General features: G+C 60.9%; 44 protein-coding genes and 1 pseudogene. 35 read left to right on the plus strand and 10 right to left on the minus strand.

The features are described 5' to 3' along the window. The 7 genes from DL86_RS13340 to DL86_RS13375 form a co-directional block, all read left to right on the plus strand. The coding region (locus tag DL86_RS13340) for a methane monooxygenase/ammonia monooxygenase subunit C (protein ID WP_036262388.1) at positions 1-627 on the plus strand (627 nt) is incomplete at its 5' end. Positions 628-821: 194 nt separating this feature from the next. After that, a complete protein-coding gene (amoA, locus tag DL86_RS13345; RefSeq protein WP_084572913.1) occupies positions 822-1,706 on the plus strand; it encodes a bacterial ammonia monooxygenase, subunit AmoA in 885 nt (294 codons plus the stop codon). Between the two features lie 76 nt (positions 1,707-1,782). Beyond that, positions 1,783-3,063 (plus strand): bacterial ammonia monooxygenase, subunit AmoB, encoded by a 1,281-nt coding sequence (gene amoB, locus DL86_RS13350; protein ID WP_051953405.1) that lies wholly within the window; start codon positions 1,783-1,785, stop codon positions 3,061-3,063. A gap of 109 nt (positions 3,064-3,172) precedes the next feature. Then, positions 3,173-3,799: a hypothetical protein gene (locus DL86_RS13355; RefSeq protein ID WP_051953407.1), complete on the plus strand. Its 627-nt coding sequence runs from the start codon at positions 3,173-3,175 to the stop codon at positions 3,797-3,799. A 409-nt stretch (positions 3,800-4,208) separates the two neighbouring features. After that, positions 4,209-4,742 (plus strand): hypothetical protein, encoded by a 534-nt coding sequence (locus DL86_RS13360; RefSeq protein WP_036262391.1) that lies wholly within the window; start codon positions 4,209-4,211, stop codon positions 4,740-4,742. A 590-nt stretch (positions 4,743-5,332) separates the two neighbouring features. Further along, positions 5,333-8,779, plus strand: coding sequence for a pyruvate carboxylase (pyc, locus tag DL86_RS13370; RefSeq protein ID WP_036262396.1), 3,447 nt, complete (start codon positions 5,333-5,335; stop codon positions 8,777-8,779). A 212-nt stretch (positions 8,780-8,991) separates the two neighbouring features. After that, positions 8,992-10,146 (plus strand): sensor histidine kinase, encoded by a 1,155-nt coding sequence (locus DL86_RS13375; RefSeq protein WP_036262489.1) that lies wholly within the window; start codon positions 8,992-8,994, stop codon positions 10,144-10,146. A gap of 12 nt (positions 10,147-10,158) precedes the next feature. Here DL86_RS13375 and DL86_RS13380 read toward each other — a convergent pair whose 3' ends face one another. After that, positions 10,159-11,040 (minus strand): prephenate dehydratase, encoded by an 882-nt coding sequence (locus tag DL86_RS13380; protein WP_036262398.1) that lies wholly within the window; start codon positions 11,038-11,040, stop codon positions 10,159-10,161. Positions 11,041-11,478: 438 nt separating this feature from the next. On the opposite strand from DL86_RS13380, the gene DL86_RS13390 reads away from it, so the two are divergent. The 15 genes from DL86_RS13390 to ruvA all read left to right on the plus strand — a co-directional run bounded on the left by DL86_RS13390 (position 11,479) and on the right by ruvA (position 33,113). Continuing rightward, complete coding sequence (locus DL86_RS13390; RefSeq protein ID WP_036262403.1) at positions 11,479-12,102, plus strand: c-type cytochrome; 624 nt, start codon at positions 11,479-11,481, stop codon at positions 12,100-12,102. A gap of 429 nt (positions 12,103-12,531) precedes the next feature. Next, entirely contained in the window at positions 12,532-14,406 is a 1,875-nt protein-coding gene (locus DL86_RS13395) for an extracellular solute-binding protein (RefSeq protein WP_036262405.1), read from the plus strand. A gap of 9 nt (positions 14,407-14,415) precedes the next feature. Beyond that, on the plus strand, positions 14,416-15,507 hold the full coding sequence (locus DL86_RS13400; RefSeq protein WP_036262407.1) for a microcin C ABC transporter permease YejB: 1,092 nt from the start codon (positions 14,416-14,418) through the stop codon (positions 15,505-15,507). A gap of 3 nt (positions 15,508-15,510) precedes the next feature. Next, positions 15,511-16,686, plus strand: a complete 1,176-nt coding sequence (locus tag DL86_RS13405; protein WP_036262409.1) for an ABC transporter permease — start codon at positions 15,511-15,513, stop codon at positions 16,684-16,686. A gap of 27 nt (positions 16,687-16,713) precedes the next feature. Then, positions 16,714-18,339 carry an ABC transporter ATP-binding protein gene (locus DL86_RS13410; protein WP_036262411.1) on the plus strand — a complete coding sequence of 542 codons (1,626 nt, stop codon included), beginning with the start codon at positions 16,714-16,716 and terminating at the stop codon, positions 18,337-18,339. A 16-nt stretch (positions 18,340-18,355) separates the two neighbouring features. Then, positions 18,356-19,585, plus strand: coding sequence for a phosphopentomutase (locus DL86_RS13415; protein ID WP_036262414.1), 1,230 nt, complete (start codon positions 18,356-18,358; stop codon positions 19,583-19,585). 125 nt (positions 19,586-19,710) lie between these two features. Beyond that, positions 19,711-20,355 (plus strand): uracil phosphoribosyltransferase, encoded by a 645-nt coding sequence (upp, locus tag DL86_RS13420; RefSeq protein WP_036262417.1) that lies wholly within the window; start codon positions 19,711-19,713, stop codon positions 20,353-20,355. A 150-nt stretch (positions 20,356-20,505) separates the two neighbouring features. Beyond that, complete coding sequence (locus tag DL86_RS13425) at positions 20,506-21,684, plus strand: hypothetical protein (RefSeq protein ID WP_036262420.1); 1,179 nt, start codon at positions 20,506-20,508, stop codon at positions 21,682-21,684. Beyond that, positions 21,684-22,832, plus strand: coding sequence for a HupE/UreJ family protein (locus tag DL86_RS13430; RefSeq protein WP_036262422.1), 1,149 nt, complete (start codon positions 21,684-21,686; stop codon positions 22,830-22,832). The genes DL86_RS13425 and DL86_RS13430 overlap by 1 nt, the downstream gene beginning before the upstream one ends. 420 nt (positions 22,833-23,252) lie before the next feature. Continuing rightward, positions 23,253-24,785 (plus strand): alpha,alpha-trehalose-phosphate synthase (UDP-forming), encoded by a 1,533-nt coding sequence (otsA, locus tag DL86_RS13435; RefSeq protein WP_084572918.1) that lies wholly within the window; start codon positions 23,253-23,255, stop codon positions 24,783-24,785. Positions 24,786-25,281: 496 nt separating this feature from the next. After that, a complete protein-coding gene (gene treS, locus DL86_RS13445; RefSeq protein WP_036262429.1) occupies positions 25,282-28,542 on the plus strand; it encodes a maltose alpha-D-glucosyltransferase in 3,261 nt (1,086 codons plus the stop codon). Positions 28,543-28,898: 356 nt separating this feature from the next. Next, entirely contained in the window at positions 28,899-29,165 is a 267-nt protein-coding gene (gene rpsT, locus DL86_RS13450; protein WP_036262493.1) for a 30S ribosomal protein S20, read from the plus strand. Between the two features lie 941 nt (positions 29,166-30,106). Further along, positions 30,107-31,654: a chromosomal replication initiator protein DnaA gene (dnaA, locus tag DL86_RS13460; protein WP_051953411.1), complete on the plus strand. Its 1,548-nt coding sequence runs from the start codon at positions 30,107-30,109 to the stop codon at positions 31,652-31,654. 157 nt (positions 31,655-31,811) lie between these two features. Next, on the plus strand, positions 31,812-32,354 hold the full coding sequence (gene ruvC / locus DL86_RS13465; RefSeq protein ID WP_036262439.1) for a crossover junction endodeoxyribonuclease RuvC: 543 nt from the start codon (positions 31,812-31,814) through the stop codon (positions 32,352-32,354). A 141-nt stretch (positions 32,355-32,495) separates the two neighbouring features. Next, on the plus strand, positions 32,496-33,113 hold the full coding sequence (ruvA, locus tag DL86_RS13470) for a Holliday junction branch migration protein RuvA (RefSeq protein WP_036262441.1): 618 nt from the start codon (positions 32,496-32,498) through the stop codon (positions 33,111-33,113). A 3-nt stretch (positions 33,114-33,116) separates the two neighbouring features. On the opposite strand, the gene tsaD is transcribed toward ruvA, so the two are convergent. Then, a complete protein-coding gene (gene tsaD, locus DL86_RS13475; protein WP_036262444.1) occupies positions 33,117-34,175 on the minus strand; it encodes a tRNA (adenosine(37)-N6)-threonylcarbamoyltransferase complex transferase subunit TsaD in 1,059 nt (352 codons plus the stop codon). Between the two features lie 316 nt (positions 34,176-34,491). Between tsaD and hemC the strand changes: the two genes are divergently transcribed. From hemC to DL86_RS13505, 6 genes are read left to right on the plus strand one after another with little or no spacing between them, the layout of a single operon-like run. Next, the gene (gene hemC, locus DL86_RS13480) at positions 34,492-35,412 is read left to right on the plus strand and encodes a hydroxymethylbilane synthase (RefSeq protein WP_036262447.1); all 921 of its coding nucleotides are present in this window, start codon (positions 34,492-34,494) and stop codon (positions 35,410-35,412) included. 4 nt (positions 35,413-35,416) lie between these two features. Beyond that, positions 35,417-36,175, plus strand: coding sequence for a uroporphyrinogen-III synthase (locus DL86_RS13485; protein ID WP_051953414.1), 759 nt, complete (start codon positions 35,417-35,419; stop codon positions 36,173-36,175). A 31-nt stretch (positions 36,176-36,206) separates the two neighbouring features. Further along, positions 36,207-37,406 (plus strand): ABC transporter substrate-binding protein, encoded by a 1,200-nt coding sequence (locus tag DL86_RS13490; protein ID WP_051953416.1) that lies wholly within the window; start codon positions 36,207-36,209, stop codon positions 37,404-37,406. Between the two features lie 23 nt (positions 37,407-37,429). Continuing rightward, positions 37,430-38,404, plus strand: a complete 975-nt coding sequence (locus DL86_RS13495) for a YVTN family beta-propeller repeat protein (protein WP_036262498.1) — start codon at positions 37,430-37,432, stop codon at positions 38,402-38,404. 9 nt (positions 38,405-38,413) lie between these two features. Continuing rightward, entirely contained in the window at positions 38,414-39,193 is a 780-nt protein-coding gene (locus tag DL86_RS13500; protein WP_051953417.1) for an ABC transporter ATP-binding protein, read from the plus strand. Next, a complete protein-coding gene (locus DL86_RS13505) occupies positions 39,190-40,065 on the plus strand; it encodes an ABC transporter permease (RefSeq protein ID WP_084572914.1) in 876 nt (291 codons plus the stop codon). Before DL86_RS13500 ends, DL86_RS13505 begins: the two co-directional genes overlap by 4 nt. A 44-nt stretch (positions 40,066-40,109) precedes the next feature. On the opposite strand, the gene DL86_RS13510 is transcribed toward DL86_RS13505, so the two are convergent. Then, the gene (locus tag DL86_RS13510; RefSeq protein WP_036262450.1) at positions 40,110-40,505 is read right to left on the minus strand and encodes a c-type cytochrome; all 396 of its coding nucleotides are present in this window, start codon (positions 40,503-40,505) and stop codon (positions 40,110-40,112) included. Positions 40,506-40,610: 105 nt separating this feature from the next. On the opposite strand from DL86_RS13510, the gene DL86_RS13515 reads away from it, so the two are divergent. Genes DL86_RS13515 through DL86_RS13525 form a run of 3 tightly spaced genes read left to right on the plus strand, consistent with a single transcriptional unit; the run spans position 40,611 to position 43,188 of the window. Next, positions 40,611-41,747 (plus strand): ABC transporter substrate-binding protein, encoded by a 1,137-nt coding sequence (locus DL86_RS13515; RefSeq protein ID WP_245276374.1) that lies wholly within the window; start codon positions 40,611-40,613, stop codon positions 41,745-41,747. Between the two features lie 6 nt (positions 41,748-41,753). Continuing rightward, on the plus strand, positions 41,754-42,491 hold the full coding sequence (locus DL86_RS13520; RefSeq protein ID WP_036262503.1) for an ABC transporter permease: 738 nt from the start codon (positions 41,754-41,756) through the stop codon (positions 42,489-42,491). Next, positions 42,460-43,188 carry an ABC transporter ATP-binding protein gene (locus DL86_RS13525; RefSeq protein ID WP_051953419.1) on the plus strand — a complete coding sequence of 243 codons (729 nt, stop codon included), beginning with the start codon at positions 42,460-42,462 and terminating at the stop codon, positions 43,186-43,188. Before DL86_RS13520 ends, DL86_RS13525 begins: the two co-directional genes overlap by 32 nt. Positions 43,189-43,701: 513 nt before the next feature. Here the strand turns inward: DL86_RS13525 and DL86_RS13530 are convergent. The 6 genes and pseudogenes from DL86_RS13530 to DL86_RS13555 form a co-directional block, all read right to left on the minus strand. After that, the gene (locus DL86_RS13530) at positions 43,702-44,076 is read right to left on the minus strand and encodes a twin-arginine translocation signal domain-containing protein (protein WP_162180437.1); all 375 of its coding nucleotides are present in this window, start codon (positions 44,074-44,076) and stop codon (positions 43,702-43,704) included. A 252-nt stretch (positions 44,077-44,328) separates the two neighbouring features. Continuing rightward, positions 44,329-45,108 (minus strand): DUF502 domain-containing protein, encoded by a 780-nt coding sequence (locus DL86_RS13535; protein WP_036262454.1) that lies wholly within the window; start codon positions 45,106-45,108, stop codon positions 44,329-44,331. Between the two features lie 1,054 nt (positions 45,109-46,162). Continuing rightward, positions 46,163-46,771 carry a L,D-transpeptidase gene (locus tag DL86_RS13540; RefSeq protein ID WP_051953423.1) on the minus strand — a complete coding sequence of 203 codons (609 nt, stop codon included), beginning with the start codon at positions 46,769-46,771 and terminating at the stop codon, positions 46,163-46,165. 467 nt (positions 46,772-47,238) lie between these two features. After that, entirely contained in the window at positions 47,239-47,877 is a 639-nt protein-coding gene (locus tag DL86_RS19345; protein WP_084572916.1) for a tyrosine-type recombinase/integrase, read from the minus strand. Between the two features lie 232 nt (positions 47,878-48,109). Next, positions 48,110-48,196, minus strand: a pseudogene (locus DL86_RS20300) (IS5/IS1182 family transposase); the annotation flags it as partial. A 187-nt stretch (positions 48,197-48,383) separates the two neighbouring features. Further along, positions 48,384-50,057, minus strand: coding sequence for a SulP family inorganic anion transporter (locus tag DL86_RS13555; RefSeq protein ID WP_036262465.1), 1,674 nt, complete (start codon positions 50,055-50,057; stop codon positions 48,384-48,386). Between the two features lie 239 nt (positions 50,058-50,296). Between DL86_RS13555 and DL86_RS13560 the strand changes: the two genes are divergently transcribed. Further along, entirely contained in the window at positions 50,297-50,554 is a 258-nt protein-coding gene (locus tag DL86_RS13560) for a hypothetical protein (protein WP_156964648.1), read from the plus strand. A gap of 147 nt (positions 50,555-50,701) precedes the next feature. On the opposite strand, the gene ppk2 is transcribed toward DL86_RS13560, so the two are convergent. Then, complete coding sequence (gene ppk2 / locus DL86_RS13565) at positions 50,702-51,553, minus strand: polyphosphate kinase 2 (protein ID WP_036262470.1); 852 nt, start codon at positions 51,551-51,553, stop codon at positions 50,702-50,704. Positions 51,554-51,683: 130 nt separating this feature from the next. On the opposite strand from ppk2, the gene DL86_RS13570 reads away from it, so the two are divergent. The 3 genes from DL86_RS13570 to DL86_RS13580 are packed head-to-tail and all read left to right on the plus strand — an operon-like array spanning position 51,684 to position 56,822. After that, on the plus strand, positions 51,684-52,895 hold the full coding sequence (locus DL86_RS13570; protein WP_245276375.1) for an HlyD family secretion protein: 1,212 nt from the start codon (positions 51,684-51,686) through the stop codon (positions 52,893-52,895). Further along, a complete protein-coding gene (gene rbbA / locus DL86_RS13575) occupies positions 52,892-55,636 on the plus strand; it encodes a ribosome-associated ATPase/putative transporter RbbA (protein ID WP_036262472.1) in 2,745 nt (914 codons plus the stop codon). The genes DL86_RS13570 and rbbA overlap by 4 nt, the downstream gene beginning before the upstream one ends. 1 nt (position 55,637) lies before the next feature. Next, on the plus strand, positions 55,638-56,822 hold the full coding sequence (locus tag DL86_RS13580) for an ABC transporter permease (RefSeq protein ID WP_036262474.1): 1,185 nt from the start codon (positions 55,638-55,640) through the stop codon (positions 56,820-56,822). Positions 56,823-57,671 lie beyond the last annotated feature (849 nt).

A 57,671-nucleotide genomic window follows, 5' to 3' on the forward strand; every position in this document is an offset into this window, starting at 1 on the left:
TCCTTCGCCCCTGAATTCCAGACCTATTGGATGCGCATCCTCTACATCGAAGAGCCCGTCGAACTGATCTCCTTCCTCGCGATCGTCGGCTATCTCTGGAAGACCCGCGACAAGGACCTCGCCAATGTCGCCCCCCGCGAAGAACTGCGCCGCATCTTCTACCTGTTCAACTGGTTGATCGTATACGCCATCGCGATCTACTGGGGCGCCAGCTACTTCACCGAGCAGGACGGCACCTGGCACCAGACGGTCATTCGCGACACCGACTTCACGCCCAGCCACATCATCGAATTCTATATGAGCTACCCGATGTATATCATCATGGGCGTCGGCGGCTTCATGTATGCCCGCACCCGCCTGCCGCTGTTCGGCCTGAAGGGCTACTCGATCGCCTATCTGATGCTGTTCGTCGGCCCGTTCATGATTTTCCCGAACGTTGCGCTCAATGAATGGGGCCACACGTTCTGGTTCATGGAAGAACTGTTCGTTGCTCCGCTGCATTGGATGTTCGTCTTCTTCGGCTGGTTCACCCTCGCCATCTTCGGCGTCGTCCTGCTGATCCTCGGCCGGATCCAGGAGCTTTGCGCCGGCAATGAAGACGTCCTCGGCCTCGAGCCGGCGGAATAAGCAAACAAGCGCCGGCGGCGGCGATCTCAACGATCCGAACCGCCAGCGTCCGGCCAGGCAATCCGTCATTTCTCGAAGACTTATTTCTCGATGAATGGCTGGTTCCCGCGCCGTGCGGTCAAGTCTGCCATCAACTGACGCTTGCTCCAGTAATCCGGCGATTGAGTCCGGTGGGGCAATAGGGAGGATAGTAAATGTTTAGTCGTAAACCAACTCTGGCTGGGTCCGGTCCCGTGACCGAATCGATCTCGGCATCGCCGGGCATCGAGGGCGGCGCAGGGGCCAATGCGCCAGCGCGCGCGGCGGACGCCGGCGCAATCGCTGGCGGCGCTCCGAGGGCCGTAGCCGAATCGCCGTTCAATTCCAAAGCTGAAGCCGCTGGACTCGTCAGAAGCGCTGACATAATCCTGTTGGTCGTTCTTTTCTTGGTCACCCTTGGCGGCTATCATATTCACGCCATGCTTACGATGGGCGACTGGGACTTCTGGATCGACTGGAAAGACCGCCGTTTTTGGCCAACGGTTCTCCCGATCATGTTGGTCACCTTCCCCGCCGCCGCCCAGTACTTCTTCTGGAACCACTTCAAGCTTCCGTTCGGCGCGACGTTCCTGATCCTCGCCCTTCTCGTCGGCGAATGGATCAATCGCTACACCAACTTCTGGGGCTGGACCTATTTCCCGATCAGCTTGGTGTGGCCGACCTCGCTCGTCCCAATGGCGCTTTTCCTCGATCTCGTGCTTTTGCTTAGCGGCAGCTTCATCGTCACGGCAATCGTCGGCGCGATGGGCTTTGGTTTGCTGATGTATCCCACCAACTGGCCGATCCTTGCTCCCTACCATCAGGCGACCGAGCAATATGGCTTGCTCATGTCCCTCGCCGACCTGATTGGCTTCCACTACGTCCGGACGTCGATGCCTGAATACCTCCGGATCGTCGAGCGCGGCACGATGCGCACCTTCGGTAAGGACGTCGTCGCGGTCGCGGCCTTCTTCTCCGGCTTCGTCTCCATCCTGGTTTATTTCTGGTGGTGGTACGTGGGCAAGCTTTTCTCGACCACGAAATTCACCAAAGCAGTCTAACGCGCCTGCCGAAAAGTCCAGCAAGGACTGGTTGAATATAAAAATTGCCACGGCTCGGCCGTGTGGGAGATTGTAAATGAAAACAACACTGTTTAGTTCACTGGCGAGTCACGCCAAACGCCAGGCCGGGAGGCTTTGGGCTTTGGGTTTGGCGGTCGGACTCGTCGCGACAATGGGTATGACCGCCGGTCCGGCCGATGCCCATGGCGAGAAGTCGCAGGCGGCGTTCCTTCGCATGCGCACGCTGAATTGGTATGATGTGAAATGGTCGAAGACGAGCCTCAACGTCAACGACAAGATGGAAATCACTGGTAAGCTCCATATCATGGAAGCTTGGCCCGTCGCCGTCGCCAAGCCTGAAGTCGCCTTCCTCAACGTCGGCGAACCGGGACCAGTGTTCATCAGAGAAGGGTCGTTCATCGGCGGTAAATTCGCGCCGAGGTCGCTTTCGCTCGAATTGGGCAAGACCTACGAGTTCAAGATTCTGCTCAAGGCCCGTCGCGAAGGCCGGTGGCATATTCACACCCAGTTGAGCGTCGAGACCGGCGGTCCAATCGTTGGCCCCGGCCAGTGGGTTGAAATCAAGGGCTCGATGGCCGATTTCACCGATCCCGTGACCTTGCTCAATGGCGAAGTCATCGATCTTGAGACCTACAAGATCGCCAACATCTACTGGTGGCACTTGTTCTGGATCATCGTTGCGGTGGTCTGGATTGGTTACTGGTTCCGCAAGCGGGGCTTCATCGGCCGCTATGTCTTCGTGGCGTCCGGTAAGGGTGACGAGCTGATCACCCCTCAAGAGCGCACGGTTGGCGCGGCGGTCCTTGCTGCGACTCTGTTGACCGTCATCATTTCCTACGCGATCACGGCCAGCGAATTTCCGCGCACAATTCCGTTGCAGGCTGGTAACTTGAGAGGCATCGAGCCGCTTCCCACGGTCGAAGCGCCGATCAAGGTCGTCTACCAGAGAGGCACCTATAAAGTGCCGGGCCGCGAACTCGTCGCGACCTACAAAATCACCAACACGGGCAAGGAGCCCCTGCGGATCGGTGAATTCGCCACCGCCGGCCTTCGCTTCCTGAACCCCGACGTCTATACGACGAAGATCGAGTATCCGGACTATCTCCTGGCCGACAAGGGCGTTACGCTGAGCGATAACGCGCCCATCGCGCCCGGCGAAACGAAGGAAATCACAGTCAAGGTTCAGGACGCCCGTTGGGATACGGAACGTCTGGCGGACTTGGCCTATGACGTCGACAGCTCGTTCGCTGGCCTCCTGTTCTTCTTTACGCCCAGCGGGACCCGCTACGAAATCGAAGTCGGCGGACCGGTTATTCCGGAATTCCTTCCGATCTGAGCGCGATCGCTTCAGTGCATCGTAGAATGTGATTGAAAAAAGACTTTCCCCCGCTGGAGCCAAGCCGCGCCGGCGGGGGAAATAGCTTAAGGAGGCTAACGCAAAAATCATGCGCGGAGCGTGCGCGGTTTTCCTGATCCTCGGTTTCCTCGTCTCCGGCGCGCAGGCGCATGGCGGATTGAGCATAGACAAGGATCAATGCATGTTAAGGATTGGTCCGGACCTTATGCATTTCACCGGGTACCAGCCTCTCCAGACGACGCAGATGTTCTGCGAGGACATTCCTTCAGTTGGCGCCACGGTCATAGTTCTTGACGCCGTGGATTCCGAACTTCGGGACATGACCACCGAAGTCCGCATCATCAGGGACGTCGCTGCGCGGGGGATGACGGGACGGACGGGGGTTTTAAGGGACGATGAATTGTCGAGCGATTATCTGGACCCGCTCACAGTGTCCTATCTGCCGCCCAAACGCTATCCCACTGGCACATTGCATTTCGAGCATGTCTTCCAAGAGGCCGGCGCCTATATAGGCATTGTCACGGCCAGAAACGATCATGGTCAGTACTATGTCTCCCAGTTCCCTTTCTCGGTTGGTCGAAGCTGGGTGAAAATCGGGGGCTATTACGCCCTCTTGGTCATAGGCATCGTCGGCGCGCTTTTCCTTTATTGGAAATTAGGCCTAGCGCAAGGCTGGGCTCCCGCGACGAAGACCTCGAATAAGCGGTTGCACTAGAGCATGACGCCACAGAGATGCAGATATTTTGCTTTAAGTAGGCGCCAGCGGCGAGCGCTTCCCGATCCGATGGAGTCAGCTGATCGAAAAAGGATCGCTCAGAATCCAGAGATTGGAGCATGCCTGAAGGCATGCCGTGGTCCCGGTCATTCATGATGACCGTAAACCATGCTATCGGGTAGGCATCCGGCTCCGTGGTCGGCGTTGAGCTTTTTGGAAGACGTAATTGGATCGCCCCTGACAGAAATTGCGTTGTCGTCGCCTTGGCCGGATCTTCCCGCGCCGCTGCCATCGAAGCGCTGAGCTGCGTTTTCCTCAATTCCGACGTGACTAGCGCCGTCGCGCCAATGCTAGGCGCCTGGCTGGTTTCGGATCGGAAAAATTGTCTCCTGAACGACTGAGTTGGTCCATGAAGATTAAACTGCCTCCCCTCATTCATAATTTCATCGGCGTCATGGAAGGCGATGTCGGTCCGGAGGTTTTGCCAAAGTCAAATTCGTTCTTGGTGGCGAGCCTAGGCTTTTTCGCGCTGGTCGAGTTTGGCGTCCGTCTCCTCACTCATTCGGCGATCGGCGCAGTGGGGATTGGCGTCAGCGCCACGGTGTTTTTGATCATTGTCGCCGCAATCAGTGCGCGCCTTCTCGGACGCAATGAGCGGCTGGTTCAGACGCTCATTGCGTTGGCGCTAGCCGGAGCCATCGTGGCGCTCGTTAATTTTGTTTGTCGCACCTTTCTCAAGGTCGGGTTTCATCTGATGCTTGAGGACGAGGCGCCTGTCGAGTCCATAACAAATTTTCTTCTCTTTCCAATATTCCTGTGGAATATTATAGTATATGCGGTGATCTTTCGCCGCGCTTTTCCCATCGGGACATTGTTGGCGTTTGGTCTATCCTTCAGCTGCGTTTTGATGCTGTTCTTTGAAATTCCCCACTTCTTTAAATGACCAGGCAGGAATCGTCGACGGATAGCCGGGCGATGCTCGGATTTGCTTCTAGGAGCGATATCCTTGTTTCGCCAACAAGGATGGGCGCCTTATCCCGCGTTGGACTAAGCCCGCGGCGCGTCGCGGTCCTTCGTCCCATCCGCGGCGTATGGGGACGCAAGTTCGGCCCGATCTCTGGCGCTTGAGGCAGCTTCAAGGACAATCGAGGCTTTGGCGAAAACGCAGAAGGCTTCTCCTCTGGATTTGCTGCGTTTCTTGTCGCCGGATTCTCTAAACCGGCCGCCGCCGCCGCTCTTTCGGTGGCCGCTTGGCTCCAAGAAGTCGCATTTTTTGGGCAGATCGAGTATTTTGACCGTCAATGCGCCTTGCGCCCATGGGTCTGAAATCTGTGCGGTAGGGAAAACGGCAAGACAATTGCGTCGAAAGCGGCAACCGCGTTTCGCCCGAATCAAATGCTCTCTCTCAAGGCGTTTCCCAAACTGCGGCGCATCGCCGGCCCGGGCCTCATGACGGGCGCGGACTTGGCGGTTCGGCGCAATGCATGGTTTCCAGCGGCGGGACATGCCGCAGCCCGATGGTAGCGAGTGCCTATGGCCCGAATTCGTCGTCTATTGGTCGCCAACCGATCCGAGATCACAATCCGGGTTTTCCGCGCCGCCACCGAACTGGGGATTCGAACGGTGGGGGTCTATGCGGAAGAGGATAAGCTTTCGCTCCATCGCTTCAAGGCCGACGAAGCCTATCAGATTGGCGTTGGCAAGGGGCCGCTTGACGCCTATCTGTCGATCGACGAGGTCATCCGCGTCGCCCGGGACGCGAAGGTCGACGCGATCCATCCAGGCTATGGCTTTCTATCGGAAAGCCCCGAATTCGCCGAAGCTTGCGCCGAAGCCGGCGTCATTTTCATCGGTCCGTCGCCGCAGACCATGCGCGATCTCGGCAATAAGGTCGCGGCCCGGAACCTTGCGGCGTCCTGTGGCGCCCCCGTCATGCCGGCGAGCGGGCCGCTGCCCGAGGCGCCTGACGAAATCAAACGCCTCGCGCGAGAGATCGGCTATCCGGTCATGCTCAAAGCCTCCTGGGGCGGCGGCGGGCGCGGCATGCGGCCGATCGAGAGCGAGGACAAGCTTCTTGACGCCGTGCTCAGCGCAAAGCGCGAGGCCAAGAACGCCTTTGGCAAGGACGAGGTCTATCTCGAAAAGCTGGTGCGCCGGGCCCGCCATGTCGAAGTTCAGCTTCTTGGCGACATGCACGGGAATCTCGTGCATCTCTTTGAACGCGATTGCTCGATTCAGCGCCGGAACCAGAAGGTCGTCGAGCGGGCTCCCGCGCCCTATCTCGACGATGCGACCCGCCAGGGCCTTTGCGATGCGGCGCTGAAAATCGGCCGCGCGAGCCACTATGTCGGAGCCGGCACTGTCGAGTTCCTGATCGACACCGACACTGGCGCTTTCTATTTTATCGAAGTCAATCCGCGCATCCAGGTCGAGCATACCGTGACGGAAGTGGTGACCGGCCTCGATATCGTGAAGGCGCAGATCCGCATCGCCGAAGGCAAGCGCATCGGCAAGCCGGAAGAGACCGGCATTCCGCGGCAGGAGGACATCCGCCTCTCGGGGCACGCCTTGCAGTGCCGGATCACCACGGAAAATCCGGAAAATAACTTCATTCCTGACTATGGACGGATCACCGCCTATCGCGGGGCTATGGGCTTTGGCATTCGCGTCGATGGCGGCACGGCCTATTCGGGGGCGATCGTGACACGGTTTTACGATCCGTTGCTCGAGAAGGTCACAGCTTGGGCGGCGACGCCGGAAGAGGCGATCGCCCGGATGGATCGGGCGCTGCTCGAATATCGCATCCGCGGGGTCGCGACGAATCTCGCCTTCTTGCATAATATCATCAACCATCCGCGCTTTGTCGCCAATGATTATACGACGCGTTTCATCGACGAGACCCCTTCGCTGTTTGATTTCAAGAAACGCAAGGACCGGGCGACGAAGCTGCTCACCTGGATCGTCGACGTCACGGTCAATGGCCATCCCGAAACGCGGGGCCGCGCCCGTCCGCCGGTAACAGCGCGCCCGCCGATAGCCCCGCAATTTCCTGTCGCAGCCGCGATCGCTCCCGGAGCGCGCCAGCTTTTTGAAACGCTTGGGCCGAAAAGCTTTGCGCAATGGATGCGCAATGAGGAGCGCGTGCTCGTCACCGACACCACCATGCGGGACGCGCATCAGTCGCTCATCGCCACGCGCATGCGCACCCGCGACATAGCGGCGGCCGCTGAGGCCTACGCCAAAGGGCTGCCTCAGCTTCTCTCGCTCGAATGCTGGGGCGGCGCGACCTTCGATGTCGCGATGCGGTTTCTGTCCGAAGATCCTTGGGAGCGGTTGGAGCTCGTGCGCGCGCGGGCGCCAAACCTTTTGACGCAAATGCTGCTGCGCGGCGCCAATGGCGTCGGCTACACCAATTATCCCGATAATGTCGTGAAATATTTCGTCCGCCGCGCCGCCGCCGGCATAGATCTTTTCCGCATTTTCGATTGCCTCAACTGGGTCGAGAACATGCGCGTCGCGATCGACGCCGTGGTGGAGACCGGCAAGCTCGCCGAAGGCGCAATCTGCTATACCGGCGATATCCTCGATCCCGACCGGGCGAAATTCTCGCTGAATTATTATGTCGGCGTCGCCAAGGAACTGGAGCAGGCCGGCTGCCACATCCTCGCGATCAAGGACATGGCCGGCCTGTTGATGCCGGCCGCCGCGCGGGTTCTGGTCAAGGCGTTGCGCGAAGCCGTCGGCCTGCCGCTGCATCTTCATACCCATGACACCTCCGGGATTTCCGCGGCGACGGTCCTCGCCGCCGCCGACGCCGGAGTCGATGCGATCGACGCCGCGATCGATTCGATGTCGGGCACGACTTCGCAGCCCTGCCTCGGCTCCATCGCCGCCGCCTTGCGGCACAGTCCCCGCGACACCGGCCTCGATCCGGAGGCTATTCGCCAGCTCAGCTTCTATTGGGAGGCGGCGCGGGCGCAATACGCCGCCTTCGAGAGCGATTTGAAAGCCGGCACGTCCGAAGTTTATTTGCACGAAATGCCGGGCGGCCAATTCACCAATCTCCGGGAGCAGGCGCGCGGGCTCGGCCTCGAATCGCGCTGGCATGAGGTCGCCAAGGCCTATCGCGCGGCCAATGATCTTTTCGGCGACATCGTCAAGGTGACGCCCTCATCTAAGGTCGTCGGCGACATGGCGCTGATGATGGTCTCGCAGAATCTAACGCCGGAAGACGTGCTCGATCCCAAGCGGGAGATCGCCTTTCCGACCTCCGTCGTCGAGATGTTGAAGGGCGACCTTGGCCAGCCTCCGGGCGGCTGGCCGGCGCCGGTGCAGGAGAAAGTGCTGAAGGGCGAAAAGCCGATCAATGGTCGCCCCGGCGCCCTTTTGCCGCCTGCCGATCTCGCCGCCGCGCGGGCGGAGGCCGAAAAGGCGTGCGGGCGTCATCTTACCGACGACGAGCTTGCCTCTTATCTGATGTATCCGAAGGTTTTCACGGAATTTTCCGCCACCGTCCGCCGTTTTGGACCGGTGTCGGTGCTGCCGACGCCGGTGTTTTTCTATGGGATGCAACCGGGCGACGAGATCGCGATCGAGATCGAACCCGGCAAGACGCTCGTGCTGCTCTTGTTGACGATCGGCGAGACCGATGACGAGGGGCAGGTCAAGGTTTTCTTCGAGCTGAACGGCCAGCCGCGCATCATCAAGGTCCAGAACCGTTCCGCGCATGTCAAAGTCGTCGCGCGCCGCAAGGCGGAGGAGGGAAACGATTGCCATGTCGGCGCGCCAATGCCGGGGGCGGTCTCGACGATCGCGGTGCGCCAGGGCCAGGAGGTGAAGGCAGGCGATATTGTCGCGACGCTCGAAGCGATGAAGATGGAGACTGCGCTCCATGCCCCGCGCAATGGCAAGGTCACGGAAATTCTGGTCGCGCCGGGCGCCCAGATCGACGCCAGGGATCTTTTGATGGTGTTGGAGTGAATGCCTTTGTTAGGGTCCCGGAAAGCCTCGCGGAACGCGAAAGCTGGTCTTTAGAATGTACTCCTGGTTGAGGGCGCCCTTGCGCCAACGGCTCTATTGAGGCAGATGATTCAAAGGCGGTAGCGGCGGCCGAGGGATCCTTGCTCATGGGTGCGACTGATCAGGGCGATGCGCCCATTGTAGAGCCGAAGCCTGACGACGAAGGTCCGGACATGACCCTTCGCGCCTTGGAGCAGCGCATCCGGCAGCAGGAAATCCTGGCGGAGCTTGGCGTATCGGCGCTCCAGGGCGCTGCGCTGGATCAACTGCTGACGGACACCGTGCAACTCACCGCTGAAGGCCTGCGCGCCGAGTTTTGCAAGGTGCTCGAACTGATTCCATCGGAAAACCGCTTCCTCGTTCGTGCGGGCGTGGGTTGGAATCCGGGCATCATCGGCGTTGCGAGCGTCGGCGCGGACCTCGCTTCTCCCGCAGGATTCGCCCTGCGAACCGGCAAACCCGTCATTTCGAACCATCTCGAGAACGAAGAGCGATTTAGGACGCCCGAAATACTTCAGCAGCACGGCGTCCGTCGCGCCATGAACGTCATTTTGCAGGGCGACGGAAGGCCGTTCGGGGTTTTAGAGGTCGACAGCCGTTCTGAAAACGAATTCGTGGAGCACGATCTCGCGTTCTTGCAGGGCGCGGCCAATATTCTAGGCATGGCGATCGAGCGGGAGCGACACGAGCGCAGACTCAAGGCAGCGCTGAAGCGAGATCAGGTGCTTCTTAAAGAGATGAATCACCGGGTCAAGAACAGCCTGGCGATCGTCGGGAGCATGCTGCACCTTCAAGCCAGAGAAGTCGGCAATGAGGAACTGGCGGGACATCTGAATGAGGCGTCGCGACGGGTGGCGGCTGTTGGGAGAGCTCATGACCAGATCTTCTACGGATCAGACGTAGAGCGGATGGACATTGGCAAGTATATTCAAGCGGTTTGCAAGGATTTGGATGAGAGCGTCCTCCACTGCGACGTTTCCACCGACGTGGAGGAGGGAATTGAGATTTCGACCGACAGGGCCATCGCGACTGCGATGATCGTCAATGAGCTCATCGCGAACGCCGCTAAATACGCGTATCCAAATCAATCTGGCGGAACGATCTTCATCAAGGTTTCCCGTTCAGGAGAGAGGGATTTTGCCGTCGCTGTTCGCGATCAAGGCGCCGGACTGCCCGCAAACTTCGCGCTTAATAGCGCCAAGGGACTGGGCATGCGCATTATCACTTCCTTTGCGCAGCAATTGAACGCAACCATTGCGGTGCGTCCTCAAAATCCCGGGACGGAATTCGCGGTTTGCATTCCGCTCGGGGTCCCATCCACCCGGTAGACCATCACCGACTCATCGGTTCTTTGCCCCCGAATGGGGGCGGGCCGCCTTCTGACTCTCGATCCGGTACGGATGGGCCGGATAAACGCCCAGAATTTTCAACTCCTTGCAGAAAAACGCGAGTTCCTCCAGCGCCCCCGCGAGTGCCGGCTCCTCGGGATGGCCATCGACATCGGCCAGAAATTGGGTGGCGGTGAATTCGCCTTCGACCATATAGCTTTCGAGCTTGGTCATATTGACGCCATTGGTGGCGAAGCCGCCGAGCGCCTTGTAGAGCGCCGCCGGCACATTGCGGACCCGGAACACAAAGCTCGTCACGGTTGGCTCCGCCCTGGGCCGCGCCCATTTGGGGCTTTTCGAAAGCACGACGAAACGCGTGGTGTTATGCGGCTCGTCCTCGATGTCGGCTTTGAGCACGTCGAGCCCGTAGATCTCGGCGGCCAGACTTGTCGCGATCGAGGCGCGCGACGCGTCGCCCCATTCCGCCACCTCCCGGGCGGAGCCCGCGGTGTCGCCCGTCACATGCGCCGCAAGGCCCAGCTTGCGAATGATCTTGCGGCACTGGCCGAGGGCGTGAACATGGCTATAGACGGATGCGATCGCATTCAGCCTCGCGCCCTTGAGGCCAAGCAATTGAAAATGAATCGGCAGGAAATATTCGCCGACGACATAGAGGCTGGCGCTCGGCAGCAGGTGGTGGATATCGGCGACGCGGCCGGCGATTGAATTCTCGATAGGAATCATGCCGAGCCCGGCGGCGCCCTCCGTGATCGCGGTCAGCGCATCCTCGAATGTGGCGCAGGGGAGGGGCTCCCACTCCGGATAGACATTCTTGCAGGCGATATGGGAATTGGCGCCGGGCTCGCCCTGATAGGCGATCTTAGGGACGGTCATTTTCTGCGGAAACCTCTCGCGCAAGCTGAAACCCGTAAGCCTATGGCATGTTCTGGAGCAACAGAAAACGCCGTGGCGCGGTTCTCGCTAAGCAGCTCGCGTCGCCAAGAAGCTTGGGCGAGAGCGGCCGGCGACAAAAAGTAGCACAGGGCGCCGCTTCATTTATGTTGCATTGCAATGCAGATGGCGTTTAATCAATGCTGCGCTGCAGCGACCGTCCAGGTTCCGCTTTGATTCGGGTTTGGGCGCCGCAGAGCGCCGAGAGCGCCTCCCGATTGGATCGACTCATCTGATCGAAAGGGAATCGCCTCAGAGTCAAAGGGTTGGAGCATGTCGCAAGCGAAACAGTCGATTGGTTTTTTAAGAACATGCTCTTTGTCAAATGGAATGAACTCTAACAGCAGAGCTCCTTTGGTGGAATGTGGTGCGAAAATGCGAATGTCCTTTTTCGAATTCAGTAAACTTGCCAGCGGTCTCCTCTTTGCAGTCGCCTTGGCCATGTCGCTGTCGGTCGTTTCGGATCGCATCTTCTCCCATGTGAAGCTGGCGAAGCCGGCCTATAATATTTCTGTAGCGACCGATGGACGGAGCACGCAAGGCGCCGCCGGAGCCCAGGCCGCCGCACAAGCCGCGCAACCTTCCGAAAGCGTTGCCGCTGCGAGCAATGCGCAGAGCCCGGAAAATATTGCGCAGGCCCCGACCGTCGCTCTCGCCAGCGATTCGGCGACGACGGAAGGGAAAACCGCCGAGCGCGACGCCAATGCCTGCAGCGACTGCGACCATCTCGAAAAAGGCGTTGCCGCCAAAGCCGGCCCGCCGCTTTTCGCCATCGTCGACCATCCAAAAGCTGCCGTCGCAGGCTTGGCGCGCTCAAATGCGAGGAAACCCGCGGACGCCAATTGGACCGTTGACGATCTCGATCAGTTCCTCGCCAATCCGAAAGTCGCCGCCAGCGTCACAAAAGCGACCTATGCGGGCGCTCGGGACCTCGGCAAACGGGCCGACATGATCGAATATTTGCGCATTTTGTCGGATCATCCCCGCCGGGTCTCCGCGAAATGACATGATCCCAAAAAGGCGCCGGTTTTCCGACAAGATCATGCGCCAAAACAAAGAGATAGAGCCGCATTTCTGATTGCTCATGAGTTGAACGCGGCTCCCCTCATCTCGTCTTGCTTGAAATGCCGGGTTCCCGCCCGGCATTTCCGCGTCTATCATGGCGTGAAGCGGGTTGGCGTTTTTGACCAGAATCCCGACATAAACATGCTCAATCATGCGGGAGCCGGACGAATCACCACCTTTCGCCTTCCGCCTAGAGCTTGCTGCGAAATAGTTGATCGACTTTTTCGGTCAAAACATGTTCCAACTCTTTGAAATTGAGCGCTTCCCGATCAGATGATTCCATCTGATCGGGAAGCGTTCCAGAGCCGACTTAGCGCCTCGAGGCCATTTTTGACCGCTAAATACTCTTTGCCCGAATTTTCTGCGCCGATGGATGTCCGGCCGTCGCGCCGCTCCGTCTTGGGTCTTGCTATCGGCGGGCTGGTTCTGCCGCCGCTCTTCAGCCGCTCCACGGAAGCTTTGGCTGAAGAGGTCGAGGTCCATGGACTGTCGGTATTCGGAGATCTCGCGCTTCCGCCTGATTTCGCCCATCTGGCCTATGTCAATCCGGCGGCGCCGAAGGGCGGCGAGATCGTGCTCCAGTCCAGCTCTATTTCGGGCAACCAGAACTTCACCACATTCAATACGCTGAACAGCTATATCCTAAAGGGCGACGGCGCCGCGGGAATGGGGCTCATCTTCGATTCGCTCATGACCGGAAACGGCGACGAGGCGGATTCGCTTTATGGCCTTGTGGCGCGCGCCGTGCGGATCTCGCCCGACAAAAATATCTATCGCTTCCTCTTGCGCAAAGAGGCGCGCTTTCACGATGGCTCGCCGCTGACCGCGCGGGACGTGGCTTTTTCTCTAAACGTCTTGAAAGCCAAGGGTCATCCCTCGCTTCGGCAACCTTTGCGCGATCTCGACGCCGCCGAGGCCGAGGCCGAGGACATCGTTTTGGTGCGGTTGAAGCCGCATCATAGCCGCGAGGCCATATTGATGGTCGCGGGATTGCCGATCTTCAGCGCCGCCTATTATCAAACCCATCCCTTCGACGAGACGACGCTGGAGCCGCCGCTCGGATCGAGCGCCTATAAAGTCGGGACATTCGATCAGGGCCACTTCATTTCCTTCGAGCGGGTCCCCGATTACTGGGGCCGGAATTTGCCGATCAATCTCGGCCAAGCGAATTTCGGCAAAATCCGGTTCGAATATTTTTCCGACCGCAAGGTGGCTTTCGAGGCTTTCAAGGCGGGGCTGTTCACCTTCCGCGAGGAATTCACCTCCACCGTCTGGGCGACCGGCTATGACTTCGCCGCCGCCAAAGACGGCCGCGTCAAGCGCGAGACCCTCCCTGATGAGTCGCCATTGGGAACGCAGGGCTGGTTCTTCAACTTGCGGCGGGACAAGTTCAAGGACGCCCGGATCCGCGAGGCGATCAGCCTCGCTTTCGATTTCGAATGGACCAACGCCAATATCATGTATGGCGTCTATGCGCGCACCACGTCCTTTTTCCAGAACTCTCCGATGGCGGCGCAAGGCAAGCCCGCGCCGGAGGAGCTTGCGATACTCGAGCCCTACCGGAGTCAACTCTCAGCCGAGGTGTTTGGCGAGGTCTATGCGCCGCCGGTTTCCGACGGTTCGGGACAGGACCGCGCGCTTTTGCGCCGCGCCAGCGCGCTGTTTGCGGCGGCCGGATGCCAGCGGCAGGGCACAAGCCTGACCTTGCCGGATGGGAAGCCGTTTGAAATCGAATTTCTGGATTTCGACAATTCGCTCGAGCCGCATACGGCGCCTTTCATCAAGAACCTGAAGCTGCTCGGCGTCGAGGCTCGCTATCGCGTGGTCGACGCGGCGCAATACAAACGCCGCACCGATGCTTTCGATTATGACGTCGTGACGTCGCGGTTTGGCTTTGGGCTCACGCCGGGGGAGGGCATGCGCTCGGTCTTCGGTTCGGAATCAGCCGGCATGCCCGGATCGAGAAATGTCTCCGGCATCCAGAATAAAGTCGTCGACGCCTTGATCGAAAAGGCGCTGGTCGTCGAGACGCGCGAGGAGCTGACCTTCATCTGCCGCGCGATCGATCGCATTTTGCGGGCCGGCCATTCCTGGACGCCGATGTGGAACAAGCCCAATCATCTCGTCGCCTATTGGGACCTTTTCAGCCGTCCGGAGCGCGGTCCCCGCTATGACATCGGCGTGGTCTCTACCTGGTGGTATGATGAAGAAAAAGCCAAACGCGTTAATCTTGCTGGCCGTTGACGGAGCCTGATGTTCGCTTATATCGCCCGCCGCGTCCTCCTCATGATTCCGACGATTTTCGGAATCCTGCTCATCTCGTTCATGATTGTGCAATTTGCGCCCGGCGGGCCGGTCGAGCGCGTTCTTGCGCAATTGCAGGGGGTCGATTCCGGGGCCACCGCGCATTTTGGCGGCGGCGGTGAAATTGGCGCCGCTGCCGGGGGCGCCGACTTTTCTTCGAAATATCGCGGCGCCCAGGGGCTCGATCCGAAATTCATCGCCGAACTCGAAAAGCAATTCGGATTCGACAAGCCGGCCTATGAGCGTTTCCTCCTGATGCTCGAGAATTACGCCACGTTCCAGTTCGGGCGGTCTTATTTCCGCGACGTGCCGGTTCTTCAACTCATCAAGGAAAAGCTTCCGGTCTCGATTTCGCTCGGACTTTGGATGACGCTTCTTTCCTATGCGATTTCAATTCCGCTCGGGATCAAGAAGGCGGTGACCGATGGTTCGCGCTTCGACATCTGGACCTCCGCCGTCGTCATCACCGGCTATGCGATCCCCGGCTTTCTTTTCGCGATCCTTCTCATCGTGCTTTTTTGCGGCGGCTCGTTCTGGCAAATTTTTCCGTTGCGCGGACTGACTTCGGAGAACTGGCCGCAGCTCTCACTCTTCGGCAAGGTCACGGATTATTTCTGGCACATTACCTTGCCGGTTGCGTCGCTGACGCTCGGCGCCTTCGCGACATCGACCTTCTTGACCAAGAATTCGTTTCTTGACGAGATCCGCAAGCAATATGTTCAGACGGCGCGGATGAAGGGCCTCAGCGAAAGGCGGGTGCTCTATGGCCATGTGTTTCGCAACGCCATGATGATTGTCGTCGCGGGCTTTCCGGGCGCCTTCATCGCCGCGTTTCTTGGCGGCTCCCTCTTGATCGAGACGATCTTTTCGCTTGACGGCCTGGGTCTGCTTTCGTTCGAATCGATCGTCAATCGGGATTATCCGGTTGTTTTCGCCAATCTTTACATTCTCTCGCTGCTTGGCCTCGTCGTGAATCTGCTTTCCGATTTGATCTATATGTGGATCGATCCGCGCATCGACTTCTCGACGCGTGAGGTCTAGGCGATGAGCGCGCCTCTGTTGCGCAGCGCCCTTGCAGGGCCGCGCCTCGCGCCTCCCGAGCCGAGGCAGGGATGGCTCCATTTGAGCCCGATCAACCGGCGCCGCCTCAGCAATTTCCAAAGCCATCGGCGCGGGCTTTGGTCGTTCTGGATCTTTATGGTCCTCTTTGTCCTATCGCTTTTTGCCGAATTCATTGCCAACGACCGGCCGATCCTCGTCGTCTATAAGGGCGAGGTCCTGTTGCCGATTCTGCATGATTATCCGGAAGAAAAATTCGGCGGCTTCCTCGCAAGGACCGATTACCGCGACCAGGTGATCGCCAAGGAGATCGACGACCATGGCTTCATGGTCTGGCCGCCGATTCGCTATTCCTACAAGACGATCAACCGGCAATTGCCGACGCCCGCGCCGTCGCCGCCGACCTGGATGCTCAGCCAAGCCCAATGCAAGAGCGCGGCGGCGCGTTTCAGCAAAAGCGATCCGGACGGCGGCTGCAACGGCATCGAGTGGAACTGGCTCGGCACCGACGATCAAGGCCGCGACGTTCTGGCGAGGCTGATCTACGGCTTTCGCCTTTCGCTCCTGTTCGGCCTGACCTTGGCGGGCGTGTCCTCGGTGATCGGGATTGCCGCCGGGGCGGTGCAGGGCTATTTCGGCGGTTGGACCGATCTGGTTTTTCAGCGCTTCATTGAAATATGGTCATCGCTGCCGCATCTCTATTTGCTGATCATTATTTCCTCGATCATCACGCCGAGCTTTTTCGTGCTGCTCGGCATCCTGCTTCTGTTTTCGTGGGTCAATCTGGTGCATGTCGTGCGCGCCGAATGCCTGCGCACGCGCAATTTCGAATATGTGAACGCCGCGCGGGCGCTGGGGCTGACCAATGCCGCGATCATCTTCAAACATGTCCTGCCCAATGCGATGGTGGCGACGCTGACCTTCCTGCCCTTCGTCCTCAATGGGTCGATAACCACCCTGACGGCGCTGGACTTTCTCGGCTTCGGCCTGCCGCCCGGCTCGCCCTCGCTCGGCGAGCTTTTGCTGCAGGGAAAGTCCAATCTGCAGGCGCCCTGGCTCGGCCTCACCGGCTTTATCGTAATCGCCGCCATGCTATCGCTGCTGATCTTCATCGGGGAAGCCGTCCGCGATGCGTTTGATCCGCGCAAGACGTTGCAATAGGGGCAGGAAAATTTATGGACGCCCTTGATGCCTGACGCGCCCCTCCTCGATGTCCGCGACCTGACCGTCGCTTTTCGGCAGGGCGCCCTGGAGACGCCCGCCGTCGACGGCGTCTCCTTCACGCTGGAGAAGGGGCGCACGCTCGCCCTTGTCGGAGAGTCGGGTTCGGGCAAATCGGTGACCGCGCTCTCGATCGTCCGACTGCTGCCTCCCGGCGTCGCGCCGCGCGGCAAGGCGCTGTTTCGGGGCGAAGATCTCTTGACCTGCAGCGAGGCGCGGCTTCGCGCCATTCGCGGCGCCAAGATCACCATGGTTTTCCAGGAGCCGATGACCTCGCTCAATCCGCTCCATACGATCGAGCGTCAGATCGGCGAAATTCTGGAGTTGCATGGCGCGCGCGGGGCGCAGAAAATCAGAGGCCGCATCGTCGAGCTTCTGGAGGAGGTCGGCATTGCCGACCCGGGCGAGCGTCTCGGCGCCTTCCCGCATCAATTGTCGGGCGGCCAGCGGCAGCGGGTGATGATCGCCATGGCGCTCGCCAACCGGCCAGACCTTTTCATCGCCGACGAGCCGACCACGGCGCTCGACGTCACCGTGCAGGCGCAGATCCTGGACCTCTTGAAGGAGCTGCAAGCCCGCCATGGCATGGCGATGCTGTTCATCACCCATGACCTTAACATCGTGCGCAAGGTCGCCGACGATGTGGCGGTGATGCAAAAGGGCAAGATCGTCGAAGCTGGCGGCGTCGCGGAAATTTTCGCCGCGCCGCGTCACCCCTACACCAAGGCGCTGATCGCCGCCGAGCCGAAGGGAATGCCGCCCAAGGTCGATCGCGCGGCGAAAACCATCCTCAGCGCGCAAGACCTTCGCGTCTGGTTCCCGATCAAGCGCGGCTTCTTTCGCCGGACGGTCGGCTTCGTCAAGGCGGTCGACGGCCTGTCGGTGACGGTCAGGGAAGGCGAGACGGTCGGCGTCGTTGGCGAATCGGGATCGGGCAAAACCACGCTGGGCCTTGCGCTCTTGCGACTCATTCGTTCGGAAGGCGCGATCGTCTTTCTTGGACGGCGGATCGACGGGCTGCGCTTCAAGGCGATGCGGCCGCTGCGGCGCGACATGCAGATCGTGTTTCAGGACCCTTATGGCTCGCTCTCGCCGCGGCTTTCGGTGGCCGATATTGTCGCCGAAGGCCTCGGCGTCCAGGACAAGGCCCTGCCTTACGCGGACCGGCGCGAGATCGTCGCGCGCGCCCTGCATGACACCGGCCTCGATCCGGCGGCGATGGATCGCTATCCGCACGAGTTTTCCGGCGGCCAGCGGCAGCGCATCGCGATCGCGCGGGCGATGGTGCTCGAACCGAAATTCATCGTTCTCGATGAGCCGACCTCCGCCCTCGACATGTCGGTGCAGGCGCAGATCGTCGATCTCTTGCGCGATCTGCAAAAGCGGCGCGGCCTCGCCTATCTTTTCATCAGCCACGACCTTAGGGTGGTCCGCGCCCTCTCCAGCGAAATCATCGTGATGCGCCACGGCAAGGTCGTTGAGGCCGGTCCCGCCGCCGAACTTCTGGGCAATCCGCGCAGCGATTACACACGGGCGCTGTTCGCCGCGGCCTTCGACATCAAGGCCGAGGCGGGAGCGGCCTTGAGCGATTAGATTTTAAGGCGAATCCATGCCACGCGCGCTCATTCTCGTTCTCGACTCGGTTGGCTGCGGCGGGGCGCAGGACGCCGCTCTTTATGGCGATGCGGGCGCGGATACGCTCGGGCATCTCGCCGTCGCCTGCGCCACCGGGCGGGGGGATCGCAATGGAGTGCGGCAGGGGCTCTTGAACGCGCCGAACCTCGACGCCCTCGGCCTCGGCCTCGTCGCTTTGGCCTCGAGCGGGATGATGCCGCCGGGCTTTTCCTTGCCGGCGGAGCCCAAGGCGCTCTGGGGCTATGGCGTCGAATGCGCGCAAGGCAAGGATACGCCTTCCGGCCATTGGGAAATGGCCGGGGCGCCGGCGCTTGCGCCTTGGGGCTATTTCCCGAAGGCCGCGCCTTGTTTCCCGCCAAAATTGACGCAGGCCTTGATCGCCGAGGGCGGGCTTCCAGGCATTCTCGGCGACTGTCATGCGCCGGGCATTGAAATCATTGAAAGGCTTGGCGCGGAGCATATCCGGACCGGCATGCCGATCTGCTACACTTCCGCCGATTCAGTCTTCCAGATCGCCGCGCATGAAGAGCATTTTGGCCTGGAGCGGCTCTATGATCTCTGCAAGGTCGCTCGCCGCTTGTGCGATGCCCTCGCGATCGGACGGGTCATCGCGCGCCCCTTCGTTGGCGATGCGCGGCAAGGATTTGTTCGCACGCCCCGCCGCAAGGATTTCGCGATTCCGCCGCCGCCGGGCAATCTCCTCGAACGGGTCGCGCAAGCAGGCCGCGCCATGGCGTCGATCGGAAAGGTTGGCGATATTTTCGCGCATTGCTTCACAGGGCAGGAGATCAAGCGCGACGGCAATATGGCGCATTTCGACGCGACGCTCGAAGCCTTGCGCGATCTGCCCGATGGCGGCTTGATCATTACCAATTTTCTCGATTTCGATACGGACTTCGGCCACAGGCGCGATATCGCGGGCTATGCGCATTGCCTTGAGATTTTCGATTCCCGGATGCCCGAACTCTTCGCCGCGATGCGTCCGGGCGATCTTGCCGTCATCAGTTCGGATCACGGCAACGATCCGACCTGGACCGGGACCGATCACACTCGCGAGCACGCTCCAATTCTTTGCTTCGGGCCCCGCGTCGCCGGCGGGCCGATCGGGCGGCGCGAGAGCTTCGCCGATATAGGCGCGAGCCTCGCGGCGCATTTGGAGCTGCCTGCGACGGCCAGCGGATCGTCTTTTCTAAAGGCGGCTTAGAGCATTTTCGAGCGAAGTGGAGGCCGGTTCGCGTTAAGAAAATGCTATAAAACAAAGATCTAGAGCAGCTTTCCGATTCCGCTGAATCCGAAGGCGCTCCAGCAGACGGAAGGCGGGGGCTTCGAATGGCGGAAAACGCAGCGGAGGGGGTCAGCGTCGTCGGCCATCCCCTGGTCCAGCATAAGCTCACCTTGATGCGCGAGCGCGGTCAGTCGACGAAGAGCTTCCGGCAATTGCTGAATGAAATCGGCATGCTGCTTTGCTACGAAGTCACCCGCGACCTGCCGCTCGAGATGATCGAGATCGAGACCCCTGTCGCGAAAACGCGGGCTCCGGTCATTTCCGGCAAGAAGCTGATATTCGCGCCGATTCTCCGCGCGGGCGCGGGCTTTCTCGATGGCATGCTAGATCTCGTGCCTTCCGCGCGCGTCGCCCATATCGGCCTGTATCGCGATCCGAAAACGCTCGAAGCGGTCGAATATTATTTCAAGACGCCGCAGGATCTTCCCGAGCGGCTCGTGATCCTCATGGACCCAATGTTGGCGACGGGCAATTCAGCCAGCGCCGCCATCGCCGGCTTGAAGAAACGCGGCGCAAGGGAAATCCGTTTCGTGTGCCTGCTCGCCGCCCCTGAGGGAATCGCCAAGGTTCGCGGCGGGCATCCCGATGTCGCGATCTGGACTGCGGCCATCGATGAGCGGCTGAATGAGCACGGGTATATTGTCCCCGGGCTCGGCGACGCCGGCGACCGGATGTTTGGAACCAAGTAGGCGTCCCGGGCCCGCCGGGTTCGGCGCTCGCGCTTGACCGCCTTGCGCGGCGAACCTATGAAGCCACAGCGGCGGCAAGCCGCCAGGGAGGCATAAAATATGCGGGTTCTGATACCCGCCGTCCCAGAAAGGGGACGGCGAGCTTGGAGTATGGCTCTTTTGGCGGCGGGTGTATTGCTTGCGGGCGCGCCAGTAAACGCCGCTCCCTATCGGCCAACCGACGATGAGGCTGTCCTCGCCACTGTCCCGCCGGCGTCCGTTCCAAATCAGTCCGAATTCCGCAGCTCGCAAAAGAAACTCACCGAGAATCCCAACGATCTCGCGACCGCCGTGGAAGTCGCCCGCCTCGCCATCCGCGAAGGGAAGGCTGGCGCGGACCTCCGCAGTTTTGGCCAGGCGCAAGCCGCGCTTGGCCCTTGGTGGTCCCAGGGAGAGCCGCCGGCGTCGGCGCGCCTGCTGAGGGCGGTGATCCGCCAGAACCTGCATGATTTCGCCAGCGCCGAGGCCGATCTCAACGCCATCCTCGCCATTGATCCGCAGAATGGGGAGGCGCGTCTCACCCGCGCCTTCGTTCGACAAACCATCGGCGCGCTCGATGCCGCCAAAGAGGATTGCCGCAAGCTTCCCTCGAGCGTCCGGCCCTTGGAGGCCGCTATCTGCCTCGCCGGGGTCGAGACCGCGACCGGTTCGTCGGCAAAGGCGCTAGAGCGGCTAGCCGAAGCGCTTGCGGCAGACGAAGCCGTTGCCGCCGACGCAAAGGCCAAACCCGAAACCCGGCGCTGGGCGCAAGCCCTGGCGGCGGACGCCGCGTCGGGCCTTGGCCTGACCGAGGAGGCCAATCGGCGTTTTTCCGACGCCGCCGCCAATAGCGATGACGTTCCAACGCTCGTCGCCTATGCCGATTATCTGCTCGACGCCGGTCGGCCGGCGGAGGTGCTGACGCTGCTCGCCGATCGCAGCGACGCCGATGTCGTGCTCTTGCGGCTCGCGATCGCAGGCAAGGCGGTGGGCGATCCGCGGGCGTCCCGATGGGCCAGCGTGCTTGGCGAACGCTTCGCCGCCGATCGGGCCAATAAGGTGGCGATCCATCAGCGGGAAGAAGCGCGCTTCGAACTCGAGGTCAAAGGCGATCCCGCAACGGCGCTTGCGCTGGCGGAGGCCAATTGGAAAGCGCAGAAGGAGATCGCCGACGCGCGTCTCGTCCTGCAAGCGGCTCTCGCCGCGAGGGATCGCGCCGCCGCGGCGGATGTTCTCGGCTTCATTAAGGCGACCGGCCTCAATGACATTCGGATCAAGTCGCTCCAGGACCAGATCGCGGAGAAACGCTGATGAACCGCTCTATTGCCTGGCTTTGCACGGCCGCCGTTCTTTTTTGCGCGTCCATTTTCGCCGCTACGCGCGCCGAGGCGCATGCGCAAAGCTACGGGTTCTTGCGCGTGAACGTGGGCGACCATCAGGTTTCGGGGCAACTCGAACTGGCGTTGCGCGACCTCGACCTTATCTTGGACCTCGACGCCAATGGCGACGGCAAATTGACCTGGGGCGAGGTGCGCCAGCGCGAGGAGGAAATCGGCGCCCTCGCCGAGGAAAATCTCTCGATCGGGCCGATCGAAGCCCCATGCAAGCTGGTTCCCGAGCCCATCAAGATCGATGCGCGCGGCGGCGAAAATTACGCGATTATTCCCTTTACCGGCCAATGCGGGGAACTCGGGGACCGGATCACCGTCGCCTATGATCTGATGTTCGAGGCCGACGCGCAGCATCGCGGACTGGTGAATGTCACCAAAGGCGAACAAGGCCGCTCCAATGTGATGACGCCGGACGCGATGTCCGCGGTTTTCGACTTTGGATCCGAAAGCAGCCTCGTCGTTTTCAGAGCTTTCGTCGCTCATGGCATGCACCATATCTGGACCGGCTATGATCATATGCTGTTCCTGATCACGCTGCTGCTTTCGGCGGTGGTTATTCGATCGAATAAGCGGTGGATCCCGGTCAAGACGCTCTCCAGCGCCCTCTGGGCGACGGTGCGGATCGTCACCGCCTTTACAGTCGCCCACTCGATCACCTTGACGGCGGCGGTCTTCAACATTGTGGAATTGCCCTCAAAACTCGTCGAATGCGTCATCGCCGCTTCGGTCGCGATCGCTGCGTTCAACAATCTCTTTCCGGTCGTATCCCGGCGGATATGGGTTGCCGCTTTCGTCTTCGGGTTGATGCATGGATTTGGCTTCGCCAACGCGCTGACCGATCTTGGACTGCCTCCGGGCGGCAAGGCCGTGGCTCTCCTCGCCTTCAACGTCGGCGTGGAGTTGGGGCAGCTCGCCGTCGTCGCGGCCGTCCTGCCGATCCTGTTCTGGATGCGGAGGACAGTCTTCTACACGCGGGTGGCGCTGCCGGTGGGGTCGCTCATCATCGCGATCATCGCCATCCTCTGGTTGATCCAAAGGGCGACCGACACGACCATCATCTTCGGCTGAGTCGCCGCTTGAGCGCTTTCCGGTCGAATGGAGTCATTTGATCGATCGGAAATCGCTCCAGTGTCTAAAGAGTCCAAGCATATTCTCGTCGAACAGATTGAACCAATCTGTTCGGAATACGCGCTAAGGGCGAGCCTCCAGAACCGATGCGGGGCTCGATGAGGGAAGGGTGATTCGAATCGCCCTTGTTCGCCGGCGCAAGTCGCCTCGAAATCCCCCGAGATCAGAATCTCGAGAAGCAATTCTTAAATTATTTCAACGGCGGGCACATTGCCCAGCCGTAACTTTGCCATTGTTGTTTCCTAATATAGACAAATAGATCTGGTTAATGTGGGAACCATTCTAGGTGTCAAGCAACCATTGTTTCGATGAGGCGTTGTCAACCCGAAGTCAGTGTAAGCAATGGAGGTGGTCGCGCTCATGGTTCATCTCGAGCTCCTGTACAAGCCGGTCACGGTAAATCGCAATGAATCGGGCGGTAGACTGGTCGTAGTATCGAACCGCGTGCCTGCGCCGACTTCGTCGACCGAACCGTCCGCGGGAGGACTTGCCGTTGCGCTCCATGCCGCGCTCAAGATGCGAGGCGGCGTCTGGTTCGGTTGGTCGGGGAAAATCAGCCAGGAGGCGGAGCCTGCGACGCAAGCGCGAAGCTTCGGGCCGATCAGCTATGCGCTGACGGACCTCTCCCGCCGGGATCTCGACGATTATTATCATGGCTTCGCCAACCGGGCGCTTTGGCCGATTTGCCACTACCGCCTCGACCTCGCCAATCTGTCGGCGCGCGCCGCCGCCGGATACTTCAGGGTCAACGAGCAGTTTGCCCGGCGGCTGGCCAAGCTGTTGCGGCCGAACGACGTCGTTTGGGTGCATGACTATCATTTGATCCCGCTGGCAAGCTTTCTGCGCCAGATCGGCTGCGCCAACCGGATCGGGTTTTTCATGCATATCCCTTGGCCAGCGCCCGACATCGCCGCCGCGCTTCCCGCCTATGACCGCATCCTTCGCGCGTTCTCGGCCTATGACCTCGTCGGCTTCCAAACGCCTTCCGACGCGGAAAACTTCCGCGATTGCCTCGTTCAAGCCAAGGCCGGACGCGTCGTCGGCGAGGACTGGTGCGAGGCCTATGGCCGGAGGTTTCAGGTCGATGCTTTTCCGATCAGCATTGACGCCGAAGCCTTCGCTCAGGAGGCGCGCGTCGCTGAAAAGAACATCGTGGTCAAACGCATGCGCGCCAGCCTCGAAGGCCGGGAATTGATCATCGGCGTCGACCGGCTTGACTATTCAAAGGGCATCAAACAGCGAGTCGAAGCGTTTTCCACTTTCCTTGAACATTCGCCGCAGGCGGCGAGGTCTCGCGTGACAATGCTGCAGATCACGCCGAAGTCGCGCTCCGAGGTTCCCGAATACGCCAAGATCCAGCGCGAGTTGGCCGAGCAGGTTGGCCATGTCAACGGTAAATGGGGCGATGTCGACTGGACGCCGCTGCGCTATGTCAACAAGGCGATGAGCCAATCGGCCCTCGCCGGCCTCTATCGAATGGCCAGAGTTGGCCTCGTCACGCCGTTGCGGGATGGCATGAATCTGGTCGCAAAGGAATATGTCGCGGCCCAATCGCCGGAAAACCCCGGCGTTCTCGTCCTGTCGCAATTTGCCGGCGCCGCGCAGGAATTGAAAACCGCGCTAATCGTCAACCCATACGATATCGAGGCGACCGCGGCCGCCATCGCAAGAGCCTTTGCAATGTCGCTCGAAGAACGTCAGGATCGCTGGGGCGCCATGATGGAGGCGCTGCGCTGCAATAGCATCGGCAATTGGGCCGCGCGCTACCTTCAGGCGCTCGGCGGCGAAACCGATCTGGCGGAGCCCGAGGGTTTGCTGGCGACGCCAGAGGCGATGGGAACAGCCGAGGCCTGGAGCGCGCCCGCGCCGGTTTGGACGACGCGCGGGCATTAGGGCGCGACTCCTGAAGCGCCCTTACGATTTGGCGGCTTCCCAAAGCTGCTGTAACTATTCGTCCTCTTGCGTGTTCTTGACGGATCCACTTGCGGCCTTGCGGGCGATTGCCGCAGAGCGCGACGCCTCCGAGCGAAATCGAACGCGCGCCCTATCTCAATTCAAGCTGAAGCGTCGCACCCTCAGTGTTTGGGTGCAGGATTCTGGGATCGCCGCAGGCTCCTGCAACCGCAAATTCCCTTCGGCTTCGTTTTCCCCGAGAGCGTCGGCGGTTTATTGGCCCTGGCCTAGACCGCTGATTGCGCCGCTTGGCGCCGCGGCGATTCTCCGTCATGATTTTAAACTGCGATTCCGCATTCTTGGCTATGATTCTTGGCCGGAAAGGGCCGTATGTTTAGGCGCGGACGATCGTCGGCATCGGATCTCACCCTAAGCTGATCTATCTCCTTGGCGGCCCCTCCCTCCGCGTGCGGCCCGCCCATAGGAAACTCATCCCATGATCCATCGCAATGACATGCAATGGTATCGCGACGCGATCATCTATCAGTTGCACGTGAAATCGTTTTTCGATTCGGACAATGATGGCGTCGGCGATTTTGGCGGCCTCATTCATAAGCTCGATTATGTGAAGGATCTCGGCGCGACCGCGATCTGGCTGATGCCTTTCTATCCCTCCCCGCTCCGCGACGACGGATATGATATTTCCGACTATCGGGGCATCAATCCGACCTATGGCGGGCTCCGCGATTTCAAGCATTTCGTGCGGGAGGCGCATCAGCGTGGCCTGCGGGTCATCACCGAACTCGTCATCAACCATACCTCGGACAAGCATCCCTGGTTCCAGCGCGCCCGCGCCGCAAAGCCGGGCTCCGCCGCGCGCGCCTTCTATGTCTGGGCCGGCACGGATCAGGGGTATAGGGACGCGCCGATCATTTTCCTTGATGCGGAGAAGTCAAACTGGACCTGGGACGAGGAAGCCAAGGCCTACTATTGGCATCGTTTCTACGCGCATCAGCCGGACCTGAATTTCGACAATCCACGCGTTCTCGAAGCCGTGCTCGACGTGATGCGCTACTGGCTCGACATGGGCGTCGACGGGCTGCGGCTTGACGCCGTTCCCTATCTGATCGAGCGGGAAGGCACGACGTGCGAAAATCTCCCCGAGACCCACGCGATCGTCAAGAAGATCAGAGCCGCGCTCGACCTCCGCTATCCGGACCGCATGCTGCTCGCCGAAGCCAATCTATGGCCGGAAGAGACTGCGCAATATTTCGGCCAAGGCGATGAATGCCATATGGCTTTTCATTTTCCGCTCATGCCGCGCATCTATATGGCGCTGGCGCAGGAGGATCGCCATCCGATCACCGACATCATGCGGCAGACGCCGGAAATTCCAGAGGGGGCGCAATGGGCGATCTTCCTGCGCAACCATGACGAGATGACGCTTGCGACGGTGACGGATAAGGAGCGCGACTATCTGTGGTCCTTTTACGCCGCCGATCGGCGCGCCCGGATCAATCTGGGCATTCGCCGCCGCCTGGCGCCTTTGCTCGAAAACGACCGGCGGAAGATCGAGCTTTTGAATTCGCTGCTGTTTTCCATGCCGGGCGCGCCAGTGATTTATTATGGCGATGAGATCGGCATGGGCGACAACATCTACCTTGGCGATCGCGACGGCGTGCGCACGCCGATGCAATGGTCGGTCGATCGCAATGGCGGCTTCAGCAGGGCCGATCCGGCCAGGCTTTTTCTGCCCGCGATCCAGGATCCCGTCTATGGCTTCAACGCGGTCAATGTCGAGGCCCAGCTCGCCAGCCCATCGAGCCTCCTGACCTGGATGCGGCGCATGATCGCGGTGCGCCGGTCGCATCTCGCGTTCGGGCGCGGCGGCTTGCGCTTTCTTTACCCGGCGAACCGGAAGGTTTTGGCCTATCTCCGGGAGATAAAGGACGAGCGCATTCTCTGCGTCGTCAATGTGTCGCGCGCGCCGCAGGCGGTGGAGCTCGATCTTGGCGAGTTCAAGGGCGCCGCGCCAGTCGAACTCACCGCGGGCAGTCTGTTCCCGCCGATCGGCGCGCAACCTTATCTTCTGACGCTGCCGGCCTATGGTTTCTTCTGGTTCAGGCTGGAAAGCGTGGAGGCGAACAAGGATCAATTCGGTTTTCAACCCGCGCCGGAGCTATTTACGCTAGTCATCACCGGCAAGCTCGAAACGATTTTCTCCGGCCGCGAACTGATCGCCTTCGAGCGCACTGTCGCGCCGCGATATCTGACCTCCCGGCGCTGGTTCCACGCTCAAGGAACGCCGATCCATAGCGTCTTCGTGAAGGATTTCGCGGTGCTTCGCGACGGCGGAGAGGGTCGTTTCGTTCTCCCCTTGCTCGACGTTCATTTGGCTGGCGGCCAGGTCGAGACCTATTTCACGCCGCTTACGGCGGAGCAGGAGCGCGAGGATCAGCCAGCGCTCGCCTTTGCCGTCGCCAAGCTGCGGCGCGCGGCAATCACCGGCCTGCTTTACGATGCCGGCTCCAGCCGGCAGTACGGCGTCGCCATGCTGGAGGCGCTCCGGCGCGGCGACAAATTGGCCTCGAACCGGGGCGGCGCCATCGTCTTCGCTCCAACTCATCGGCTTGTCGATGAGCCGGCGGTCGAATCCGCCGACGTCTATCCCATCGGCGCCGAACATTGCGAGTCGGCGCTCGTCCTCGGCAATCGCATGATGCTGAAAATCTATAGGCGATTGCAGATCGGCGATTCTCCAGAGGTCGAGATCGGGCGCTTTTTGACCGAAGTCGCCCATTTCGCCAATACCCCTCCCGTGCTCGGCGTCGTCCAGCATGTCGATGGCGCAGGCGCCCGCGCCACGCTGGCGATCCTGCAGACCTTCGTGCGTTGCCAGGGCGACGCCTGGACCTGGACGCTCGAGGCCTTGAAGCGCATTTTGGAAGCGCACGCTCTGGCGCCGGCGCAAGATGATGAATCGCCGCCGGAAAGCTTTTCAACCTATGTGCCGCATATGCGGCGGCTGGCCTCGCGCACCGCGCAAATGCATCAAGCGCTGGCGACCCCTACCGAGGAACCCGCCTTCCGGTCCGAAGCCCTGACCCTCGCTGACGTAATTCAGGAGGCGGAAGCGGCAAAAGACGCGGCCGAGCGCGCCTTCGAGCGATTGGAGCGCATCGACGCCGCAAGCGACGAGGCCAGAGCCGGGGCCAAGCGGCTTTTGGCGCGGCGGCTAGAATGTCTCGGTTTGATCGACGCCCTGGCCAAAGAGCCGCTGGGCGCGATCAAGATCCGCATTCACGGCGATTTTCATCTTGGCCGGGCGCTGGTCGTCAACGACGACGTGATCATCGTCGGTTTCTCGGCCAATTTTTCACGGTCAATCGAAGGCGGGCGCGCCAAGGCATCGCCCTTGCGCGACGTGGCGAACATGCTCCGCTCCTTTGCCTATGCCGCGACCGTGGCCAAACGCGATATCGCGCGGCTGTTGCCGGACCCGACGTCGGCCGCGACGAAACTGAGCGAGCAACTTGTCGAATTCTCCCGGATTTTCGTCGAGGCCTATATGGAGGGAACCCGCGACACTCCGGTCTGGATAGAGGATCAGGCGACGCGACGGCGCCTGCTCATCCTCTACCTCCTCGAAAAAGCGCTGCAGGACATTAATGACGAAGCCGATCGGCGTCCGGACTGGATCGAAATTCCCATCGACATCGTGAACGCGGTCCTCGATCATGCCGCGAAGACCCATTAGAGCGCTTCCCGATCAGATGGCGCCATCCGATCGGGAAGCGCTCTAATTCAATGATTTGGAGCAGGTTCTCATGAGACATCGGATATATCCGATGTCTCAATATCGAAGAAGTCGATCAACTTTTTAAGACCATGCTCTAAGGATGTCGGGACAAAGTCTCCCGGCGCCCGCGGCCTCCGCCCTCCATCGGTCATGGCGGGTCCGGCGCAAAAGGCGAAGCGGCGAGGCTGAGCGGCCTTCTCCGGCGTTGACGGGCGGGAGCGTTCGTGATTATAAGCACGACCTCTCGGGCTTTGGCCGGCCGCTCTTCGCGGCGACGGCTATCTATGACAGCCCTCGTTCAGGAACCTGTTTATATGGCGAATACATCCTCGGCCAAGAAGGCCGTCCGTAAGATCGAGCGTCGCACCAAGGTGAACAAGTCGCGCCGCAGCCAGATGCGCACTTATGTTCGCAAGGTCGAAGAGGCCATCGCCTCCGGCGATTCGGACGCGGCTTTCGCGGCTCTGCGGGCTGCGGAGCCTCTGGTCATGCGGGCTGCGCAAAAAGGCATCGTGCATAAGAATACCGCGTCGCGCAAAGTATCGCGGCTCAATCGGCGGGTTAATGCTTTAGGCAAGTGATAAAAGCCGGTTGATGGCGTAAGAGTTTTTTCAATCAAAGCCCGGCGTCAGTCGGGCTTTTTCTTTGCGTTGCAGCAAAAAAATGCGCCTCGCGCGATCGCCCCCTTCTAAGCGGCACGATTCGCGTCGGACATCTATTTTCCATGCAACTCAACAGCTTGTCGCTAAAGGACGGGTCGAAGCTGCGGCTCCGGCGCTTTGGCGCCAGGTCGCGGCCGGTGGACAAGTTTTTTTGGCCCAAGCGGGAGGCGTCGGAACCCATTTTTCGGTCCCTTTTCCGGGCCGTGGATTCGCGGGAAATCAGGCGTTTAGGTCGGTCCGACTGGTTTGCTTCGGAGGACCCCGGACGACGGCGCGCCGTCAACATGAATTTTTCGTTAAGGGACGCCTTGCGGAGGCCGGGCCCTATGTTAAGGTCTTGGTGCGGTTGGGATGCGCGTGACGAAGAGTTGAAGGCGCGTTGCCGACGCAATTTCCGGTTTTTTTGAAATAAGGCGCGTAAAAGCGCGGCGTTCGCCTGTGCAAATGGCATGGGAGCATCTGTGCGTAAGGATTTCGTTACGAATTTTCTCAACTGAATCTATTAAGGCGACACCCGTTTCTTTAAGTTGCATGTGATTGTAAGTGCAGATTTGACGATTGTTTTGGTTCTTGAAATGAGGGTCCGTGCTTTACAATGCGGGGGCCAAAGGGGGACTGTGGCCGTGAATCTGTTTGTCCGTTATCAGCTTCAATTCTCGCGTGCATCAAATTTTGAGCCTGCGCCTGCGGAAGCGGCATATTGGGCGACGGCGCGGCATCGCTGGCGCGCTCGAGGCTAGGTCTCGCGCGCCTCGCGGATTCCCATCTCATCACGACATCTTATCGGCGCCGCGATTCAGCGGCAGCCGTTGTTTGCCTCGATTCATAGAAGAAGAGCGATGCTGGATTGGTGTGGACACATGAACGATCCTCGAGATCGGGGCGAATCGTTCGCTCCTCGCAACGTCGCAACCAAAGAAGAAGCATGGATGCGGATCTGTCGGCGCCTGCGCGCCGAACTCGGCGACGATGTTTTCTCCTCTTGGTTCGGACGACTCGAGCTTGATGGCCTTTCGGAGCCGAACGCCTATCTTTCCGTGCCGACCAAGTTTTTGAAGAGCTGGATTCAGTCGCATTACGCAGACAAGATCTTGCCGGCGCTCACAGCTGAATTTCCCGAAATCAAGCGGTTGTCGATTACGGTTCGCTCTTCGAGCCGGCCGCCGCGCCCAGACGCGCCGGCCGGCGCGTCTGGGCGCGGCGATTACGTCTCGGCGATCGGCGCGCATGGGAACGACGAAAAAAGCGCCGCATCCTTTGGGGCCGCCTGCGAAGGCGCTCCAGCCGCGCCAAGACCGTCTTCAGCGCAAAGGACCTTCGAGCGCGCCGCGCGGACCTCGTCCGATGCCGGCGACGCTGACATCATCGCCGGTTCGCCGCTCGACCGGCGCCTGAATTTCTCGAGTTTCCTCGTCGGCAAGTCCAATCAGCTCGCCCATGCCGCCGCGCAGAAGGTGGCGTCGGCGACGGCGGAAGATTCGCTCCTCTATAATCCGCTTTATCTCCATGCTTCGGTGGGGCTGGGCAAAACGCATCTCCTTCAAGCGGTCGCGCATGCCGCCTCGGCGGGAACGCGGCGCGTCATCTATCTGACCGCCGAGCGCTTCATGTATGGCTTCGTCTCGGCCCTCAAGGCGCAGACCGCTATCGCCTTCAAGGAAAAGCTGCGCGGCATAGATGTCCTGGTGATCGACGATGTCCAATTCCTGCAAGGCAAATCGATTCAACAGGAATTCTGCCACACGCTGAACGCTTTGATCGATGCGCGGCGGCAGATCGTGATCGCGGCCGATCGTCCGCCGGCGGATCTCGAAAGCCTCGACGAGAGGGTTCGCTCGCGTCTTGCCGGCGGCCTTTGCGTCGAAATGGGAGGGCTCGACGAAGCGCTCAGAATCAAGATTCTCGAAGCGCGGATCGGCGCGGCCAAAACGGCGCATCCGAATTTCGAAGTTCCGCCCGCCGTCATGGCCTATGTCGCAAGCGTCATTCAGACCAATGGCCGCGATCTTGACGGCGCCGTCAACAGGTTGCTCGCCCATGCATCGTTGAATGGCGCGCCGCTCGGAGTCGAGACCGCCGAACTCGCGATACGCGATCTGGTGCGAACGCATGAGCCGAAACGGGTCAAGATCGAAGACATCCAGAAACTCGTCGCCAGCCATTTCAATGTGAGCCGCGCCGATATCCTGTCCTCGCGGCGAACCGCGAATGTGGTGCGCCCGCGCCAAATCGCCATGTATCTTTCCAAGGTGCTGACCTTGCGATCGCTGCCTGAAATCGGGCGGCGGTTCGGCGGCCGAGACCATACGACAGTGCTCCATGCGGTGCGCAAGATCGAGGGCCTGACTACGAGCGACGGAAGCTTGTCGGAGGAGCTCGAGCTCTTGAAGCGCATGCTCATGGAGTGATGATAATCGTCGCTTGAGCATTTTCGAGCGAAGTGGGCCCCGGTTCGCGTTAAGAAAACGCGATGAAACAAAGAGCTAAAGCTGCTTTCTGATTCTTGCGGATTTGCAAGCGCTCTTGCGCTCCCCATTGGCCGCCATCCGGGTTAGGCTGGCGGCTATGCAGCACGCAGCGATTCGCATCCTCGGCATCGATCCCGGGCTCCGCAACATGGGTTGGGGCGTGATCGAGGTTTCGGGCTCGCGGCTCGCCTATGTCGCCAGCGGCCTTGTTCATTCGAACGAGAAGGCCGCGCTGGCCCAGCGTTTGCGCCAGCTCTATGAAGGTCTTTTGGCGGTGATCGCCGCTCACGAGCCTCAAGAGGCGGCCGTCGAGGAGACTTTCGTCAATCGCGATCCGCAATCGGCCCTCAAACTTGGCCAGGCGCGCGGGATAGCGCTTGTGGCGCCGGCGCTCGCCGGCCTGCCGGTCGCCGAATATGCGGCCAATCTGATCAAGAAGACCGTCGTTGGGACCGGCCATGCCGAAAAAGCCCAGATCGCCATGATGGTGAAATTTCTTCTGCCCTTGAGCGAGGCCAAGAGCGCCGACGCGGCGGATGCGCTCGCGGTGGCGATCACTCATGCGCAGCTTCGCATGAGCCGCAAATGGTCCGACGCCCCCGCCATCCGCGATGGGCGCTCGAAAGGCGCGGCGTTGTGATGAGCGGCGCGCCGGCGAGAGCGCTCCGGCTCCTTCGGTCGGCGCATTTTCCTGCCGAAGCCTCAGTCACGCCGTGCTTGAGAATGGTTTTTAGGGGAGCCTTCATATCGAAGGACCTCCGCAACTCCGGCGATCCGCGCGATGATCGGCAAGCTTAGAGGCGTCATCGATTCCAACGGCGAGGATTTCGTGATCCTCGACGTCAATGGCGTCGGCTATATCGTGCATTGCTCCAGTCGCACCTTGCAGAGATTGCCCCGGCCAGGCGAGCCGGCCTCGCTCGCCATAGAGACGCAAGTGCGGGAGGATTCGATTCGGCTCTTTGGCTTCGCCTCGGAAGCGGAGCGCGAATGGTTCCGGCTCTTGCAATCCGTGCAAGGCGTCGGGGCCAAAGTGGCCCTCGCGGTTCAGAGCATTTTGGAGCCCTCGGACCTCGCCGCCGCGATCGCGCTTCAAGATAAAGCGGCGATCTCGCGAGCGCCAGGAGTCGGACCGAAACTCGCCGCGCGCATCGTTGCGGAATTGAAGGACAAGGCGCCCGCGATCGGCGCGGTCGATCCCGCATTTTTGCGCGCGGCCGGCGCCGATGACGCCAAAGCCGCTTCCGGCGCAGCAAATGACGCGATTTCGGCGCTGGTCAATTTGGGCTATGGCCGGCCGCAGGCGGCGGCGGCGGTGGCGGCTGGCGTCGCCGCGTTAGGGGAGGACGCGCCAACCGCCGCGCTGATCAAGCGCGGGCTGAAGGAATTGGCGCAGTGAGGTTCAGGCCTTGCCGTTATGCGCGGCTTCCGCATTGGCGTCGAGCGGCCAGCGCGGCCTCGCTGCAAAAGTCATGTCGTCGGTGAGGCCGAGGGACAAGCGCTCCAGTCCCGCCCAGGCGATCATCGCGCCATTGTCGGTGCAGAGCTGCGGCGGCGGCAAGACGAGCCGCAGCCCGCTTTCGCCGCAAAATCGCATCAAGGCCCGGCGGATGGCGCCATTGGCGGCGACCCCGCCCGCCACCACCATGGCGTTGGGAGCGCCGACCGTTTCACGAAACAGCCGCAAGCCCGCGCGCGAGCGATCGATGATCGTATCGACCACCGCGGCCTGGAAGGAGGCGCAAAGATCGGCGACGTCGGTCGGGGTCAAAGCGGCGATGCGCTGCGCCTCGAGACGAACGGCGGTTTTGAGGCCGGAAAGCGAAAAGTCCGGCTTCGCCCTGCCGAGCATGGGGCGGGGAAGATCGAAGCGGGTGGCGTTGCCTTCCGCCGCGACTTTTTCGACCTGCGGTCCGCCGGGATAGGGAAGGCCAAGCATTTTGGCGACCTTGTCGAAGGCTTCGCCGACGGCGTCGTCCACGGTCGAGCCCAGACGAAGATAATCGCCGACGCCTTTGATGGCGACGAGCTGGGTGTGGCCGCCGGAGACGAGAAGAAGCAGATAGGGAAACGCGAGTTCGTCGGTCAAGCGCGCCGTCAAGGCATGCGCCTCGAGATGGTTGACCGCTATGAAGGGCTTGCGGCTCGCCAAAGCCAAGGCCTTGGCCGTGGTCAAACCGACGATGACGCCGCCGATGAGGCCTGGTCCCGCCGCCGCCGCGACGCCGTCGAGATCGGCCAATTTGACCCCGGCGTGTTCGAGTGCGCGTTGAACCAGCCGGTCGATGACTTCGATATGCGCGCGCGCCGCGATCTCCGGCACGACGCCGCCATAGGCGGCATGTTCGGCGATCTGGCTCATGACCTCATTCGAGAGAATTTCGCCCGCTCCGCCCGGCTGCAGCCGGACCACGGCGGCGGCGGTTTCATCGCAAGTCGTTTCAATGCCGAGAACGAGCATGGGCCCCTTTCAAAGTGGTTCCTCTCGAGCGTTTTCGCGATTATGAGTACCGCGACAGCGCTTCGATTTTTCTTTGCCGCATTTTCATGCCAATCGGCGTCGGCCTCGCTCGCGGCCGGCCTCGGCTCCAACCCTTTAGAACCTGAGCGATTTCCGTTCGATCGGATGAGTCCATCGAACAGGAATCGCTCCAGGGATGCGATCGAGCTTGAACGACTGATGGCGTCCAACATCGGCCGCATTATTTTCCATCCTATAGAGCCATCCTGTCCATTAAGGAAACCCGTCGATTCTTCACTCCAGCTCACCACAGGACCTGACGATCGCGTTCAAAATTGGGACGCGCGGCAGCCCCTTGGCCCTCGCCCAGGCGCATGAGGTCAAACATTGCCTTGGGCTCGCGCATCAAATCGACGCCGACGCGATCGAAATCGTCGTCATCAAGACAAGCGGCGACGCTATTTTGGACCGGTCGCTGAGCGAGGCGGGCGGAAAGGGTCTCTTCACCAAAGAGCTCGACATCGCCTTGATGCGCGGCGAGGTGGACATGGCCGTACATTCCGCAAAGGATCTGCCGACCGTCCTGCCCGCCGAGATCGCGATTGCCGGCTATCTGCCGCGGGAGGATGTTCGCGACGCCTGGATTTCTCCCTGCGCCAGCCATCCGCTCGGCTTGCCGCCGCGCGGCATCGTCGGCACGGCTTCGCTGCGTCGCGGGGCCATGGTCAAGAGGCTGCGTCCCGATGTCTCCATCGCGCTGTTGCGCGGCAATGTCGCGACAAGGCTCGCCAAACTCACGGCGGGCGAGATGGACGCCACGCTTTTGGCGCTCGCCGGCCTCAAGCGGCTTGGCCTCGAAGCTCGCGCGACGGCCGTGCTCGACGCGCGGGAATTTGTCCCGGCGGCGGGGCAGGGCGCCATCGCCGTCACCGTCCGCTCGTCCGATGGCGCGATGCGGGACGTTGTGGCGCCGATGCTCGATGCGGCGACCGGCTCCGCCCTCGCCGCCGAGCGGGCCTTCCTGCATGTGCTCGACGGCTCCTGCAAAACGCCCATCGGGGCCTATGCGCGGATCGAGCAGGGCAGCCTCCTATTTCACGCCATGGTGCTGAAGCCGGACGGGTCGCGGTTTTTTGAGTCGGTTTTGAGCGGGCCGCCGGACCAGGCTGCGGCGCTTGGACAGGCCGCCGGACGCGATCTCCTCGCCCGCATCCCAGCTCATTTCTTCGAGGCCTAGAGACATGCTGGTCTTGCTTACACGCGCCGTGGATGAAGCCGCGCGCACCGCCGCCAAGCTCGCTGAAAATGGCCACAGCGCGATCCTGTCTCCGGTTCTGGACATGGTGCCGACCGGCGCCGAATGGCCGCGCGGCGTCATCGACGGCGTCCTCGCGACCAGCGCGCAGGCCTTCGAATTGTTTTCCGATGCCCCGGATTGGCCGTTGCCGGAAGCCCGCCGCCTCATGCCGCTGTTCGTGGTTGGCGCGCGGACCCTCGACGCCGCCCGCGAACGCGGCTTCGAGGGCGCCGCACTGGTCGCCCCGGACGCGCGGGCCCTCGCGGCGAGCGTAACCGCGCATGTCGCCGCCTCCAGCCGCCTCGTCTATCTCGCCGGACGCGATCGCAAGCCCGACCTCGAGAAAGAGGTTGCTGGGGCTGGAATTGGCGTCGAAACGATCGAAGTCTATGCGGCGCAGGCGGCCGAATCCCTGAGCGAGGAAGCCGAAGCGCTCATCGCGGCGGGAGAAATCGGCGCCGTCCTGCATTATTCGAAGCGCAGCGCGGAAATCTTCGTCGGCCTCGCCCGCCAGTCCGGGCTTGAGGTCGTTGACCTCGTCCATATAGCGATTTCGGCGGATGCGGCGGCGCCACTCCGGCGCGCCCAGTTCAAGGACGTTTATATCGCCGAAGAGCCCAATGAACAGATGATGCTGAGACTGGTCACCGCCCTGGCGGCGCCGCTGAAAGATTTATTCGTCGAACGCAGCGCGAAACCTTGATCGGCGAAGGCCGCGGGATCATCATCCAGCCATGATTTTCACGCGATGCGTTCTTGCGGGCTTCCTCGCCATGACGCTAACGGCGGCCGTCCTGCCGGCGCGGGCGGCGGAGATCGTCAGCGTCAAGGCCGGCTTCATCCGCGCCCCGCATCCCCGCGAGACCATTTCGATCCTCGATATTCCAGCTGATGACGACGGCGTCGCCGGCGCAAGGCTTGCGGTGGAGGATAATAATACGACGGGACGCTTTCTCGATCAGGCCTTTGCGATCGAGGACGTTAGGTTGAAATCCGGCGAGGATCCCGTCGCGGCTCTGAAGGGCCTTGCGGCGGCCGGCGCATCGCTGATCCTGGTCGATCTTCCCGCCGCCGAGACCCTCGCGCTCGCCAATGCGGCCAAGGACGCGGATATTCTGTTGTTCAATGTCGGCGCTCCCGATGAGACGTTGCGCGAGGAAAATTGCCGCGCCAACATGATCCATGTTGCGCCCTCCCATGCCATGCTCGCCGACGGCCTCGCCCAATATCTCGTCTGGAAACAATGGAAGCGCTGGCTTCTGATGAAGGGGTCGCATCCGCAGGACCAACTCTATGCGGATGCGCTGCGGCGCTCCGCGAAAAAATTCGGCGCCAAGATCGTCGATGAGCGGGCCTATGAGGATTTGGGCGGCGGCCGGCGCTCCGATTCCGGGAGCGTGCAGACGCAAAGGCTCGTGCCCGTGGCGACCCAGAACGCGCCGGCCTATGATGTGCTCGTCGCCGCCGACGAAAGCGATGTCTTCGCCAATTATCTGCCCTATCGCACCTTCGATCCGCGCCCGGTCGCGGGTTCGGCCGGGTTGAAGCCGGTCAGCTGGGACGCAAGCCATGAGCAATGGGGTGCGATCCAATTGCAGAACCGCTTCGCGAAACTGGCCGCGAGGCGGATGAACGAGCGCGACAATCAGGCCTGGATCGCGATGCGCATGATCGGCGAGGCCGCCGCGCGAACGCGTTCCAAAGATCCCAAGACCATCCGCGATTATCTGACCGGACCGGATTTTTCCATCGCCGCCTTCAAGGGCCAAAAGCTGACCTTGCGGCGGTGGAACCAGCAATTGCGCCAGCCCATTCTCCTTGGCGATGGCCGCATGATCGTGTCGGTTTCGCCGCAGGAAGGCTTTCTGCATCAAACATCGGAACTCGATACGCTGGGCGTCGATCAGCCAGAGACGAAATGCAAACTGCAATGATTTTTCAGGCGAGGCGCGGCATGATGAATTTTTCTTTGCGCCTTTGCGCGCTTGGCGTTCTGGCGCTGGCCATTTCGTCGCCAGCCGCAGCGTTCACGGCCTATGTTTCGAACGAAAAAGGCAATTCGATCTCGATCATCGACACCGATAAAATGGCGGTAGTCAAGACGGTGAAGGTTGGCCAGCGCCCGCGCGGGATCGCATTGAGCCAGGACGGCGGGCAGTTGTTCATCTGCGCCGGCGACGAGGATGCGATCCAGATCCTCGACACCAGGACGCTTGAAATTATCGGCCATCTGCCGTCCGGCCCCGATCCCGAACTCCTGATCTTGAGCCCAGACGGCAAGCTTCTCTATACGTCGAATGAGAACAACAATCTGGTGACTGCGATCGACGTCGCGACGCGCAAAGCGGTCGCCGAAATTCCGGTTGGCGTCGAACCGGAGGGAATGGCCCTGAGCCCTGACGGCAAGGTGCTCGTCAATACGTCGGAAACGACGAATATGGCGCATCTCATCGACACGCAAACGCGCAAGATTTTCGCCAATGTCCTCGTCGACGCCAGGCCGCGCTCCGCGCAATTTACGCCCGATGGGTCTGAATTATGGGTTTCGGCCGAAGTCGGCGGCACGGTCAGCGTGATCGACGCGGCCAGCCATCAGGTCAAGCAGAAGATCGCTTTCACGATCCCAGGTCTTTCGAAGGAGGCCATTCAGCCGGTCGGCGTGCGGTTCACGCAGGATGGCGCCAAGGCCTTCGTGGCGCTTGGTCCGGCCAACCGCGTCGCGGTGATCGACGCGGCGACGAAACGGATCGAGAAATATCTTCTCGTTGGGCAAAGGGTCTGGCAATTGGCCTTTACCCCGGATGGCAAATATCTCTATACGACCAATGGCGTGTCGAACGATGTTTCGGTGATCGACGTAGCCGCCCTCAAGGTCGTGAAATCGATCGCGGTCGGATCATTTCCTTGGGGCGTTGCGATTGCAAGACAATGACCCAATACAATGACCTCTGTGACGCCTGAAAGGCACAACGGGGTCGCCGCCGCTCTCGAGGTCGAGGGCGTCAGCCATAGCTATGGCCGGCGCAAGGCGCTGGACAATGTCTCCTTCAGCGTCGGGCCGGGCCGTTTCGCCGTGCTGCTCGGCCTCAACGGCGCCGGAAAGAGCACGCTGTTTTCTTTGATCACGCGTCTTTTCGCCGCCCAGTCCGGCGCGATATGCATCTTCAACTGGGACGTTAGCCGCGCGCCTGGCGAGGCTTTGCGCCGCCTTGGCGTCGTCTTTCAGGCGCGAACGCTCGATCTCGATCTGTCGATCTCGCAAAATCTTGCCTATCACGCGGCGCTGCATGGGATTGGCGGGCGCGAGGCCAAACAGCGCGCGCGTGAAGTGCTGGAGCAGGTCGAGATGGCCGATCGCGCCGACGACAAGGCCCGCGACCTTTCCGGCGGCCAGATCCGCCGCGTCGAGATTGCGCGCGCGCTGCTGCATCGCCCGAAAATGCTCCTTCTCGACGAGCCGACGGTCGGGCTCGACATCAGGGCGCGCGCGGATATTCTCCTCCATGTGCGCGGCCTCGTCGCGGGCGAAGGCATCAGCGTGCTCTGGGCGACGCATCTCATCGACGAGATCGAGGCGAGCGACGACGTTCTCGTCTTGCATCGCGGCCAATTGATCGACAAAGGCAATGTTGGCGAAGTCGCGTCCCGCGCCGGCGCAGCGGACATCGGCGCCGCCTTCGCCAAACTGACCGGCGCGGGCAGAGCCGAGGACGCCAGATGACCAACCCGGCCTCGAACGACGCGGCGATCGCCAAGGAGATCGCCAAGGACTTAGGTCTGAAGGGTTTCGGCGCCGCCCAATATGCGATTTGCCTCAAAGGCGTCGTTTGGCGCGAGGCGTTGCGGTTTCTGCATCAGCGCGAGCGCTTCGTCTCGGCGTTGGTGCGTCCGCTGGTCTGGCTGTTCATCTTCGCGGCGGGGTTTCGGTCGGTCCTGGGCGTATCGATCATTCCGCCTTATGACACCTATGTGCTCTATGACGTTTACATCACGCCTGGCCTCATGGCGATGATTCAACTGTTCAATGGCATGCAATCGTCGCTCTCGATGGTCTATGATCGAGAGATGGGCAATATGCGAACGCTTCTCGTCAGCCCGTTTCCGCGCTGGTTCTTGCTGACCTCGAAGCTTGTCGCCGGGGTGGCGGTGTCGCTGCTTCAAGTCTATGCGTTCTTGCTTGTGGCTTATTTCTGGGAGATCGAGCCGCCCTCGCCCTGGGGCTATCTGACGCTCGCTCCGGCGCTCATTCTGTCCGGCCTGATGTTCGGCGCTCTCGGCATGCTCTTGTCGTCGCTGATCAAGCAATTGGAGAATTTCGCCGGGGTCATGAATTTCGTCATTTTCCCGATGTTCTTCACATCCTCGGCGCTCTATCCGCTCTGGCGCGTCAGGGAGGGCAGTCCTTGGCTCGCATTCGCCTGCGAGCTCAACCCGTTCACCCATGCCGTCGAGTTGATCCGCTTCGCCTTTTACGAACAGATCAACCCTTTCGCGCTTGCGGTCGTGCTGAGCGCTGCGATCGTCTTCCTCGCCGCGGCGATCAGGGCCTATGATCCCTCGCGCGGCATGCTGGTGCGGCGCGAGGGGCTTTGAAGCGGATGTTCCGGGCTGGAATGATCCTGCCGGAGCGCTTTCGCCTATTTTTTCTTGCCGGAGGCGTCGAACTGGGCGAGATAGGCGGCGATATTGTCCCTATCTGTTTCCTTCGGCAGTCCGGCGAAGATCATTTTCGTGCCGGCGACCTTGGCTTTCGGGCCCGCGAGGAACTCCTTGAACGTCGCTTCATCCCAAGTCAGCCCCGAAGCCTTCATCGCGTCGGAATAGGCATAATCGGCGGCAGAGGCGGCCTTGCGCCCAATCACGCCGTTCAACTCCGGGCCGACGAAATTCTTGGCGGTTTCGCCGACCTGGTGGCAGACCTTGCACTTCTGATTAAAGAGCGTCTCGCCAGCGGCGGCGTCTGCGGCCAAGGCGCCGGCGGCGGATGCGACCCAAGCAGCAGCGGCGGCCATGCAGACAAATTTGAAATTCATTTCCAGTTTCCTTCCCTTTGTGCGAGGGGCATTCGATAAAGGTCTCGCATGCGGCCTTTGAACCGGGCCGATCTAGCGACCCTCATTATAGCTTACCGAGCAAACATGTATCCTGACAGCATGGCCGAAGACAACCCGAACTCGAAAAGAATCAAGCGCAACCGCGCCGTCATCGGATCGGTCGGCCTATTGGCGGCGCTTTCTTTGTGGGCGCTTGCAGTCCGCAGCCGGGGCTTTTCCGCGCCCGTGGCGCTTTACCTCATTCTCGCGGCATTTTTCAATACCCAAGTCTTGTCGCAAGCCTCGCCCCAAGTCTTGCCTCAAGCCCGGGCCGCCGACAAACTGCGGGTGGCGGCGCAAAAAACCGGAACTTTCGCCTGGGAACTCGGGATCGTCCAAGCGCGCGGCCTGGACCGAGCCGCCGGCCTCGAAATCGAGGTTACCGAGCTAGCGTCTCCCGAAGCCGCGCGGATCGCCCTGATGAGCGGCTCGGTCGACATGATTCTCAGCGACTGGCTGTGGGTCGCCCGCGAAAGAAGCCTTGGCGTCCGGCTCGTTTTCGCGCCCTATTCGAGCGCGCTTGGCGCGGTCATGATTCCCGCCGGCTCGCCGCTCAAGGAAATTGCCGATCTGAAGGGAAAGACGCTGGCGGTCGCCGGCGGCCCGCTCGATAAGAGCTGGCTTTTGCTGCAGGCGCTCGCCCAGGTTTCAAACCTCGATCTCAAGGCGGAGGCGAATGTTGTTTATGGCGCGCCGGCGCTGCTTTATCAAAAAGCCGTGAACGGCGAGGCGGACGCCAATCTGAATTTTTGGAATTTCTGCATTGCGCTCGAAGCGCGCGGCTTTCGGCGTCTCATTGGCATGGATGAGGTGGAGCGGCGTCTTGGCGCCAAGGGACCCGTGTCCATGGTCGGCTATGTTTTCGATGAAAGCCTCGCGCAAAAAAATCCCGCCGCGCTGGCGCGCTTTTTTAAGGTCGCAGCGCAGGCCAAGGAGGCGCTCGTCCATTCCGATGCGGATTGGGCCAAGCTCGCGCCCCGGATCGGAGTCGCCGACCCCGCGCAACTCGCGCTCTATAGGCAAAGCTACGTCGAGGGCGTCCCGCGCCGATCGATCGAGGAGGAAGCGGCCGACGCGCGGGCGCTTTACCGCATCCTTGCGGAGATTGGCGGGCCGGAGCTTGTCGGTCCGGCAAAGGAGCTCGACCCCGGCGTCTACTATCAAGCGCCGTCGGGTCGCTGACCCGTGCTGTTTCGATTGGCGTCGCTGCTGCTTCTGTTGCTGGTCTGGGAGTTAGGATCGAAAATCGCCGGAGCGCGCCTGCTGCCGGCGCCGTTCGAGGTCCTGGTGGTCATCGGCTCGGAAGCGCGCTCGGGGGCGCTTTTCATCAATCTGGCGGCCACGCTCGGCCGCGTCGCGGCCTCTTTCGCGCTGGCGATGGGGCTTGGGACCGCGCTCGGCATGCTCATGGGGCGCAACAAGACAATCGACAATCTGTGCGATCCCTGGCTCATCGTGCTCTTGAACCTTCCGGCTCTGGTGATCATCGTATTGGCCTATATCTGGGTCGGTCTGAACGAAGTCGCGGCGATCGGAGCCGTGGCGCTCAATAAATTGCCAAATACGGCGGCGACGGTGCGCGAAGGGGCCCGCGCCTTCGATGCGAGCCTCGATGAAATGGCGCGGGTTTTCGCCATGCCGCTGCGCACAAGGATCAGACATGTCTTCCTGCCTCAGCTCGCCCCTTATCTCGCGGCGGCCACGCGCTCCGGCCTCTCGCTGGTCTGGAAAATCGTCCTGGTGGTGGAATTGCTCGGGCGCCCGAATGGCGTCGGCTTCGAGATCGGCATCGCCTTTCAACTCTTCGACGTGACCCGGCTTTTAGCCTATGCCCTTCCCTTCGTCGGCCTCATGCTGACGATCGAGACTTTCGTTGTGCAACCGATCGAGCGACATGTCTCCCGCTGGCGACCGCATCAAGTTTGAAATCGCCATCGCGTCCAAGACGCTTCGGACCGCCGCCGGCGCCATGCGCGTCGTGCTGCGCGACGTCGCCTTCAGTTTGAAGGAAGGCGAGGTTTGCGCCCTGCTTGGACCCTCCGGCTGCGGCAAGACGACTTTGCTGCGGATCATCGCCGGCATCGATCGGGATTTCGAGGGCCGCCTCGCCTTGCCCTCCCGCCACAAGATCGGCATGGTTTTCCAGGAGCCGAGACTGCTGCCCTGGCGCAGCGTCGCGGATAATCTGCGGCTTGCCGGGGCCTCGAACGAAACCAGCCTCGCCGAGATCGCCTCGGCGCTCGGCCTCGACCTGCATTTGGATCATTTTCCGGGGGAGCTATCGCTCGGCCTGGCGCGGCGCGTCGCCATCGCCAGGGCCTTCGCCATCAAGCCGGATCTTCTTCTCCTCGACGAACCCTTCGTCTCCCTCGACGCCGCGTTGGCGATGCGCCTGCGCGAAGAATTGATCGCGCTTGTCGAGACGCGCAAGGCGACGACGCTCATCGTCACGCATGACGTCGACGAGGCAATCGCGCTGGCCGATCGCATCATTGTGTTGTCGGCGGCGCCCGGGCGGATCGTCGCCGAGGCGACCATCGAGACGGCCCGCCTCGCGCTGACGCCTGAGCGCGCGGCGGGGGTCAAAAGCGCGCTTCTGGCGCGCATCGCGGCCGCGGCGTGAAGGGGTCGATCCAAATCCAGCTGTTTGCGCGCGCACAAGAGAGATATAGCGGCGCGGTAGCGTCTCAGTTTGAATTTCTGCAATGGGTGGATTTCTGCCTGTCCGCTCCCCGGCCTGCAATTTCGTAACCGGCCATTCTGTCTATGGCGTGGTCGGGCCGAAAACTGCCTGTCTCGTTTTGAGCGAGCGACACGATGATGCGGATCGGATATCAACGCCCGTGGGAGGTTTGGAGGCTGACGACCCAAGTCCGTCGCTCGGGCGCTGATCAGCTCGTCCCGAAACCGGTCGCTGCGCGAACAAATCTACCGGCGGTAGAGCGCCCACTCCGAACGGACCATCTCTCTCGGCGCCACCTGCCGGTTGACGAGAGATCGCGGCCGGGGAAAATACCCGCGAATGTAGCTCCCTGCCGCACGCATCACTTCTCGGCGCTAACTTGCGACTAGCCCATCAACGAGCGCGTGGCTGACAGAAGCCTGGTGCGCCCCGTCCGCCGCTATCAGTAATCTATCAGTAATAAGTACGCCGATGCCAGCGGCGGATCGCGCGCCGTTCATGCCGATAGACGCGACGATTAACGCGACGATTAACGCGACGCCAATGGCCATAATAAGCTTTCTCGACTTGCGCGTGCTCCATGTCTTCCGAGGTAGCGACGCCCGGCTGCGGCGTCAAACCCAGATCATGGTCCGGCGCGGCGAGCGGCGTGAACGAGTTGAAAGCCTTCGCAGGCGCCACTGCTGCCGCCACACCCGCTCCAATGCAAAGCAGTTTCAAGAATGCGCGTCGTTCCATCGCAATCTCCCGAAATTTAGCAGAGATGTCGGGTGCAAAACTCGAGACGGGTGCAAGGGTTCCGCCCGACCTTTTAGCAATTGCTAACATCCTCATTCCGGGCGGAGTTGGAATTGGGCGGCAGTTGGCGTCGCTGAGAAAGTTTGACAGCGCAATCCCGCGTTAATTCAAGCTGTAATGGAGACCCTTGATTCGCTTGACAAGGGAACGCTTATCCACGTCCTTCTTTCAAAGGCGCAAGCGATCGAAGGTTTGAGGCTGACCTTTGCGTCCCACCAAAATAGAGCGCGTGGACGTTGAAATTGGCCTAAATTGGGTCGCCGCTGAATTCGGGGCCGATAGTTAATCGCTTAGGGGGGCTGCGTCGGCGTTCAGATTCTGCCTTTCAAAGGACGATCTTGCCAAGAGATTCGAAAGGCCGCGCCCGGACTGCTCGAGGCACGCGAGTGCGTCTCGGCAAGAAATATTGAGAGGAGTGATGTGGTCGGCGCTGACAATCTGCACCACTCCCGACGAAGGGTCAGGCGCGCCGGGCATAAACACGGCAACTTGGCCATCGTTGAACGCGTCGACAACGAACCCAAGCCGCAATCCACTGTTCATGCGCACCAGGACCGACTTGAGGTCTTCGTTTGTCTTTACCTCCAACCCTGCCAAGCGATCAGCGTATTTACGAACGGCGACGTAGGGGGGCAGTTTGTTTAGGACCTTCTCTTCAAGGAAGGAGGCCGCGTCCTTTTCAATTCTAAATGAACGCAGGAAAAGCCCAGCGGCGAAGGCCACTAGCACAAGCAAAAAAGTCCCTACGACATAAACGGCGAGAACCGCCTCGCCCTTTGAAATTGGCAGCTTTTCCGCGAGTGGCGTCGCGGAATCGACAGCCATCTTGCCCGCCTTGATGACAACGAGAAGAACCGCAGCGAAGGGGAGCAAGAAGACAGCGCCACCGACCACCGTCGTTTTCACAAAGTCGAAAATTTGCCTCATGACACCCTGCGTGCTGGGCGAAACCTGTTTTTCCTTAGAAACGCAAAATATCCGCGCCGATGGGCCCAACCAAGTCTTTAACGAAAATATGTCGGGCTTTTGCCACGGAGCCTCGTGCGCGCCAAAGGGCGTCATCGATGAAGCTGTAGCAAGCGGCTGCAGGCCCTCGCCTGCAGCCGCTTGCTACGCTCGACACTCGCTTTTTGACCCGCCGCGCTCGGCGGCCATCATCTTAGTGGTTCAGTAGCTGTGGCGGCGGACTGTCCGGCGAGCGGTGCGGCGCACCGAACGACGGGCGGTCCCATAAACCGCCTTCTCCACGAAGCTGTTGGACGCAGCGAAGCCGTTGGACGCTACAATTTCCATGCAGGCTCGTGAATAGTTCGCGGGGGCAGCCGCTTGAGCGTGAGCGCCGAGCCCTACTGCTAGCGCCGCACCTAATGCCGCGGCAGCGAATCCATGAACCGTCATCATCCTCATCGCAAACATCCTCCGTTTAAGGCGTTCGTTATTGGCAACGCCTGACACTTTTTGCCTATGAGAGCGCATTTAAAAAGACTGCGCCCGAGTCCTGTCTCCGCCGCAGTCTTGTCGAAGCTTCTGTATCCTTCGCCATCGCTAGACTCTACTCAACAAGTCCCCGCGCGTGGCCGCCGTAGACCTTGCAAGAACAGCCAGTCCCAAGCCATCCCGGCTCATAGAGCAAGCACGTCTTCACGGGAGTCGCGCAATAATTCCCGGAGACCGCAGCGCTTCGGCCAGTCATCAGAGGCGCGGTCCCGAGGGCCGCTAACCCGGTTCCATACCCATAAGGGTAGCCGTATCCGTGCCAGCCAGGGCGCCAGCCATAGTGCCTATAGTGATGCCGATGGTAATAGCGGGCCTGCTCGATCTGTATTGGTGGTGTTATAAGCTTCGAGCTCGATACGCTCATAGGACCGGCTGAAGCGGTCGCGGTGAGCGTGAACAGGGCGGTTCCGGCTACAAGCAAGATGCTTTTAATGTCCATAACACACCTCCTACCAGGCTATTCAACACCTCTTGTAAGGATCAGAGAAAAGACGTCGTTTGATTTGAACGCTTATTTGTATGGTTCGTTCCAGTTTGGCTTGGGAGACCGTCTCACACTCGCGCGTCTCCACATCCCCGTTTGCCCCCGTCAGCTCCATCAAATGCCCGGACTAAACATCTAGCGACCCTGAAATCCAGAAGGAGCGCCAAATAAAGGAGCGAAAAAATCCGAGCGCGGGCTTGCCTGAGCCCCGGCGGTCCCGTACTCGCCGCCCGGGCTAACCCCGGTTACCGTAACATGCGTATTCTCCAGGCCGTTCTCCTTCACCAGCGCATAAAGTGTGGCGGCATTCTTGGGCGAGATGCGCACGCAGCCATGCGAGACCGGCTTGCCAAGATTCCTTACGTCAAAGCTGCCGTGGATGGCGTGACCGTCTTTAATAAAGAAAACGGAATGGGGCATGGGGGCGTTGTCCCACTCTTTGCTATACCAAATTTCGTTCATCGAGGTGGCGGTATAGGTTCCTGACGGAGTTGAATATCCCAGCCGGCCAGTTGACACCGGCCATTGATATTTTCCTACTCCGCCCAAAAAAACGGTCATTGTTTGACTTGTCTTGTCGATGTTGACGAGGACGGCGCCCTTCCTGACGCCGGCGACATCCGCGTTAATCGCTCTGCGGGATCCAGATCCCGCGTGAGCCGTCGCCGCAAAAGAAACCGACGCCGCAGCCATGGCGGCCAACAAAAGTGCAGTTCTCATAGCTTGATTTAAGGGAATCCGCATTCGCGCCTCCGAAGCCGGGGAAATGAGCATACGTCAGGTTTGGGAGAGCTTCCGATCGACGGAGTCGCTCCCATGTGACGGCCGCCTTTTTGCAAGTCGGCAGCGATTTCTAAATTGCCGTGAACGGATCTTCGTTCAGACTGGCATTGAGCTGTCGCGCGGCCGCAGGCGCCACGAGTCCAAGTCTTATCGCGATCCCGGCAATGAGGACGCGAGCCGCTCGCCCCGGAATTCGGCCGATGCGTAGTTGCGACCTCCGCCATGCTCGTCTCCCCAACCGCATGGTGAAGCTGCGCGGCTTTTTGTCAATGCGTCTCAAAGTTCCTGGGTCCGATTTGTGCCGAACGTCAGCTTCGGGGCGGCGGCGCCGTTTGGACCGAAGGGCCGGGACGGGCGCACTTCGGAGCACGCATTTGCAGGGATAGATGGAACTCCTTGGCAAGGAGGTCGAGGAGTTCCTTGAATCGCTACACCTCCGTGCCTTCCGCAAGGGCGAGCGCATCCTCTACATCGACGCCGAGGTATCGAACGGTGCTTTCGATTTTAGTATGCCCGAGCAATATTTGCACGGCACGCAAGTTGCTTGTCTGTTTATAGATGATGGATGCCTTGGTTCGGCGAAGCGAATGCGTCCCATAGTCCTCCCGGCGTAATCCGATCCCGGTTACCCATTCGTCGACGAGGCGAGCATATTGCCGCGTGCTGATATGATCGGCTTGATCGATACGACTTGCAAAGACGAAGTCGTCGAGCGCGCCGCCGCGCCATTCGAGCCATGCCAGAATACTGCCGCGAGCAGGTTCAAGGAGCTCGAACTGAACGGGGCGACCGGTCTTCCGCTGAATAACGGTCGCGCGTGTACGAACCCGGCCGCCGCTGACGAGGTCGCTGATCTTGATCTTGACCTTGACAACGTCACACCCGCGGAGCTTGGCGTCGATTGCGAGATCGAACATCGCCCGGTCGCGAAGCCGCTGCTCTCGATCGAGCCAGAACCTGATGGCCCGGACCTGTTGTGGCTTCAGCGCGCGTTTCGCGCCAAGTTTCCGACCTGCATTCCATGGACGGCGCTCTTTGGCGCCCGGGTCGTATTCCGAGTGTCCCATCGCCTTTCGCCTCTCGGCCCTAATTGGCCAAGAGGAAAACTCGGCGCCCTCACGCTCGACACCCGAGAACTGGCCGTAGCGGCCAGACCGCTTTGGGTCAGCAACCTCGAATAGCCGACCTTCTGTTGGTCGGTAAGAGCGTGTTTAATAATGGCTCAGTGAACGATGCGTCGCCATAGAGGCTGCGGAGAGCGACAAGGACCATCGCCTTGGAGACGTCGATCCGCTTCTAATAATCGCGGACGAGGTGCCGCCAGCGGGTCATCCAGCCGAACGTGCGTTCGACGACCCATCGGCGGAGCAAAACCTCGAAACCCCTTCTGGCCGTCGACGCATTTGATGGATCTACATCGCAAGCTTGAATCGCGCCGGCAAAACGTCCGCAATCTCATTCTCAAACGGTCTTTCTTTAGCTGGCCACGTGCAGGAAAAAAACCTGCATCAGGAGCATTGCCAAAAGCGGGCGTCCAACGAGCGATAAATCCGCGTCATCCTCCTGCAAGAGTTTACTTAGAAGCGCTGTCGTTTGTGAATGCAGTGGACGCCTCTTCGAGGTCTTCGAAGATCATCGGCTTTCCGATCTTCTCCAGCAGGCCGGCCCGTTTCAGAAGATCCATGGGTTCGCTGTGCAACTCGGCTATCCCGAATGCAATGCCACGCTCGGCAAACATGCCGCACACCTCGTCGAGCATTGCCGCCGCCGTCGAATCCACTTGGACGATGGCGCTGGCGTCGAGCACGAACCAACGCGTATCGGACAAACCGTCCGCGATAGCCGTGAGGCGCGCCTTCACATAGTCAACATTGAAGAAGAGAAGACTGCCCTCGATCAAGCAAATCGCCAGTCCTGGGATCGGTCGCGCTGGCTTTGACCTGTGCATTTTGTAGAAGCCATGTTGGCCTGGGATGAGGCCAAGCATCGCGTCGCGGGGCCGCATTTCCTTGAGCAGCGTGTACAAGAGGGTCGCCGCTACAGCGATTACGACGCCCTTCAGGACGCCAAGGCTAATCGGACCCGACATGCCAATGAGGGCGAAGACAAACTCCATCCGGCTGACGCGCCAGATCTCGCGCAGGCCCGCAAGATCAATGAGGCTGATTGCGGCGGCGACAAGAATTGCTCCGAGCGCCGGAACCGGCAAAACCCGGAGAGCGTCGTTCAAGTAGAGGAGCGCCGCCGTGAGAGTGAGGGCCGCAACGATGCTCGACACTTGTGTCCTGCCGCCAACAGTCATGTTAATGGCGGTGCGCGAATCGGAAACGGTCACTGGAAAGCCGCCAAATAGCCCCGATGCGATATTTGCGGCTCCAAATCCGACGAGTTCCGTGTCGGCGTCCACCGCGAACTTGCCGCGCGCGCCGAAACTGCGCGCCGTGACGATGCCTGAGCCGAAGCTCACCAGCCATATCGCCAAGGCATCGAGCAACAGCTCTCCCAGGGGCAAATTCATCACGTCAGGAAGGGAAAACGTAGGCAGCGATCGGGGCAGGTTCCCCACCACCGCCACACCCATCTTCTCAAAGTCGAAGATCGCAGAGGCCGCGGCTGCAATTACAATAACGACTACTGGTCCCGGCACCGGCGAGCGCCAAAGGGTCATGAGCTGCAGAATGACGAACATCGCGATTCCGATCACAACGGAAAGCCAGTGGATCGATCCTGCTTTTTGGAAGAGCTCGACGAATGGCGGGAAAAGCCCCTCGGATTCGATCCGCAAGCCAGTCAATCGTCCGATCTGACCTACAAGGATCGAAATTGAGACGCCGCCGATGAAGCCGACAAGGATTGGTTTCGACAAAAAGACGCCGATTACGCCGAGATGAAGCTTGCTGGCGACAATACAGAAGATGCCGACGGCCAGCGCGAGCGCCGAAGCCGCGGCGAGGCGGTCGGCCGGCAGATTCATCGAGGCATCTACGAGTGCGGCGGCCAGAACGGTCATCGTCGGCGCGTCAGGACCAACAATCAACTGACGCGACGGGCCAAGCAAAGCGTAACCGACAAGCGGGAGAATGCTTGAATAAAGCCCTGCCTCGGGCGGTAGACCGGCGATCGCTGGATAGGCGATCGCACTTGGCACGGCTACCGCTGCGACGGCGAGGCCCGCCGTCGCGTCTCGACCGAGCCACTCGGGCCTGTAGCCCTTAAGGCTCGTCAGGATCCCAAACCGGGCGAACATTGCTTGAGCTCCGGCGCGGACTCAGCTGCTTACGCAAGCCGGGCCCTCTGAAGGCGCCTGTTGCCTTATCCGCAAATCCAAACGTATCCGATGGGGCTCGCGCGCCAACAGGAACCGACGCCGTAGGGCCACCATCGGCCACGCCAGAAGCGCCGTCCTGTCCCATACCAGACGCCACCGTAATAGCGGCCGCCAATGCGATGGCGACCCACCGCTGCGCCGTGGGCGCCGTATCCGCGATGCATGCCGCCGCCACGAATGCCATATCCGCGATGGGCTACGCCCACCCCGCGATGATAGCCATGTCCACCGCCAGCGACACCCATCCCGCGGTGCCCGGCAAACCCACGATGCCCACCACCCCTTCCGCCTCCTCCGCCGAACCGCACAAAATCGATATCGGGGGTGGATGTGGCGGTGGCCGCGCCGAGGATTTGTGGCGCAATGGGGAACGCGAGGACCGGATTGAAGTCGGCGATCGCCAAGGCGAGGCTTAAGGCAAGAGGAAACAGCTTGATCCTAAGCATGACGAGACTTCCTTCAGAAAGATAAGTGTAAACGCGGAAGAACGGGAGCGCAATAACCCGATTTTGCTTTTACGTTCACGACAAACAACTGTCGACCAACGATCATGCGAAAATGCTTCATGCGGAAACCCATTCCAATTCCGGCACGAGCTTATAGGGATAATTCGGGTCTTTGTAGCCGTGCGTCTTCCGCCGCTTCGGCAGTTTCGGCTTGTCTCGCGGCAGATCTTCATAGGGGATCTGCGACAGGAGATGCGAGATAACGTTGAGCCGCGCGCGTTTCTTGTCGTCTGAGCGCGCGACATGCCATGGCGCCCAGGGCGTGTCAGTCGCCTTGAACATGTCGTCGCGGGCTTGAGAATAGTCAATCCAGCGATCGTAGGATTTCAGATCCATAGGCGACAATTTCCAGATTTTTCGTGGATCGTTGATGCGCGCCTCCAGGCGGCGAGTCTGCTCCTCGGGACTCACTTCCAGCCAATATTTGATAAGCACGATGCCCGATTCGACGATCGCCTTTTCCATTTCCGGCGCGACTCCGAGAAAACGCTCGACCGCCTCCATCGAGCAAAACTCCATGACCCGCTCGACTCCGGCGCGATTGTACCAGCTTCGATCGAAGATCACGATCTCGCCCGCGGCCGGCAGATGGGGGACGTAACGCTGCATATACATCTGCGACTTTTCTCGATCCGTCGGCGCGGGCAGCGCAACGACGCGAAAGACGCGCGGACTCACGCGGTCGGCGATCGCCTTGATGACTCCTCCCTTGCCGGCGCCATCTCGGCCTTCAAAGAGGACGCATATTTTGAGGCCTTTGTGCACGACCCAGAGCTGAAGCTTGACAAGCTCGGCCTGGACTCGCGCGAGCTCGCGTTCGTAAGCTTTGTTGCTCAGCTTGCCCTGAGGGGTCGGTTCATCTTCGCCACGCGTCTTGTAGCCGTTCTCACGATTGTCTGTCGCGCTCATCGCTTTCTCCCCACTTGGATCTTTACAACATAGGCGCGTCTGCCTAGTAGAAAAGATGCCGTGGGCGACCGATGAAGGCGGCGGCTGCAAATTGCAACGTTCACTCCGAATTGCGAAACGAGGACGGCGGTTGTCCAGATTTTCGGTTCCGGGTCCCGCCGGCGTGACGCCGGAAGCGGGCATCATGCGCGGGAAAACCGCCATTTCCTTTCGTTTGCCCGCCGCCGCGGCCTTCGCCTTTCTGATTGGCCTCGGGGCTCCGCTTCCCTCGACTGGCGACGGAGGACAGTCGGGCAGCGACGCGTTCGTCTCTTCCGCGCGGGCTCAGTCCGGGATCCGCAATCTGATCTCTCGCTTGCGCCGAGAGAAACTGCCAGCGAGCATCGCTAAGACGAATGGCCGGATCGAAGCCACCCAAGTCGACGTCTCATCGAAATACGCCGGCCGCTTGGCCGAGGTCATGGTGGAGGAAGGCTCCAGCGTCACGCAAGGCCAAGTCATAGCGAGAGTCTTTTCGCCGGAATATGAAGCGCAGTTGCGCGCGGCCCAAGCCGATGTGCAGCGCGCCAAGGACGCGCTCATCGCAGCCGAAGCCGAAATTGTTGCGCGACAGAGCGCTCTCGAGTTCGCCAAATCCGACTACCAGCGCGGACAAGAGCTCATGAAGACCGGGACCATCACAAAGCAGGCCTTCGAGCAGCGCAAGCGCAATTTTGATGCGGCCGACGCCGCGGTGAAGAGCTTCACCTCGCAGCGCGATCAGGCCAAGTCCTCGATCAAGAACTCGGAAGCCGAGGTCGAGCGAATCGAGTCGATCATTCAGGACCTCACGCTCACATCGCCCAGAAGCGGACGGGTGCAATATCAGCTCGCGCGCGCGGGCGAGGTTGTCGCAGCGGGAGCGCCTATCGTGACGATCCTTGACCTCACCGACGTCTACATGACCATTTTCCTGCCTGCCGCCGTCGCAAGCAGACTCGAGATCGGCGGCGAGGCGCGCATCGTGCTCGACGCGGTGCCGGATTATGTCATTCCGGCCGCCGTCAGTTTCGTCGCCGCTGACGCACAGTTCACTCCGAAGACCGTTGAAACCAAGGACGAACGCGCGAAGCTGATGTTCCGCGTCAAGCTTAAGCTTGATCCGCAGGTCCTGCGGAAATTCTACACGAAGGTGAAAACCGGGTTGCGCGGCATGGGTTTCGTGCGCACGGACCCGTCGACTCCTTGGCCGCACGACCTGCAAATCAAGCTCCCTGCGGATAAAGCGCCCAAGCCCGGGCGCGCCAAAACTGCAGCGCCGGAAGCCGAGGCGCCCGGCTCCAAATCCCGCGACGCCGAATGAGCAAAGAAAGCATCGCCAGGATCACGAATGTCTCGCACCGCTATGGCGCCTCAGTCGCGCTTGATGGCGTCACGATCGACATACCCGCGCGGATCATGGTGGGCGTCATCGGGCCTGATGGCGTCGGAAAATCAACTCTGCTGGCTCTGATTGCGGGCGTCCGCAAAATGCAGAGCGGCGAGATCCTCGTTTTCGACGGCGACGTCGCCGATCCAGACCATCTCTGGGAGATCCGCGGCCGGATCGCCTATATGCCGCAAGGCCTCGGCCGCAACCTCTATCCAACGCTGAGCGTGTTCGAGAACATCGATTTCTTCGGCCGTCTTTTCGGCCAGGGCGCGGACGAGCGACGAGCCCGGATCACCGACCTTCTGAGCGCAACCGGCATGGAGAAGTTCGAAGCCCGGCCGGCGGGCAAGCTCTCCGGCGGCATGAAGCAGAAGCTCAGCCTCTGCTGCGCGCTCATCAACGATCCGGATCTTCTCATCCTCGACGAGCCGACGACCGGCGTCGATCCGCTGTCGCGCGGCCAATTCTGGGATCTCATCAACAGCATCCGCGCGCGACGCCCGCAAATGAGCGTCATTGTCGCGACCGCCTATATGGACGAAGCCGAGCGCTTTGACTGGCTGATGGCGATGGACGATGGCAAAATCATCGCCACCGGCGCGTTGAAGGAGCTTCTCGCAAAGACCGGCGAGCCCAATCTCGACGAGGCGTTCATTGCGCTGATGCCGGAGGCCAAACGCGCTTTGCACAAGAAGGTCGTCGTGCGTCCGCGCGTGGCTTCGCCCGACGAGACTCCGGCGATCGAGGCGGAGGGCCTGACGCGGCAATTCGGCGACTTCATCGCAGTCGATCACGTCAGCTTCAAGATCGCCCGCGGCGAGATCTTCGGCTTTCTCGGCTCCAACGGCTGCGGCAAGTCGACGACGATGAAAATGCTGACGGGGTTCCTGCCCGCGACCAGCGGCTGGGCGAAGCTGTTCGGCCAGCCGATGGGGTCGAGCGACATGGAGGCCCGGCGCAACGTCGGCTACATGACCCAGGCCTTCTCGCTCTACGGCGAGCTCACGGTCGGCCAGAATCTGGAGCTGCATGCGCAGCTTTATCACTTGCCCCGGGAACAGATCGCAGGCCGGATCGCGGACCTCATCGAGCGCTACGATCTGAAGGCCGTCGTCAACGCCCGGCCGGACAGCTTGCCGCTCGGCATCAAGCAGAGGCTTCAGCTCGCTGTCGCCGTCCTGCACGAACCGGCCATTCTCATTCTCGACGAACCGACGTCGGGCGTCGACCCGATCGCGCGCGATTCGTTCTGGCGCACGCTGATCGATCTCTCGCGCGACGATGGCGTGACGATTTTCATTACCACGCACTTCATGAACGAGGCCGAGCGCTGCGACCGCATCTCGCTCATGCACGCGGGCAAAGTGCTCGCCGTCGGGCCGCCGCTGGAACTCGTCGAGGAGCGCGGCAGCGACTCGCTTGAGGATTGCTTCGTCGGATATCTCGCGGACGCGGCCGGGATCGATCGGTCGAAAAAGATCGAGGCCGCCGCGGCCGGATCTGAAACCGTCGAGGCGGAGGCGCTTGCGCCGCCGAGGCGCTTCGATCTTGCGCGGCTCTGGGCCTATGCGCGTCGCGAAACGGTCGAACTCCTGCGCGATCCGATTCGCATGGCCTTCGCTGTTGTCGGTCCGATCATTCTCATGTTTGCTTTCGGCTTCGGCATCTCCTTCGACATCGAAAACCTGCAGACAGCCGCCTTCGACCAAGACGACACGCCCCAGAGTCGCGAACTGCTTCAGGGCTTCGAGGGCTCGCGCTATTTCTCTATGCAGCCGCCGATTACGTCCGCCGAAGAGATGGAGCGGCGGCTCAAGAGCGGCAACACGCAGATCGTGGTGGAAGTGCCGCCCGGCTTCGGTCGCGATCTCTTGAGCAAGCGGCGGCCGGACGTCGACGCGACGGTCGACGGCGCCATGACGTTCCGCGGCGAGACGGCGAAGAATTATGTCAATGGAGTCGTGACGAAGCAAGGCGAGGAGCTTCAGCGTCAGCTGCGTCGACCTGGAACGGCGAACGCTTGGAGCAGCAACAATATCGAAACCAGGTTCCGCTACAATCAGGCCTTCCTCAGCGTGAACGCCATGGTGCCAAGCGTGTTCATGCTGATGTTGTGTCTTATCCCGGCGATCATGTCGGCGATCGCGGTCGTGCGCGAAAAGGAGACCGGCTCGATCGCCAATTTCCGCTCGACCCCGATCACCAAATTCGAGTTCCTCATCGGCAAGCAGCTCCCTTATGTCGCCGTCGCAATGATGAATTTCGTCGTCCTGTTCCTCATGGCGATCTTCGTTTTTCGCGTGCCGATCAAGGGGCCATTCCTCACTTTGCTGATCGGGACCTTCGTCTATGTTTTTGCGACGACCGGCTTTGGCCAGCTCATTTCATCCTTTGTGCGCACCCAGGTCGCGGCCGTCTTCGCGACGGCTATCCTTTCGATCGTTCCGGCGGTGAACTTCTCCGGGCTCTTCGCGCCGGTCTCTTCCCTGTCCGGAGGCGCCAAGATCCTCGGGCTATCCTTCCCGTCGGCCTGGTATCAACCGATCACGGTTGGCGTGTTCGCTAAGGCCCTCGGGATGCTCGACCTTTGGCGCAACGTCGCCGCGATAACAATCATCGCGCTCGCGTTCCTCGCCCTTTCGCTTCGCCTTTTGAGCAAACAGGAAGCGTGAGATGACGTCGCTCCCGGCTCATCCGACGCCCCATCTTGCTGAATCGAGGCCTCTGTCCTTCGCCGATCATGTCGTCAATATCTACCGCCTCGTGATCAAGGAATTGCGCAGCATCCGGGCCGATCCGACGATGTTGATCCTCGTCGTTTACGCGTTCAGCATCTCAGTCAACACGGTCGCCACGGGGGCGGTGACCGAAGCGACCAATCTCTCGGTGGGCGTCGTGGACGAGGATGGCTCGGACTTGTCGCGGCAGATCGCCGAGGGGCTGAGGCGTCCGACCTTCCAACCGCCCGTGCAGATCACGGCGTCGGAAATCGACCCGATGATGGATCAGGGCAAGCTCCTCTTCATCGTCGAGATCCCGCCCAATTTCGAGGCGAATATCCGCGCCCAGCGCAAGACCGGCATCCAGATCAACGTGGACGCGACGGCGGTCGCTCAGGCCGGCAATGGCGCGAGCTTTCTGAGAACCGCGATCGCCAACGAGATCCAGGCGTTTATCGCCGGCAAGGAGGGTGCGAGGGCAACGCCGATCAATCTTGTCCTGCGCGCAGCTTTCAATCCGAACCTGAAGACCGCCTGGTTCTCGGCAATGACGCAGGTCATCAACCAGATCACGCTTCTCACCGTCATCCTGACCGGCGCCGCCCTGATCCGCGAGCGCGAGCAGGGCACGGTTGAGCACCTCCTGGTCATGCCTGTCGTGCCGACGGAGATCATGCTGGCGAAGATGATCGCCAACGGCCTCGTCATCCTGGTCGCGGCGATGTTTTCTCTGCAATTCGTCGTGCACTGGTGGATCGGCTCGCCGATCGCCGGATCGCTGCTGCTGTTCCTGGTCGGCGCGGCGATCTACGCCCTTGTCGTGGCTGCGCTTGGCATCATGCTCGGCACACTGACGACCACGATGGGCCAATTTGGATTGCTGGCCATGCCGGTGCTGATGGTTACCCAATTGCTTTCCGGCAGCAGCACGCCGATGGAAAGCATGCCGGTCTGGCTTCAGCACGTCATGCAGACGATCAGCCCGACGCCGCATTTCGTCTCCTTTTCGCAGGCGGTGCTGTTCCGCGGCGCCGACGTCACGCTCGTCTGGCGTCCGCTTATTGCGATGATCATCATTGGCGCGGTCTATTTCGCCGTGGCGGCGCGCCGTTTCCGTCGGGTGATTTTCGGGGGCTGATCCCGGCGACGACAGAGCCGGCGCGGGCGATCGAGCCGCGCTCGTATTCGCTTCGACGCTTGATGTCGTCCGTCCAGGCGGCAGCGTGAACGAAGGCAGCGCGGTCGCGCTGATCGGCTGGCGCACCGTCGACCCATTGACCGAAACCCGGGTTTAGCGAAGCGGGGCGACGACCAACCTTACGGCGGCCGGCGCGGGTGGAGCTGGCTTCGCCGCAATCAGCCTGGCCATGCGCTTCGATCCTACGGCGCGTCAGGCGTGGAACGTCCGGGGCCGTCGGCGTCGGATGTACGATGGTGCGCAAAAAGCAGGGCGACAGACTCGCGGGGCGCGGGCGCCCCTCAAGACAGATGCGGATCGCAAAGCCACGATCGGCGGCGCCAGGATCACCGGCCAATCGGTCAGGAAATAGGCGGCGAGGTCTATCTCACTTTGCGCCGCGTCGATCCGCGCGATGTTGATATGCTCGAGGTTCTCGGAAGGCTTTGCTTGGCCTGCCCCTCTGGGGTGATCCCGGTTCACTGTTAGTTTAAAACTTCTCCAGACCGTTACGCCGTTATCGATCTTGATTAGGAGGCCTAGAGCCGGATGACTTTGGACGGAATCGCAACGCGATTCCGTCCAAAGTCTGAATCCGCCTCTCCTCCAAGAGTTAGAGCATGATGTCGTCCGAAAACCGGTTTCCACTTTTCGGCATCATGCTCTAAGAATAGGCGACCCCGTGCGGCCGCCGGAACACCCGACTCAGAACCGGGCTTTTCCGGGCCACAACGACACCGTCATACAGACCGCGTTTATTCGCAGGCTATCGGTGTGCTAACTACCGCGTGATAAGACATCATCATTAGG

The organism is Methylocapsa aurea, from assembly GCF_000746085.1.
In the GTDB taxonomy this organism is placed as follows: Bacteria; Pseudomonadota; Alphaproteobacteria; order Rhizobiales; family Beijerinckiaceae; genus Methylocapsa; species Methylocapsa aurea.

Bases quoted from the DNA above. Each gene is read 5' to 3' on its own strand.
- amoA (WP_084572913.1), top strand. From the start codon at position 822: ATGTTTAGTCGTAAACCAACTCTGGCTGGGTCCGGTCCCGTGACCGAA.
- amoB (WP_051953405.1), top strand. From the start codon at position 1,783: ATGAAAACAACACTGTTTAGTTCACTGGCGAGTCACGCCAAACGCCAG.
- DL86_RS13355 (WP_051953407.1), top strand. From the start codon at position 3,173: ATGCGCGGAGCGTGCGCGGTTTTCCTGATCCTCGGTTTCCTCGTCTCC.
- DL86_RS13360 (WP_036262391.1), top strand. From the start codon at position 4,209: ATGAAGATTAAACTGCCTCCCCTCATTCATAATTTCATCGGCGTCATG.
- pyc (WP_036262396.1), top strand. From the start codon at position 5,333: ATGGCCCGAATTCGTCGTCTATTGGTCGCCAACCGATCCGAGATCACA.
- DL86_RS13375 (WP_036262489.1), top strand. From the start codon at position 8,992: ATGACCCTTCGCGCCTTGGAGCAGCGCATCCGGCAGCAGGAAATCCTG.
- DL86_RS13380 (WP_036262398.1), bottom strand. From the start codon at position 11,040: ATGACCGTCCCTAAGATCGCCTATCAGGGCGAGCCCGGCGCCAATTCC.
- DL86_RS13390 (WP_036262403.1), top strand. From the start codon at position 11,479: ATGTCCTTTTTCGAATTCAGTAAACTTGCCAGCGGTCTCCTCTTTGCA.
- DL86_RS13395 (WP_036262405.1), top strand. From the start codon at position 12,532: ATGGATGTCCGGCCGTCGCGCCGCTCCGTCTTGGGTCTTGCTATCGGC.
- DL86_RS13400 (WP_036262407.1), top strand. From the start codon at position 14,416: ATGTTCGCTTATATCGCCCGCCGCGTCCTCCTCATGATTCCGACGATT.
- DL86_RS13405 (WP_036262409.1), top strand. From the start codon at position 15,511: ATGAGCGCGCCTCTGTTGCGCAGCGCCCTTGCAGGGCCGCGCCTCGCG.
- DL86_RS13410 (WP_036262411.1), top strand. From the start codon at position 16,714: ATGCCTGACGCGCCCCTCCTCGATGTCCGCGACCTGACCGTCGCTTTT.
- DL86_RS13415 (WP_036262414.1), top strand. From the start codon at position 18,356: ATGCCACGCGCGCTCATTCTCGTTCTCGACTCGGTTGGCTGCGGCGGG.
- upp (WP_036262417.1), top strand. From the start codon at position 19,711: ATGGCGGAAAACGCAGCGGAGGGGGTCAGCGTCGTCGGCCATCCCCTG.
- DL86_RS13425 (WP_036262420.1), top strand. From the start codon at position 20,506: ATGGCTCTTTTGGCGGCGGGTGTATTGCTTGCGGGCGCGCCAGTAAAC.
- DL86_RS13430 (WP_036262422.1), top strand. From the start codon at position 21,684: ATGAACCGCTCTATTGCCTGGCTTTGCACGGCCGCCGTTCTTTTTTGC.
- otsA (WP_084572918.1), top strand. From the start codon at position 23,253: ATGGTTCATCTCGAGCTCCTGTACAAGCCGGTCACGGTAAATCGCAAT.
- treS (WP_036262429.1), top strand. From the start codon at position 25,282: ATGATCCATCGCAATGACATGCAATGGTATCGCGACGCGATCATCTAT.
- rpsT (WP_036262493.1), top strand. From the start codon at position 28,899: ATGGCGAATACATCCTCGGCCAAGAAGGCCGTCCGTAAGATCGAGCGT.
- dnaA (WP_051953411.1), top strand. From the start codon at position 30,107: ATGAACGATCCTCGAGATCGGGGCGAATCGTTCGCTCCTCGCAACGTC.
- ruvC (WP_036262439.1), top strand. From the start codon at position 31,812: ATGCAGCACGCAGCGATTCGCATCCTCGGCATCGATCCCGGGCTCCGC.
- ruvA (WP_036262441.1), top strand. From the start codon at position 32,496: ATGATCGGCAAGCTTAGAGGCGTCATCGATTCCAACGGCGAGGATTTC.
- tsaD (WP_036262444.1), bottom strand. From the start codon at position 34,175: ATGCTCGTTCTCGGCATTGAAACGACTTGCGATGAAACCGCCGCCGCC.
- DL86_RS13485 (WP_051953414.1), top strand. From the start codon at position 35,417: ATGCTGGTCTTGCTTACACGCGCCGTGGATGAAGCCGCGCGCACCGCC.
- DL86_RS13490 (WP_051953416.1), top strand. From the start codon at position 36,207: ATGATTTTCACGCGATGCGTTCTTGCGGGCTTCCTCGCCATGACGCTA.
- DL86_RS13495 (WP_036262498.1), top strand. From the start codon at position 37,430: ATGAATTTTTCTTTGCGCCTTTGCGCGCTTGGCGTTCTGGCGCTGGCC.
- DL86_RS13500 (WP_051953417.1), top strand. From the start codon at position 38,414: ATGACCTCTGTGACGCCTGAAAGGCACAACGGGGTCGCCGCCGCTCTC.
- DL86_RS13505 (WP_084572914.1), top strand. From the start codon at position 39,190: ATGACCAACCCGGCCTCGAACGACGCGGCGATCGCCAAGGAGATCGCC.
- DL86_RS13510 (WP_036262450.1), bottom strand. From the start codon at position 40,505: ATGAATTTCAAATTTGTCTGCATGGCCGCCGCTGCTGCTTGGGTCGCA.
- DL86_RS13515 (WP_245276374.1), top strand. From the start codon at position 40,611: ATGTATCCTGACAGCATGGCCGAAGACAACCCGAACTCGAAAAGAATC.
- DL86_RS13525 (WP_051953419.1), top strand. From the start codon at position 42,460: ATGTCTCCCGCTGGCGACCGCATCAAGTTTGAAATCGCCATCGCGTCC.
- DL86_RS13530 (WP_162180437.1), bottom strand. From the start codon at position 44,076: ATGTTAGCAATTGCTAAAAGGTCGGGCGGAACCCTTGCACCCGTCTCG.
- DL86_RS13535 (WP_036262454.1), bottom strand. From the start codon at position 45,108: ATGACGCCCTTTGGCGCGCACGAGGCTCCGTGGCAAAAGCCCGACATA.
- DL86_RS13540 (WP_051953423.1), bottom strand. From the start codon at position 46,771: ATGCGGATTCCCTTAAATCAAGCTATGAGAACTGCACTTTTGTTGGCC.
- DL86_RS19345 (WP_084572916.1), bottom strand. From the start codon at position 47,877: ATGGGACACTCGGAATACGACCCGGGCGCCAAAGAGCGCCGTCCATGG.
- DL86_RS13555 (WP_036262465.1), bottom strand. From the start codon at position 50,057: ATGTTCGCCCGGTTTGGGATCCTGACGAGCCTTAAGGGCTACAGGCCC.
- DL86_RS13560 (WP_156964648.1), top strand. From the start codon at position 50,297: ATGCATGCCGCCGCCACGAATGCCATATCCGCGATGGGCTACGCCCAC.
- ppk2 (WP_036262470.1), bottom strand. From the start codon at position 51,553: ATGAGCGCGACAGACAATCGTGAGAACGGCTACAAGACGCGTGGCGAA.
- rbbA (WP_036262472.1), top strand. From the start codon at position 52,892: ATGAGCAAAGAAAGCATCGCCAGGATCACGAATGTCTCGCACCGCTAT.
- DL86_RS13580 (WP_036262474.1), top strand. From the start codon at position 55,638: ATGACGTCGCTCCCGGCTCATCCGACGCCCCATCTTGCTGAATCGAGG.